Annotated in this window: 46 protein-coding genes, 1 tRNA gene and 1 pseudogene (1 of these 48 cut by a window edge); 19 read left to right on the top strand and 29 right to left on the bottom strand. The window is 67.6% G+C overall.

Annotated elements, in window-relative coordinates; all coding sequences use genetic code 11:
- Positions 1–361: 361 nt before the first annotated feature.
- Entirely contained in the window at positions 362–1,636 is a 1,275-nt protein-coding gene (gene tyrS, locus AU193_RS19745) for a tyrosine--tRNA ligase (RefSeq protein ID WP_064424044.1), read from the bottom strand.
- Positions 1,637–1,654: 18 nt separating this feature from the next.
- Complete coding sequence (locus AU193_RS19740; RefSeq protein ID WP_064424043.1) at positions 1,655–2,266, bottom strand: DNA-3-methyladenine glycosylase; 612 nt, start codon at positions 2,264–2,266, stop codon at positions 1,655–1,657.
- 84 nt (positions 2,267–2,350) lie between these two features.
- Between AU193_RS19740 and AU193_RS19735 the strand changes: the two genes are divergently transcribed.
- Genes AU193_RS19735 through AU193_RS19725 form a run of 3 tightly spaced genes read left to right on the top strand, consistent with a single transcriptional unit; the run spans position 2,351 to position 4,487 of the window.
- On the top strand, positions 2,351–3,124 hold the full coding sequence (locus tag AU193_RS19735) for an ABC transporter ATP-binding protein (RefSeq protein ID WP_064424042.1): 774 nt from the start codon (positions 2,351–2,353) through the stop codon (positions 3,122–3,124).
- Positions 3,049–3,876, top strand: a complete 828-nt coding sequence (locus AU193_RS19730) for an ABC transporter permease (protein WP_082683063.1) — start codon at positions 3,049–3,051, stop codon at positions 3,874–3,876. The genes AU193_RS19735 and AU193_RS19730 overlap by 76 nt, the downstream gene beginning before the upstream one ends.
- The gene (locus tag AU193_RS19725; protein ID WP_064424041.1) at positions 3,873–4,487 is read left to right on the top strand and encodes a TetR/AcrR family transcriptional regulator; all 615 of its coding nucleotides are present in this window, start codon (positions 3,873–3,875) and stop codon (positions 4,485–4,487) included. Before AU193_RS19730 ends, AU193_RS19725 begins: the two co-directional genes overlap by 4 nt.
- Here AU193_RS19725 and AU193_RS19720 read toward each other — a convergent pair.
- The 3 genes from AU193_RS19720 to AU193_RS19710 all read right to left on the bottom strand — a co-directional run bounded on the left by AU193_RS19720 (position 4,470) and on the right by AU193_RS19710 (position 8,299).
- Entirely contained in the window at positions 4,470–4,694 is a 225-nt protein-coding gene (locus tag AU193_RS19720; protein ID WP_172798372.1) for a Trm112 family protein, read from the bottom strand. The two genes, AU193_RS19725 and AU193_RS19720, sit on opposite strands and share 18 nt — an antisense overlap.
- Positions 4,694–5,233, bottom strand: coding sequence for a hypothetical protein (locus AU193_RS19715; protein WP_064424039.1), 540 nt, complete (start codon positions 5,231–5,233; stop codon positions 4,694–4,696). The genes AU193_RS19720 and AU193_RS19715 overlap by 1 nt, the downstream gene beginning before the upstream one ends.
- 102 nt (positions 5,234–5,335) lie before the next feature.
- On the bottom strand, positions 5,336–8,299 hold the full coding sequence (locus AU193_RS19710; protein ID WP_064424038.1) for an acyl-CoA synthetase: 2,964 nt from the start codon (positions 8,297–8,299) through the stop codon (positions 5,336–5,338).
- A gap of 101 nt (positions 8,300–8,400) precedes the next feature.
- On the opposite strand from AU193_RS19710, the gene AU193_RS19705 reads away from it, so the two are divergent.
- Positions 8,401–10,164 (top strand): ABC-F family ATP-binding cassette domain-containing protein, encoded by a 1,764-nt coding sequence (locus tag AU193_RS19705; RefSeq protein WP_064424037.1) that lies wholly within the window; start codon positions 8,401–8,403, stop codon positions 10,162–10,164.
- Here AU193_RS19705 and argH read toward each other — a convergent pair.
- From argH to AU193_RS19650, 11 genes are all read right to left on the bottom strand, one after another.
- Positions 10,161–11,570, bottom strand: coding sequence for an argininosuccinate lyase (gene argH, locus AU193_RS19700; protein WP_064424036.1), 1,410 nt, complete (start codon positions 11,568–11,570; stop codon positions 10,161–10,163). The two genes, AU193_RS19705 and argH, sit on opposite strands and share 4 nt — an antisense overlap.
- Before the next feature lie 108 nt (positions 11,571–11,678).
- Positions 11,679–12,881 carry an argininosuccinate synthase gene (locus tag AU193_RS19695; RefSeq protein ID WP_064424035.1) on the bottom strand — a complete coding sequence of 401 codons (1,203 nt, stop codon included), beginning with the start codon at positions 12,879–12,881 and terminating at the stop codon, positions 11,679–11,681.
- A complete protein-coding gene (locus AU193_RS19690; RefSeq protein ID WP_064346271.1) occupies positions 12,881–13,375 on the bottom strand; it encodes an arginine repressor in 495 nt (164 codons plus the stop codon). The genes AU193_RS19695 and AU193_RS19690 overlap by 1 nt, the downstream gene beginning before the upstream one ends.
- A 67-nt stretch (positions 13,376–13,442) precedes the next feature.
- The gene (argF, locus tag AU193_RS19685; RefSeq protein WP_064424034.1) at positions 13,443–14,387 is read right to left on the bottom strand and encodes an ornithine carbamoyltransferase; all 945 of its coding nucleotides are present in this window, start codon (positions 14,385–14,387) and stop codon (positions 13,443–13,445) included.
- On the bottom strand, positions 14,384–15,565 hold the full coding sequence (locus AU193_RS19680) for an acetylornithine transaminase (RefSeq protein WP_064424033.1): 1,182 nt from the start codon (positions 15,563–15,565) through the stop codon (positions 14,384–14,386). Before AU193_RS19680 ends, argF begins: the two co-directional genes overlap by 4 nt.
- Positions 15,562–16,434 carry an acetylglutamate kinase gene (gene argB / locus AU193_RS19675; protein ID WP_064424032.1) on the bottom strand — a complete coding sequence of 291 codons (873 nt, stop codon included), beginning with the start codon at positions 16,432–16,434 and terminating at the stop codon, positions 15,562–15,564. The genes AU193_RS19680 and argB overlap by 4 nt, the downstream gene beginning before the upstream one ends.
- Positions 16,431–17,636, bottom strand: a complete 1,206-nt coding sequence (gene argJ / locus AU193_RS19670; protein WP_064424031.1) for a bifunctional glutamate N-acetyltransferase/amino-acid acetyltransferase ArgJ — start codon at positions 17,634–17,636, stop codon at positions 16,431–16,433. Before argJ ends, argB begins: the two co-directional genes overlap by 4 nt.
- Entirely contained in the window at positions 17,633–18,682 is a 1,050-nt protein-coding gene (gene argC, locus AU193_RS19665; RefSeq protein ID WP_064424030.1) for an N-acetyl-gamma-glutamyl-phosphate reductase, read from the bottom strand. The genes argJ and argC overlap by 4 nt, the downstream gene beginning before the upstream one ends.
- A gap of 28 nt (positions 18,683–18,710) precedes the next feature.
- Positions 18,711–21,212, bottom strand: coding sequence for a phenylalanine--tRNA ligase subunit beta (pheT, locus tag AU193_RS19660; protein WP_064424029.1), 2,502 nt, complete (start codon positions 21,210–21,212; stop codon positions 18,711–18,713).
- On the bottom strand, positions 21,212–22,255 hold the full coding sequence (gene pheS / locus AU193_RS19655) for a phenylalanine--tRNA ligase subunit alpha (protein ID WP_064424028.1): 1,044 nt from the start codon (positions 22,253–22,255) through the stop codon (positions 21,212–21,214). The genes pheT and pheS overlap by 1 nt, the downstream gene beginning before the upstream one ends.
- 58 nt (positions 22,256–22,313) lie before the next feature.
- Complete coding sequence (locus AU193_RS19650) at positions 22,314–23,228, bottom strand: adenylate/guanylate cyclase domain-containing protein (RefSeq protein ID WP_082683062.1); 915 nt, start codon at positions 23,226–23,228, stop codon at positions 22,314–22,316.
- Between the two features lie 286 nt (positions 23,229–23,514).
- Here AU193_RS19650 and AU193_RS19645 point away from each other — a divergent pair, with 286 nt between their 5' ends.
- Complete coding sequence (locus AU193_RS19645; RefSeq protein ID WP_064424027.1) at positions 23,515–24,528, top strand: oxygenase MpaB family protein; 1,014 nt, start codon at positions 23,515–23,517, stop codon at positions 24,526–24,528.
- 4 nt (positions 24,529–24,532) lie between these two features.
- A complete protein-coding gene (locus tag AU193_RS19640) occupies positions 24,533–25,783 on the top strand; it encodes an acyl-CoA dehydrogenase family protein (protein WP_064424026.1) in 1,251 nt (416 codons plus the stop codon).
- A 4-nt stretch (positions 25,784–25,787) separates the two neighbouring features.
- Here the strand turns inward: AU193_RS19640 and AU193_RS19635 are convergent, their stop codons facing one another.
- The 5 genes from AU193_RS19635 to infC all read right to left on the bottom strand — a co-directional run bounded on the left by AU193_RS19635 (position 25,788) and on the right by infC (position 29,474).
- Complete coding sequence (locus tag AU193_RS19635) at positions 25,788–27,392, bottom strand: GMC family oxidoreductase (protein WP_064424025.1); 1,605 nt, start codon at positions 27,390–27,392, stop codon at positions 25,788–25,790.
- 73 nt (positions 27,393–27,465) lie between these two features.
- Positions 27,466–28,221 (bottom strand): RNA methyltransferase, encoded by a 756-nt coding sequence (locus tag AU193_RS19630; protein WP_064424024.1) that lies wholly within the window; start codon positions 28,219–28,221, stop codon positions 27,466–27,468.
- 23 nt (positions 28,222–28,244) lie between these two features.
- A complete protein-coding gene (rplT, locus tag AU193_RS19625) occupies positions 28,245–28,634 on the bottom strand; it encodes a 50S ribosomal protein L20 (protein WP_064424023.1) in 390 nt (129 codons plus the stop codon).
- A gap of 37 nt (positions 28,635–28,671) precedes the next feature.
- Positions 28,672–28,866, bottom strand: coding sequence for a 50S ribosomal protein L35 (gene rpmI / locus AU193_RS19620; protein WP_064346257.1), 195 nt, complete (start codon positions 28,864–28,866; stop codon positions 28,672–28,674).
- Between the two features lie 20 nt (positions 28,867–28,886).
- Positions 28,887–29,474: a translation initiation factor IF-3 gene (infC, locus tag AU193_RS19615; RefSeq protein WP_172798370.1), complete on the bottom strand. Its 588-nt coding sequence runs from the start codon at positions 29,472–29,474 to the stop codon at positions 28,887–28,889.
- 224 nt (positions 29,475–29,698) lie between these two features.
- Between infC and AU193_RS19610 the strand changes: the two genes are divergently transcribed.
- The 5 genes from AU193_RS19610 to AU193_RS19590 all read left to right on the top strand — a co-directional run bounded on the left by AU193_RS19610 (position 29,699) and on the right by AU193_RS19590 (position 36,580).
- Positions 29,699–30,088, top strand: coding sequence for a DUF1844 domain-containing protein (locus AU193_RS19610; protein ID WP_064424021.1), 390 nt, complete (start codon positions 29,699–29,701; stop codon positions 30,086–30,088).
- Positions 30,089–30,131: 43 nt separating this feature from the next.
- Positions 30,132–33,458, top strand: a complete 3,327-nt coding sequence (lysX, locus tag AU193_RS19605) for a bifunctional lysylphosphatidylglycerol synthetase/lysine--tRNA ligase LysX (protein ID WP_064424020.1) — start codon at positions 30,132–30,134, stop codon at positions 33,456–33,458.
- 56 nt (positions 33,459–33,514) lie between these two features.
- Positions 33,515–34,861 (top strand): alpha/beta hydrolase, encoded by a 1,347-nt coding sequence (locus AU193_RS19600; protein WP_371259248.1) that lies wholly within the window; start codon positions 33,515–33,517, stop codon positions 34,859–34,861.
- A gap of 134 nt (positions 34,862–34,995) precedes the next feature.
- On the top strand, positions 34,996–35,313 hold the full coding sequence (locus AU193_RS19595; protein WP_064424019.1) for a hypothetical protein: 318 nt from the start codon (positions 34,996–34,998) through the stop codon (positions 35,311–35,313).
- A gap of 109 nt (positions 35,314–35,422) precedes the next feature.
- Positions 35,423–36,580: a winged helix DNA-binding domain-containing protein gene (locus AU193_RS19590; RefSeq protein ID WP_064424018.1), complete on the top strand. Its 1,158-nt coding sequence runs from the start codon at positions 35,423–35,425 to the stop codon at positions 36,578–36,580.
- A 71-nt stretch (positions 36,581–36,651) separates the two neighbouring features.
- Here AU193_RS19590 and uvrA read toward each other — a convergent pair whose 3' ends face one another.
- Positions 36,652–39,561, bottom strand: a complete 2,910-nt coding sequence (uvrA, locus tag AU193_RS19585; RefSeq protein ID WP_064424017.1) for an excinuclease ABC subunit UvrA — start codon at positions 39,559–39,561, stop codon at positions 36,652–36,654.
- Between the two features lie 98 nt (positions 39,562–39,659).
- On the opposite strand from uvrA, the gene AU193_RS19580 reads away from it, so the two are divergent.
- Both AU193_RS19580 and AU193_RS19575 read left to right on the top strand, forming a co-directional pair.
- A complete protein-coding gene (locus tag AU193_RS19580; RefSeq protein WP_064424016.1) occupies positions 39,660–40,331 on the top strand; it encodes an MBL fold metallo-hydrolase in 672 nt (223 codons plus the stop codon).
- Positions 40,325–41,185: an SDR family NAD(P)-dependent oxidoreductase gene (locus AU193_RS19575; protein WP_064424075.1), complete on the top strand. Its 861-nt coding sequence runs from the start codon at positions 40,325–40,327 to the stop codon at positions 41,183–41,185. Before AU193_RS19580 ends, AU193_RS19575 begins: the two co-directional genes overlap by 7 nt.
- A gap of 50 nt (positions 41,186–41,235) precedes the next feature.
- Here the strand turns inward: AU193_RS19575 and AU193_RS19570 are convergent, their stop codons facing one another.
- Positions 41,236–42,126, bottom strand: a complete 891-nt coding sequence (locus AU193_RS19570) for a class I SAM-dependent methyltransferase (protein WP_082683060.1) — start codon at positions 42,124–42,126, stop codon at positions 41,236–41,238.
- Between the two features lie 218 nt (positions 42,127–42,344).
- Here AU193_RS19570 and AU193_RS19565 point away from each other — a divergent pair, with 218 nt between their 5' ends.
- Both AU193_RS19565 and lnt read left to right on the top strand, forming a co-directional pair.
- The gene (locus AU193_RS19565; protein ID WP_064424073.1) at positions 42,345–43,226 is read left to right on the top strand and encodes a fructose bisphosphate aldolase; all 882 of its coding nucleotides are present in this window, start codon (positions 42,345–42,347) and stop codon (positions 43,224–43,226) included.
- Positions 43,223–44,662, top strand: a pseudogene (gene lnt / locus AU193_RS19560) (apolipoprotein N-acyltransferase); the annotation flags it as partial. The gene AU193_RS19565 and the pseudogene lnt, both read left to right, overlap by 4 nt.
- Here lnt and AU193_RS23685 read toward each other — a convergent pair.
- Positions 44,628–45,071 carry a universal stress protein gene (locus AU193_RS23685; protein WP_064424015.1) on the bottom strand — a complete coding sequence of 148 codons (444 nt, stop codon included), beginning with the start codon at positions 45,069–45,071 and terminating at the stop codon, positions 44,628–44,630. The pseudogene lnt and the gene AU193_RS23685 overlap by 35 nt on opposite strands.
- 224 nt (positions 45,072–45,295) lie before the next feature.
- On the opposite strand from AU193_RS23685, the gene AU193_RS19550 reads away from it, so the two are divergent.
- Both AU193_RS19550 and AU193_RS19545 read left to right on the top strand, forming a co-directional pair.
- Positions 45,296–46,837 carry a hypothetical protein gene (locus AU193_RS19550; RefSeq protein ID WP_253867950.1) on the top strand — a complete coding sequence of 514 codons (1,542 nt, stop codon included), beginning with the start codon at positions 45,296–45,298 and terminating at the stop codon, positions 46,835–46,837.
- A 35-nt stretch (positions 46,838–46,872) separates the two neighbouring features.
- Entirely contained in the window at positions 46,873–47,532 is a 660-nt protein-coding gene (locus AU193_RS19545) for a UdgX family uracil-DNA binding protein (protein WP_064424014.1), read from the top strand.
- 81 nt (positions 47,533–47,613) lie between these two features.
- Here the strand turns inward: AU193_RS19545 and AU193_RS19540 are convergent.
- The 4 genes from AU193_RS19540 to uvrB all read right to left on the bottom strand — a co-directional run bounded on the left by AU193_RS19540 (position 47,614) and on the right by uvrB (position 52,219).
- Positions 47,614–47,684: transfer RNA gene (locus tag AU193_RS19540), tRNA-Cys, on the bottom strand.
- 60 nt (positions 47,685–47,744) lie between these two features.
- The gene (locus AU193_RS19535) at positions 47,745–49,157 is read right to left on the bottom strand and encodes an MFS transporter (protein ID WP_064424013.1); all 1,413 of its coding nucleotides are present in this window, start codon (positions 49,155–49,157) and stop codon (positions 47,745–47,747) included.
- A 47-nt stretch (positions 49,158–49,204) separates the two neighbouring features.
- Complete coding sequence (locus AU193_RS19530) at positions 49,205–50,002, bottom strand: sigma 54 modulation/S30EA ribosomal C-terminal domain-containing protein (protein ID WP_064424012.1); 798 nt, start codon at positions 50,000–50,002, stop codon at positions 49,205–49,207.
- Positions 50,003–50,068: 66 nt separating this feature from the next.
- Entirely contained in the window at positions 50,069–52,219 is a 2,151-nt protein-coding gene (uvrB, locus tag AU193_RS19525; RefSeq protein WP_064424011.1) for an excinuclease ABC subunit UvrB, read from the bottom strand.
- A 129-nt stretch (positions 52,220–52,348) separates the two neighbouring features.
- Between uvrB and AU193_RS19520 the strand changes: the two genes are divergently transcribed.
- A complete protein-coding gene (locus AU193_RS19520) occupies positions 52,349–52,789 on the top strand; it encodes a DUF402 domain-containing protein (RefSeq protein ID WP_064424010.1) in 441 nt (146 codons plus the stop codon).
- An 86-nt stretch (positions 52,790–52,875) separates the two neighbouring features.
- A complete protein-coding gene (locus tag AU193_RS19515; protein ID WP_064424009.1) occupies positions 52,876–53,403 on the top strand; it encodes a hypothetical protein in 528 nt (175 codons plus the stop codon).
- A gap of 4 nt (positions 53,404–53,407) precedes the next feature.
- Here the strand turns inward: AU193_RS19515 and coaE are convergent, their stop codons facing one another.
- On the bottom strand, positions 53,408–53,514 hold the 3' end of the coding sequence (gene coaE / locus AU193_RS19510; protein WP_064424008.1) for a dephospho-CoA kinase. The gene runs 1,117 nt beyond the window's last position; 107 of the gene's 1,224 nt are visible here — the last part of the coding sequence; the start codon falls outside the window, past its right edge; it ends in the stop codon at positions 53,408–53,410.

Here is a 53,514-nt window from a genome sequence, read left to right as displayed (position 1 = left end):
AAAACAGGGCATGGCAAAAAACAACAACAAACAAAAACCACCAAACACACTATTGAGTTCTCAAACAACACACCCGCACGACCGCGCCACCAGCCCGCGGCTTTGAAGCCGCGTACTCGTAGTGCGGACGCTCAGGAACCCACCGAAGTGGGACTTCCCTCTGGGAGTCGCCGCGCTCTTCGGGCTTGGCCCGTGTCGCAGCGACGAGTCCATAAGTTACGTGAGGGAAAAGTAGGAGTCAAATGGCCTGATAGAACGGGTTTTTCATCTCGACACCCGTCACGCGCACCGGGGTGCGTTGGCTCCTACCGAGAGATCCAACGTTTCACGCGCCGCCGTTGTTCCCGCAGCGGTCGAGCCTTCAGGCCACCCGTTCGATGCCCGCGATGTTGCGCTTGCCGCGACGCAGCACGAGCCATCGGCCATGCAGAAAATCGCTGGGCTGCGGAACCCATTCCTCGCCGTCGACCCGGGCGTTGTTGACATAGACACCGCCCTCGGCGACGGTGCGCCTGGCCGCGCCCTTGCTCGGGGAGAGCCCACTGGCCACAAGCAGGTCGACGATGGTTTCGGAACCGCCCGGCTTCAGTTGAGCGACCGCGGCCTCGCGCAACGCCGCACCGAGCGTCGGCTCGTCCAGTTCTGTCAGTTCGGCCCGGCCGAACAGGGCCTGGCTGGCGTGTTCGACGGACTGCGTGGCGGCCTCGCCGTGCACCAACGTGGTGAGCTCCCGCGCCAGTCGCCGCTGCGCAGCACGTTCATGGGCCCGCTCAGCGGTGGCCTGTTCCAGTTCGGCCAACTCGTCGGGCGGAAGGAAGGTGAACCAGCGCAGATAATTGACGACGTCCGCATCGGCGGTGTTGATGAAGTACTGGTACCAGGCGTAGGGGCTCGTCATCTGCGGGTCGAGCCACAGGCTGCCGCCTCCGGTCGACTTACCGAATTTCTTGCCCTCGGAGTCGGTCACCAACGGCGTGGTCAGGGCATGCACCGTGGCTCCGTCCTTCTGGCGGACCAGCCTGACCCCGGCGATGATGTTGCCCCACTGGTCGGAACCCCCGATCTGCAGTGAGCAGTCGTAGCGCCGGTGCAACTCCACATAGTCGTTGGCTTGCAGCAGCATGTAGCTGAATTCGGTGTAGGAGATGCCCTCACCTTCGAGCCGACGGCGAACGGTGTCGCGGTCGAGCATCACGTTGACCGAGAAGTACTTGCCGACGTCGCGCAGGAACTCGATCGCCGACAGCGGACCGGTCCACGACAGGTTGTTCTCGATGACGGCGCCGGTGCCGGTGTCGTCGAACTCGACGAAGCGCTCGAGTTGGCCGCGGATCCGGTCTGCCCAGTCCGCCACGGTGTCGGCGGTGTTCAACGTGCGCTCCCCGGTGTCGCGGGGGTCGCCGATCATGCCGGTGGCGCCGCCTGCGAGAACGATGGGCCGATGGCCCGCCTGCTGAAAACGGCGCAGCGTCAACAGCGGAATGAGATGGCCCGCATGCAGGCTCGGGGCGGTCGGGTCGAAGCCCGAATAGACGGTGACGGGCCCGGCCGCGAGTGCCTCGGCCAGCGCGTCGCGGTCGGTGGATTGCGCGATCAGGCCGCGCCACTCCAATTCGTCGAGGATCGACGTACCCATGCGTGCGATCTTTCCGTACTAGTCGCTTTCTCCGGGAGCCGGTGCCCGTGGGCTGCGCCGATACGCAGACACCTCGGGCCGGCCCGCCAGCCAGAATCGCCAGGGACGGTCAGCGGCCTTGCTCACGCCGACCCGCGGGCCTTCGGCGGCGACGTGCCGCTCGCCGAGCGTCAAATGGACCGCGCTGCCCGGGTCGAGGATGTCGATTCCGTTGTCTTCCATCGTGATTCCCAGCGCTGAGCACAGGTTGCCCGGTCCCCGGGCCAGCGCGGCGGGACGGACCGACTCGCCGCGGCGGGCATGCGCGGTGCTCAGGCCCGCTTCGATGGCGGCGGCCCTGAGCAATACGGCACCCGCCACGCCGTCGCTCGCGCAGACGATGTTCGCGCAGACGTGGATGCCGTGGCTGCGATAGGTGTACAGCCGGCCGGGCAGACCGAACATCACGCGGTTGCGCGGTCCCGGTCCCCGGTACGAATGGGCGGCGGCGTCCGGCCACGGTCCATCCGGTGGCCCGCCGTAGGCCTCGACCTCGACGACCATCGCGCTGACCCCGCGCGCGGTGAGGTAGGCGCCGAGCAGTCGTCGGGCGGCGGTCACCGGGTCGACCGACAAGAGTTCAGCGGTCAACGTCGGCCCGCGCTTCTGGATTCATCGGTGGAGATCCTACGGAGGGCCTTGACTTATCCCGGCAGCGTGAAGGATATTCATCATATGATGACTTCATCAAGCGATGAATTCTCTGGACGCGATGCCACCCCGGCCGTCGACATCGAGAATCTGCGAGTCATCCGTGGCAATCGCCTGGCCCTCGACGGAATCACGGTGACCATCCCCCCCGGCACGATCACCGCCCTGCTGGGTCCTTCGGGCTGCGGCAAGACGACGCTGATGCGAAGCATCGTCGGCACTCAGATGGTCGATTCCGGCACGGTGACGGTGCTCGGTGAACCAGCCGGCTCGGCCGCCCTACGTCACCGCGTCGGCTACGTCACCCAGAACCCCACCATCTACGACGACTTACGGGTCATCGACAACGTCCGCTACTTCGCCGCGCTGTATGGCACCGGCGCCGACTCCGCCGACGATGCCGTAATCGCCGTCGGACTCGCCGACCATCGAACCGCGTTGTGCGCCAACCTTTCCGGAGGACAGCGCACACGCGTGTCGCTGGCCTGCGCGTTGGTCTCGCATCCGGATCTGCTCGTGCTCGACGAACCCACTGTCGGCCTCGATCCCGTGCTTCGCGTCGATCTGTGGGAGCAGTTCCACCGGCTGGCAGCGCAAGGCACCACCCTCCTGGTCTCCAGCCACGTCATGGATGAGGCCGACCACTGTGGCGAGTTGCTGCTCATGCGCGACGGTCGACTGCTCGCTCACAGCACGCCCGCGAAGCTACGAGAGGACAGCGGATGTCAATCACTGGAGGAAGCGTTTCTGTCCGTCATCACGCACAGCATCGACGCTCCCAAGGCCGAAGCCGGCTGAGCCTTCAGGCGTATCTCGCGACCACCGGTCGCATCCTGCGGCAGTTGGCGGCCGACCACCGCAGCGTCGCGATGATCCTCGTCGTACCGAGCCTCATCATCACGCTGCTCTACTTCATGTTTGACAATGCACCGCATCCACCCGGTGCGCCCTCTCCATTCAACAACGCCTGCCTGATCATGCTCGGCGTGTTCCCGCTGGTCGTGATGTTCCTGATCACGTCGATAACGATGCAGCGGGAACGGGTTTCGGGCACTCTGGAGCGGATACTGACCACTCCCCTGCGCCGGCTCGACCTCCTCGCCGCGTACGGCACCGCCTTCTCGATCGCGGCCGCAGCCCAGGCCACGCTCGCATGTCTGGTCTCCTACGCGTTCCTCGGCCTGCACACCGAAGGCAGCCCGGTGTGGGTGTTCGCAATCGCGATCATCAACGCCGTCCTCGGCGTCGGCCTCGGACTGCTCTGTAGCGCGTTCGCACGCACCGAGTTTCAGGCCGTTCAGTTCATGCCGGTGGTGATCGCCCCGCAACTTCTGCTGTGCGGGATCATCGTGCCGCGCGACGTACTGCCGGAGTGGTTGCAGTGGATCAGCAATGTACTGCCCGCAAGTTACGCTCTGGAGGCGCTGCAACAGGTTGGGGCGTACGCCGAACCGACGTTCACCGTGGTGCGCGACACCGCGGTGGTCATCGGATTCGCGGTCGTCGCGCTTTGCCTGGCAGCGGCCACGCTACGACGAAGGACTCCGTGACCACCAACGCCGAACGCAAGCGGCCGGGCCGGCCGCCCGGGCCGTCAGACACCCGGGAACGGATCCTGAACAGCGCGCGGGAGTTGTTCGCGCGCAACGGAATCGACAAGACTTCAATACGCGCGATCGCCGCGGCCGCGGGTGTGGACCCCGCGCTGGTGCATCACTACTTCGGAACCAAGACCCAGCTGTTCGCCGCGGCGATCCACATTCCGATCGATCCCATGCAGGTCATCGGCCCGCTACGGCAGGTCCCCGTCGAAGAGATCGGCCGCACGCTACCGTCTCTCCTGCTGCCGCTGTGGGATTCCGAGCTGGGCAAGGGTTTCATCGCGACCCTGCGATCGATCCTCGCCGGCAATGACACCTCCTTGGTGCGGTCGTTCTTCGAGGAGGTGATCACCAGAGAAGTCGGTTCGCGGGTGGACGTTCCCCCGGGTAGCGGACCGGTCCGCGTGCAGTTCGTCGCCTCGCAGTTGCTGGGCGTGGTGATGGCCCGCTACATCCTCGAACTCGAGCCGTTCAAATCTCTGCCGGTGGACCGAATCGTCGAAACGATCGCGCCTAACCTGCAGCGCTACCTCACCGGTGAGCTACCCGACGTCACCTGACGTGCGGTCCAGCATCCGCTTATGCTCGGCGTCGTCGGTGATGTCGACGGCCTCGTCGATCAGCAGCACCGGGATGCCGTCGTCGATGCGATACGCCCGGCGCAGCCGCGGGTTGTAGAGGTATTCGTCGCCGACGAGCAGCAAGGGACCCCGGTCCTGCGGGCAGACCAGGATGTCGAGCAGCTTCTCGTCGAGGGCCACGGGGATCAGCCGGCCGGGAGGGGCATGGCGGGCGTGACGGGGATCCCCGCGATGGATCCGCCGCCGGCAGCGGCCTCCTGCGCGGCGCGTGCCTGCATCTTGCGCTGGTGGGTGATCGTTTCCTTGAGCGCTTCGACGAGCGGCGTCTGATTCGGCCGGTACTCGAGGGCGTTCTCGAGTGCGACGGCGTTCGCGTTCGACGGGCGAAAGCCCAGCTTGCGCAGCTTGACCGCGTCGTCGATCAGTATAGAGACCTGGCCGCCGCCGTCGCCCTGCCGGTACTCCTCGCTGATCATCTGGAGCACCTGGTCCGCGTTCACCTTCGGCGCGGCCTCGTCGTCCTTGTTGCAGTCGTCGCCGGTGCATGGCGTCTTCGGGCCGTCGGCCTGAGGCGCTTCGGTTTCGACCGTCGGCTCGGCGGGCTGCGCCGCCGCCGTCGGAGCTGCGACACCGGCCAGCAGACCGACCGTCAACACGCCCCCGGCCATACCGCTGATGACGAGGCGGCGCCAGATGGCGCGCGGGGTACCGGTTCGCGATGTCATCAATCCTCCAGGTCGGTGGCGCGGTGGCCGGACCGCCGACTCACCGCAAGCGGGAGCCTAACAGCGCTCGCGCCTTGCAGCAGATCGTCGAGACCGGCCCCGCTACCGGCCTTCGACGATCTCGGCCCGGACCGCCACGGTCAACCGCTTGTAACGATTCGTATCGGGGTCGAGGTACCACGCGTTACGCGACGGCTTCGGAACGCCCTCGGCCCGCAGCGGACTGACCAGCGGTCGGTACGACGCGCTGAGCGCCATCCTCGGCACCACGTGCACGATGTCGGGCGGTTCGCCGACCGCCAGGTCCGCGAGTGCCTCGGACAGGTCGGCAGACGGGATGCTGCCGCCGGGTCGCACCTCCAGGGCGGTGATGGCCAGCTGCCGTCCGTTGGCCGGCACCCCGTAGGTGACCGCGAGGTCGACCGCCCCGATGCAGCCGACCGCGTCGTTGACGGTCGACGCGTAGACGCAACCACGGTCGGTGTGGATGACGACTCCGCGACTGTCGACCATCCAGTAGTCGCCGTCGTCGTCGCGGCGAAAAAGGTACTCCGTGGACACCCAGGTGTCGGCCGGGGCGAAGACCCCCCGCTTGATGGGGGCCGTCGGGTCGACCGGACCGCGCGGGCGGGCGAGCAGCACACCGACCTCGTTGGTCTCGGCGCGGCGGACGAAGCCCTGCTCGTCCTCCAGAATCAAGTCCTCGGAGGGGTCATAGGCCGCCAGCGCCAGTTCGCGTCCACCCGGTAGCGGACGGCCCTTGCTGCCGATCTTTGCGCCGGACACGTTGGCCAGCACCGCTTGTCCGTCCGTGGTGGCGAAGAACTCGACGACGTGTGCCGGTTCGAAGATCTCCACCACACGCTTCCACAGCCCGGTCGGCATGCCGGAACCGATGAACAACCGCACCGGATGACTGCCGTACAACGCGAACGACGGGTCGTCGATGACGTCGCGGAGCATCGCCCACGTATAGCTGACGACCGTGACGCCGTATTGGCGAATCTCGTTGAGGAACCGGTCGGGCCGCAGGCCGCGCGACAGCGCGATCCGCGAGCCGCCGACGGCGGCACCGCCGATCGCAACCAGCAGGCCGGACTGGTGGTGCAGCGGCGTCAGGCAGTACACGGTGTCGCTGCGGCTGAGGTTGGCCGCCGACGCGGTGCCGAACGCCGAGATCGCCCACCGGGCGTTCGTGATCTGCCTGGCGACCAACTCGCCGCCGACCGAACTGAACCCGATGAAGGCGAGGTCGCGGGCGAGACCAGGATTCGGCCGGTACCACCCCGGCAGGTCGACGGCGTCCGGATCGATCTTCTCCATGTCGATGACGTCGCTGTCCTCGGGAACGTCGAGGTCGCGGGCCTCACCGCCGCCGAGCACCAGCACCCGCATGTCGAGTCGCCGGGCGGCTTCGAGGTTGCTGGGGTCGGCGATGATGTCCGACACCGAGCCCAGCCGCGCAGCGGTGGGCAGATCGGCGTCAGGCGGCATCAGCACCGCGACGGCGCCCAGACGCGACAGCGCCGCGATCGCCACCAGCGCGCTGGGCCGGGTCTCCATCAGAACGCCGACGTGCGCGCCTTGGCGCACCCCGACCTCGATGAGGCCGCGGACGACGTTGTTGATGCGCCGGTCCACGGCCTCGTAGGTGTGTACTCGACCGTCGAACAGCAGGCAGTCGCCGCGCGGGAAGTCGCGGGCCTGTTCGGACATGATCCGGCCGAACGAGATTCGGGTGTGCTCGTTGATCTGGCCGAGTCGCGCCAGGCGCGGCAGCGTACGCGCCGTTTCGACGGCCAGGGCCCTGGCTGATTTGTTCGCGCTCACAACGGCATCGGCCGCCGAGCGGGCGAAGGTCCATGCCATCTCGGTGGCCGCGGCGGTGCCGTGCGCAAGGCGCGAGCTGAGTGAAACGCCGGACTCGTTGGGTTCTGCCTGCTGCAGCGCCATCGGGTTGACACCCTCGGGCCGTTCGCCGGAGCCGTCGAGCCACTTGACCCACTGCGCCACGGCCGGCCACGTCTGGCTGGAGGCCTTCGATCCGACGACAAGCCCGAAATGCCCTGCGCGGATCAGGAATTCGTAGACATCGGCCTTCGGAGCGGCACGCTTGATGCCGCGCACTGAGGCCGGCTGGCCGATGTCGTCGACCTCGCCGACCACGGCCAGCACCGGACACTCGATATCCGACAGCGTGACCAGGTCACCGTGGATGGAGAAGCCGCCGCTCATCATCCGGTTGTGCGCGATGAACTGTTTCAGCAACTCGGCGATGGCGGGTCCCGACCACGCGATCCAGCCTTCGGACGCCAGGAACCGGCGTTGCTGCTCGCGGGGCAGCAGGGCTTCGCGATCATGGAGCTGACGAAGGAAGTCGATGCGCGACTGGGCTGTCTTGATCGGGTCGAGCATCTGGAAGCCGGTGCGGGCGAGCCAGCCCGGGATGTCGATCCGGTTGAACACGTGGTCGGCCATGAAATCCGCGGCCGCAGGCGCGATGCTGGCGGGCAGGTTCATGGGGAGCGCTGCCAGGGTGTCGACCGGCGAGCCGAAGGCGATGATGCTCGCGAGGTCCTTCGACCGGCGGTAGGCGGCGACCTGGTAGGCGAACATCCCACCCTGTGAGTAGCCGGCGAGGTGCACGTCACGGCCGGTGATCTCTTTGACGGTGTCGATGGCCTCGCTCAACGCGACGACGTGGTCGGCCAGCGTGCGTTCCATCCCGCCTTCGACCTTGTCGGGCGAGCCGAAGTCGATGACCCACGGGTCGATGCCCGCATTGTGCAGGATGCCCACGGCGCCCTCGTCGCGGGTGACGTCCCACATGTCGGCGGACATCATCATCGGATGCACCATCAGCACGGGTGGACCGGGCGGCTTGGCGCCCGGCCTCGTGTCGGGCGGGAAATAGCGCCGCAGCCGATACATCGGCACGCTCTGGATGATCTGGAACGGCGATGGCACGGCGCCGGTCTCCAGACCGCCGTAGCGCAGCACCTCCAGCCCGTTCTGCGCGGTTGCCACCAGTCGTCCGACCGGCTTGGTTATCGGCGACAGATCCACACCGCACGCTCCCCTTCTGACCGACGTCAAACCCCCGAAATTGGCCGACGTCATCATGGCACAGGGCCCGCCCGGCAGGGCCGACCTATCATCGGCGGCTGATGGCGAACCTGATCAATGTCGAGCGCGCGACCGTCGGCTATGGCACCCGCACGCTTCTCGACGGGGTCAGTCTGGGCATCGACGAAGGTGACGCGATCGGTGTCGTCGGGCGCAACGGCGACGGTAAGACCACGCTGTTGCAGATTTTGACGCGAACACGGGAGCCGGATTCGGGGCGGGTGACCCACACCTCGGGTCTGTCGGTGGGCTACCTGCGACAAAGTGACGACTTCGGCGCCGGTGCCACCGTGCGCGACGTTATCGTCGGCGGCCGCCCCGATCACGTGTGGGCCGCCGAACCCGAGACCCGCGACGTCGTCTCACACTTGTTGGCCGATGTCTCCCTCGACAATGGGGTGGGTCGACTCTCCGGTGGGGAGCGGCGCCGGGTGGCGCTGGCCGCGTTGCTGATCGCCGGCCATGACGTCCTCGTGCTCGACGAACCGACCAACCACCTCGACGTCGAGGTGATCGGATGGCTGGCCGCCCACCTCAACCGGCGTCGGGCCAAGGCCCTGGTGATGGTGAGCCACGACCGCTGGTTTCTCGACGCGGTCTGCACCAGGACGTGGGAGGTGCACGCCGCCAGCGGAAAAGGCACGGTCGACGGCTACGACGGCGGTTACGCCGCCTACGTGCTCGCGCGGGCCGAGCGGATGCGGCTAGCGGCCGGCGCCGAGGCGCGCAGGCAGAACCTCATGCGCAAAGAGCTGGCGTGGCTGCGGCGCGGCCCGCCGGCGCGGACGTCGAAACCGAAGTTCCGCATCCAGGCCGCCAACGAGTTGATCGCCAACGAACCGCCGCCGCGCGACTCCCTGGTTCTGCAGCGGTTCGCCTCCACGCGGCTGGGCAAGGACGTGTTCGACCTGCACCGGGTGCGGCTCGAGGTGGGTGACACCGTGGTGCTGGACAAACTCGACTGGTCGATCGGACCCGGCGCGCGCATCGGCTTGGTCGGTGTGAACGGCACGGGCAAGACGTCGGTATTGCGCCTGCTGGCAGGTGAGCTCACTCCGACGGCGGGTACGATCAAACGGGGCGCGACGCTGAAGATCGGCTACCTCAGCCAGGCGCTGGCCGAACTCGATGGCAGCGACCGGGTGCTCGACGCGGTCGAGGACCGGCGACGGATCACCCAGCTGGCGGGTGGCGGCGAGATCAGCGCCGACACGTTGTTGCGGGACTTCGGGTTCACCGGCGACAAGCTGACCGCGCGGGTGGCGGAGCTCTCGGGTGGTGAACGACGCAGGCTGCAGTTTCTGCGGTTGCTGCTCGACGAGCCGAACGTGCTGTTGCTCGACGAGCCCACCAACGACCTCGACATCGACACGTTGACCGTCATCGAGGACTACCTGGACGGCTGGCCCGGCACGCTGATCGTCGTCACCCACGACCGCTACTTCCTCGAACGGGTTTCCGACGTCACCTACGCCCTGACAGGCGCTGGCCGCTGCGAGCTGTTGCCGGGCGGCATCGAGCAGTATCTGGCGGACCGTGCGGCGGGTGCGTCACCGCCGGCTCCGGCGTCGTCGGCCCCGCAAGGAGAGACCGCATCGGCGCGGGAGCGACGCACCGGCAAGGAGATGGCGCGCATCGAGGGGCAGCTGGAGAAGCTCGAATCGCGCATCGCCGAGTTGCACGAGTCGATGGCCGAGGCGGCCGCGGACCACGTCCGGCTGGGCGCGCTCAACGATGAGTTGCGAGAGTTGTTGGCACGCAAGGAATCGCTCGAAGACGCCTGGTTGGCCGCGGCGGAGCGCTAACGCAGTCGCAGCCGAAGCCGACTGGCCGTCTCCCGCACCACGCTCAGTTGCTTGGCGACCTGGATAGGTGCGGTGCCGCCGCGCGCATCGCGAGAGTCCACGGATCCTTCGACGGTCAAGATCTCACGCACCTGTGGGATCAGCTCCGGGTGGATCTCGGCGAGTTCGGTGTCCTCGAGATCCTCTAGTCCGACGCCGCGCGCCTCCGCGGCGCGCACCGCGGCACCAGCAGCCTCGTGCGCGATCCGGAACGGAACTCCCCGGCGCACAAGCCATTCGGCGATGTCGGTGGCGAGGGTATAGCCCAGCGGCGCGAGCTCGGTCATCCGGTCGACGTCGAAGCGCAGCGTCGCCACCAGCCCGGTCATGGCCGGTAACAGCAGCTCCAGTTGCGCCACGGAGTCGAACACCGGTTCCTTGTCCTCCTGCAGGTCCCGGTTGTAGGCCAGCGGCTGCGCCTTCAGCGTCGCCAGCAGCCCGGTGAGGTTGCCGATCAACCGGCCGGACTTGCCGCGGGCGAGTTCCGCGATGTCCGGGTTCTTCTTCTGCGGCATGATCGAGCTACCGGTCGACCAGGCGTCATGCAGGGTGACGTAGCTGAATTCGGTTGTGCTCCAGAGGATGATGTCCTCGGCCAGCCTCGACAGGTCGACGCCGATCATCGAGAACACGAACGCCGCCTCGGCGGCGAAGTCGCGCGATGCGGTGGCGTCTATCGAATTCTCGGCGGCGGCGTCGAAACCGAGCTCCTCGGCGATCGCGTCGGGATTCAAACCCAGAGACGAGCCGGCCAGGGCGCCGGACCCGTAGGGTGACACCGCCGCTCGCTTGTCGAAGTCCGCCAGTCGGTCGACGTCGCGCAGCAGCGGATGCGCATGCGCCAGCAGGTGATGAGCGAGGAGGACGGGTTGCGCGGACTGCAGATGCGTCTTGCCCGGCATGATCGCGGTTGGGTGTGCCGCCGCCTGGGTCGCCAACGCGTCGACGACCTGCAGAGCGCCGTCGGCGACACGCCTGATCGCGTCGCGCAGCCACATCCGAAACAATGTGGCCACCTGATCATTTCGCGACCTGCCGGCGCGTAGCCGACCGCCGAGTTCTGCTCCGACCCGGTCGATCAGGCCGCGTTCGAGCGCGCCGTGCACGTCCTCGTCGGTGACCAGCGGGCCGAAGCTGCCGTCCGCTACGTCTTTGGCCAGGCTGTCGAGACCCGCGAGCAGTCCGTCTCGCTGTTCGTCGGTCAACAGACCGGCATCGTGCAATACCTGCGCGTGCGCCTTGGACGCGCGGATGTCGTAAGGCGCCAGCACCCAGTCGAAATGTGTCGACTTCGACAACGCGGCAAGCGCGTCGGACGGACCGTCGGAGAACCGTCCGCCCCACAGCGAGCCTTCGTTGGTGCTCATCGCAGATCGCTCATCTCGGGTCACTCACCGTGCCGCGAGCGACCGCGGTTGTACGCGCGCGACCGGCGTGTCGAGGGGCAAACACGGTCGCTCGCGGTGGTGCGGGGATCACTGGCCGGCCAAGTCTCGCCGGGCGGCGATGCTCGACGACAGACCGTGGATCTGTACGAAACCGCGGGCCGCGGACTGGTCGAACGTGTCGCCCTCGTCGTAGGTGGCGAGGTTGAAGTCGTAGAGCGACTCGGCGCTGCGGCGGCCGTTGACCGCGATGTGTCCGCCGTGCAGCACGAGCCGGACCTCCCCGGTCACATGCTCCTGGGTCGTGGCGACGAAGGACTCGAGCGCGGTCTTCAGCGGCGAGTACCAGAGCCCGTCGTAAACCAACTCGCCCCACTTCTGGTCGGTGTGGCGCTTGAACCGGCCGAGTTCCCGCTCAAGGGTCACGTGTTCCAGTTCGGTGTGAGCGGTGATCAACACCATCGCGCCCGGCGCCTCATAGATCTCGCGACTCTTGATGCCGACCAACCGGTCTTCAACGACGTCGAGCCTGCCGACACCCTGTTCGCCGGCCCGGCGGTTCAGCTCCTCGATGGCCTGCAGGACGGTCACGGGACGTCCGTCGATCGACACCGGTACTCCGCGTTCGAATCCGATGATCACCTCGTCGGGTGTGCTCCAGTTGACCGTCGGATCCTCGGTGTAGTCGTAGACATCCTTGGTGGGCGCATTCCACAGATGCTCGAGGAACCCCGTCTCGACGGCACGCCCCCAGACGTTCTGATCGATCGAGAACGGCGAGCGCTTGGTGACGTTGATCGGGATCGCGTTCTCCTCGGCGAACGCGATCGCCTTCTCCCGCGTCCACGCGTAGTCACGCACCGGCGCCAGCACCTTCAGATCCGGTGCCAGCGAAGCGAACCCGACCTCGAAGCGGACCTGGTCGTTGCCCTTTCCGGTGCAGCCGTGCGCGACCGTGCCACCGCCGTGCTCGCGTGCAGCGGCCACGAGGTGCTTGACGATCAGCGGTCGGCTCAGTGCCGAGACCAGCGGATAGCGGTCCATGTACAGCGCGTTCGACTGGATCGCGGGCAGGCAGTACTCGTCGGCGAACTCGTCCTTGGCGTCGACGACCACGGCCTCCACGGCGCCGCAGTCGAGTGCGCGCTTGCGGACGACCTCCATGTCCTCGCCACCCTGACCGAGATCGATTGCGACGGCGACGACCTCGCGCCCGGTCTCCTTGCCGATCCAGCTGATCGCCACCGAGGTGTCCAGGCCACCGGAATAGGCCAGGATGACGCGTTCGGACATCAGCAGGTCTCCTTTTGACGAATGCTCTCGAGTTTCGTTGCCAGTTCGGCGCCGGTCATCGGTTCACGGGCGACGACCAGGATGGTGTCGTCGCCCGCGACGGTACCGACGACGAACGGGAGTGCCGCGCGGTCCATCGCGCTGGCAAGGTAGTGGGCCGCCCCCGGCGGGGTGCGCAGGATGGCCAGATTGCCGCTGGCGTCGGTCGACACGAGCAACTCGGCCAACAACCGCGACATCCGTTCGGTGCCACCGGAAACGCCGCGCACCGGGCTGCCGTCCTCGGGGACGATGTACACGCCGACACCGCCGTCGGCGCCGCGCAGTTTCACCGCGCCGAGTTCTTCCAGGTCGCGTGACAGCGTGGCCTGGGTGACCTCGATGCCCTCCTCGGCCAGCAGGGCGGCCAGTTCGGTTTGGCTGTGCACCGAGCGCGACGACAGGATCGCCACGATGCGGGCCTGCCGCCCGGCACGGGTCGCCGCGGATGTCATTGCTCGACTCCTGCTCGCTCCGGTCCTCGCTCCGCTGCGATCCTCACTCGCACTCGTCTTCGCGGCGTCATCGCTCGACTCCTGCTCGCTCCAGCAGCCACACCAGCAGTGCCTTCTGCGCGTGCAGGCGGTTCTCGGCTTCGTCCCACACCGCGCTCTGGTCCCCGTCGATGACGTCGTCGGTGATCTCTTCACCGCGATGCGCCGGAAGGCAGTGCAGCACAACAGCATTGGTGTCTGCACGCCGCAGCAGGGCGCCGTTGACCTGGTATGGCCGGAACGGCCCCACCCGGTCCAGGCCGTCGTTCTCCTGACCCATCGAGGTCCATGTGTCGGCGACCAGCACGTCGGCGCCGTCGGCCGCGGCGTGCGGGTCCTCGGTGATGGTGACGGTCGCACCGGTTTCCCAAGCCCGCTTCCGCGCGGCCTCGACGAAGTCCGAATGCGGCTGGAAGCCGGCCGGTGCCGCGACCGTCACATGTAGGCCTGCGGTGACCCCGCCGAGCATCAGCGAGTGTGCCATGTTGTTGGCACCGTCGCCGAGGTAGGACATCCGCAGACCCGAGAGGCTGCCTTTTCGCTCGGCGAGCGTCTGCAGATCGGCCAGCACCTGGCAGGGGTGGAACTCGTCGGACAACGCGTTGACGATGGGCACGCTCGCCCCCGCCGCCATCGCGGTCAGCCGGTCCTGTCCGAAGGTGCGCCACACGATCGCCTTGACGTAGCGCGAGAGGACCCGGCCGGTGTCCTGCAACGTCTCGTCGCGACCCAGCTGAGTGCTGCGGCCGTCGACGACGACGGCGTGGCCGCCGAGTTGGGCGATGCCCAGCTCGAACGAGAACCGGGTCCGCGTGGAGTTCTTGTCGAAGATCACCGCCACGCCGCTCGGCCCCTCCAGCGGGCGGCGGCTGAACGGCTGGGCCTTCAACTCGGCCGCGAGGGCGAGCACCTGGGCCTGCTCGTCGGGGTTCAGGTCGTCGTCACGCAGGAAGTGCCGGATGGTTGCGGTCATGATGTTGCGCCCTTTTCGAGGCCCGTGTCGAGGATCGCGGGAAGCGCGGTGAGGAAGTCGTCGACCTGAGGCTCGCTGATCACCAGCGGCGGGGCCAGCCGGATCACGTCGGGCGCCGCGGCGTTGACGAGGAAACCGGCATCGCGGGCCGCGGCCTCGACGGCCTTGGCGGCTTCAGCGCTCAGCACCACGCCGAGCAGCAGGCCGCGGCCACGGACGTGATCGATCAGCGGATGTCCGAGTGCCTCGATGCTCGTTGACAACGTCTTGCCGAGCACGTCGGCGCGGCTGATCAGGTCGTCCTCGGCCAGCACCCGCAGCACCGCGAGCGCGGCGGCGGTGCAGACGGGATTGCCGCCGAACGTGCTGCCGTGCAATCCCGGCGTCAGCAGCTCCGCGGTTCTGCTTGTCGCGATGCATGCGCCGATCGGCAGCCCACCGCCCAGCCCCTTGGCCAGGGTCATGATGTCGGGAGTGACCCCGTCGTGTTGATACGCGAAAAACGCTCCGGTGCGCCCCATTCCGGTCTGCACCTCGTCGAGAACCAGCAGTGCGTTGTGCTGCGCGGTGATCTCGCGGGCGGCGACGAGGTAACCCGCGGGCGGGACCACGACCCCGCCTTCGCCCATGATCGGCTCCAGGAACACCGCCGCGGTGTGGTCGTCAACAGCGGCCGCCAATGCATCGAGGTCGCCGTACGGCACATGGGTCACATCACCCGGCAGCGGCGCGAACGGCGCCTGCTTCGACGGCTGGCCGGTGAGCGCGAGAGACCCCATCGTGCGTCCGTGGAAAGCACCCTGCGCGGCAACGAGTTTCGTGCGCCCGGTGAGGCGTGTGATCTTGAAGGCGACTTCGTTGGCTTCGGTGCCGGAGTTGCAGAAGAACACCTTGGCCGGATGGCCGACGTGACCGACCAGCGCTTCGGCCAGCGCGACACCGGGTTCGGTGGCATACAGGTTCGACGTGTGGCCCAGCGTGTCGAGCTGAGCGGTCACCGCTTCGATCACCGCGCGGTTTCGGTGACCCAGGATGTTGACCGCGATGCCGCCGAGCAGGTCGAGGTAGGTCTTGCCGTCAACGTCGGTCACCACCGCACCGTCACCGCTGGCCAGCGCCAGCGGCGGGGTGCCGTAATTGTTCATCATCACGGCCTGCCACCGCTCCAGCAGACTCATGACCGCACCACTTTCGTCCCCGTCCCCTCGTCGGTGAGCAGTTCGACCAGCACGCAGTGCTCGACGCGGCCGTCGATGACATGTGCGCTCGGCACGCTGCCGGTGACCGCGCGCAGGCACGCCTCGATCTTCGGCACCATCCCCGCCTCCAGCGTCGGCAGCATCTGAGTCAGTGCGGCGGAGTCGATCTCGCTGACCAGCGAGCTGCGGTCGGGCCAGTTCGTGTACAGGCCCTCGACGTCGGTGAGCATCAGCAGTTTCTCGGCGCCCAGCGCCTCGGCCAACGCCGCGGCGGCGGTGTCGGCGTTGATGTTGTACACCACCCCATCAGCGTCGGGGGCGATGGTCGACACCACCGGAATCCGGCCGGCCGCAATGAGATCCAGCAGCGATCCGGCGTTGACTCTCTCGACGTCGCCGACCAGGCCGATGTCGGTGGCCACGCCGTCGACGGTCACGCTGCGCCGCACCGCGGTGAACAACTGGGCGTCCTCGCCGGTGACCCCCACCGCGTAGGGGCCGTGGGCGTTGATCAGACCGACCAGTTCCCGGCCGACCTGACCGAACAGCACCATGCGCACCACGTCGAGCACCTCGGGCGTGGTGACCCGGAACCCGCCCTTGAAATCGCCCTGGATTCCCAGGCGGTTGAGCATCGTGCTGATCTGCGGACCCCCGCCGTGGACGACGACGGGGTGCACACCGCAGTTCCGCAGGAAGACCATGTCGGCGGCGAACGCGGCCTTGAGCACGTCGTCGGTCATCGCGTTACCGCCGTACTTGATCACGACGATCTTGCCGTGCAGTTGTTTCAGCCACGGCAGCGCTTCGGCCAGAACCTTTGCCTTGATCGGGGTTTCGACGCTCATGAGCTGTACGCCGAGTTCTCTTCGACATAGCCGTGCGAGAGGTCGGTGGTGCGGATGGATGCCTGTGCCGTACCGACGCCGAGGTCGACGGTGACCTCGGTGTCGGCGCCGGAAAGATCGACCTCGCGGGCACCCGGCGCGCCCACCCCGTTCACGCACACCTCAGAGCCGTTGAACGACACCGTGATTCGGTCGGGTTCGAGCGTCACCGGTGCCATACCGACGGCGGCCACGACGCGGCCCCAGTTTGGGTCGGACCCGAACAGCGCTGTCTTGACCAGGCTGTCGCGGGCGACGACGCGGGCGGCGGTCAGTGCCTCGTCCTCCGACGCCGCGCCGGTCACGGCGACGGTGACGCGCTTCGTCACGCCTTCGGCGTCGGCCTGCAACTGCTGGCACAGGTCGTCGCACGCCCGCAGGATCGCCTCGTCGAGTTCGCTCTGGCTGGGGGTGATCGCGCTGGCGCCCGATGCCAGCAGCAGCACCGTGTCGTTGGTGGAACAGCTGCCGTCGACGTCGAGCCGGTCGAACGTGAGCGCCGCGGCGCGAGTCAGTGCGGTCTGCAGCGCTTCCGAACCGGCGGCGGCGTCGGTGGTGATCACGCACAGCATGGTGGCCAGCGACGGGGCGATCATGCCCGCGCCCTTGGCCATCCCGCCGACGGTCCAGTTGCCGGCGTGGTGCAGCGCGACCTGCTTGGGCACGGTGTCGGTGGTCATGATGGCCCGTGCGGCTTCCTCGCCGCCGGTGAGTCCACCCGCCAGCTCGTGCACGATCTCGGTCACGCCGCCAAGCACCTTGTCCATCGGCAGCCGGTCCCCGATCAGCCCGGTCGAACAGACCGCGACCTCGATCGCGCCGGTTTCGGTGCCCCAGTCGCTCAACGCTGCCGCGACCGCCTCGGCGGTCGCGTGGGTGTCCTGGAATCCTTGCGGTCCGGTGCAGGCGTTGGCGCCGCCGGAGTTCAGGATCACCGCGCGCAGACGGCCGGTGGTGAGCACCTGCTGACTCCACAGCACCGGCGCCGCCTTGACCTGATTGCGGGTGAACACGCCCGCGGCAGCGTAGTCGGGCCCCTCGTTGAACACCAACGCCAGGTCCAGCGCCCCGGATGCCTTGATGCCCGCGGCGATCCCGGTCGCGCGGAAGCCCTCGGGGGCGGTGACGCCCTGCGTGCGAAGCAGTCGGGTGTCAGTCGTCACGGTGCCATGCCCACGATCGAAAGCCCCTCGGTCTCGGGCCAGCCCAGCGCCAGGTTCATCGACTGCACCGCGGCCCCGCCGGTGCCCTTGACCAGATTGTCGATCGCGGCGACGGCGACCAACGTCTTCGCGTCGTCGTCGAGGGCGACCGCCAGTTGGGCGGCGTTGCTGCCGAGCACCGATCCCGTCTTCGGCAGTTGCCCTCCCGGCAGCAGGTGTACGAAGGGCTCGGCGTGGTAAGCCTTTTCGTAAGCGGCGCGGATCTCCGAGAGCCGGGCGTCGGTGTGCGCGGTGCAGGTGGCCAGGATGCCGCGAGAGGTGGGGATGAGCACCGGCGTGAACGATACGGTGATGTCCTTGTTGGTGACCGCGCGCAGGCCCTGGGCGATCTCCGGTGTGTGCCGGTGTTTGCCACCGATGTTGTAGGCCCGCGCGGATCCGATCACCTCGGCGCCGAGCAGATCGGTCTTGGCGGCCCGGCCCGCCCCCGAGGTGCCGCTGACCGACACCACGGTCACGGCCGGCTCGACGAGGTCTTCGGCAACGGCGGGCCACAGCGCCAGCAGGGCCGCGGTCGGATAGCAACCGGGCACCGCGATCCGCTTCGCACCGCGCAGCCGGTCGCGCGCACCAGGCAACTCGGGCAGTCCGTAAGGCCAGGTTCCGGCGTGCTCCGACCCGTAGAACCGCTCCCACGCCGCGGCGTCGGTGAGCCGGAAGTCGGCGCCGCAGTCCACGATCACGGTGTCGTCGCCCAGTTGTGCGGCCAGCTGAGCGGAATACCCGTGCGGCAACCCCAGGAAGACCACGTCGTGACCCCGTAGCACCTCTTCGTCGGTGGCTTGCAGCACGCGGTTGGCCAGCGGCAACAGGTGGGGATGGTGCTCGGCCAGCGGGGTGCCCGCGCTCGCGGCCGCGGTCAGCGCGCCGATCGTCAGCCGCCCGTCGGCATAGGCGGGATGACCGAGCAGGAGGCGTAGGATCTCACCGCCGGCGTAACCGCTGGCGCCCGCTACCGCGACTGAAACCATGCAGCGATTCTGCATGTTTATGCATATCTATGCAAATTCATTACTATCCGCGGCGCTGTTCGGCGCCGACCCGTTCCGCTGCGGCCTCCACGGCCGCTTGCCGCGCAGCGCTGGCCTCGTCCTCGGTGAGGGTGCGATCGGGGGCACGGAAGCGCAGCGCGAACGCCAGCGACTTGCGGCCCCCGCCGACCTGGGGGCCGGTGTAGACGTCGAAGAGCCGTACGTCCTCGAGCAGCGGCCCCGCGCCCGCCCGGACCGCGTCGACCACGGCGGCCGCGGCGACGTCTTCGTCGACGACGAGGCTGATGTCCTGGAACACCGCGGGAAACGGCGACACTTTCGGAGCCGGGAGTCGTTCGACGATGGGTATGGCGTCCAGATCCAGTTCGAGGGCACATGTGCGCTTGGGCAGTCCCGACCGTTCGACGACCGCGGGGTGCAGTTCACCGGCGTGGCCGACGACGGGCCCGCTCTCTCGGTCGCCCAGCACCACTTCGGCGCAGCGGCCCGGATGCCACGGGAGGTGCTGCGCGGCGCGCAGGCTCAACTCGACACCAGCGGCGCGAGCGATCACCTGCACCGCCTCGAACGCGTCATCGGGTTGCACCGCCCGGCCCGGCCCCCACGGGCCTGCCGGCTCGCGCAGCCCCGCCAACACCACGCCGACGTGCTGGGGCTGTTCCGGCAGCGACGCGTTCAGCGCAGCGATCTCGTCCTCGCTGGGCCGCCGGTCGGTTGGTATCCGCCCGACGGAACGGGTGTCTGGCGTCGGCTTGACGACCTGCTGGATCGCGAACAAACCGACGTCTACAGTGCCGCGAGACACGTTGCGGCTCAACGCCTCCAGTAGCCCGGGCAGCAGAGTGGTGGCCAACTGCGGGCGGTCGGAATCCAGCGGGTTGAGCACGTTGATCGTGGTCCGGCGGCTGTCGTCGGCGGGCAGACCCCATTCGTCGAAGACGTCCGAGGACGAAAACGGCGTGGGCAGGATCTCCACGAAACCGTTGAGTGCCAACGACTTACCGATCGCACGCCGTCGCCGCTGCACCGGGGTCAGCCCGCGACCGGCCGGGGCGAGCGGCAACACCGACGGGATGGTTTCCAGATCTTCCAGGCGCAGCACCTCTTCGACGAGGTCGGCGGGCTGGACGAGGTCGGGTCGCCAACTCGGCGGGGTGACGGTGAGGATTCCGTCGGCGGCGACGACCTGTGCACCGATCTGGGTGAGCCGCCGTTCGGCGGTGCCCGGGGCGTATTCGACACCAGCGGTGCGGTCGGGCAGGTGGGTCGCCATCGTGACCGGCGGGTGCGACCAGTCGTCTCGGGGTGGCTCACCGCGCCAATCGGTCAGCGTGGGTTCGACCGTGCCGTTGGTGATCTCGGCCAGCAGCGTGGCGCAGCGGTCCAGCGCGGCGACCGAGATCTCCGGATCCACGGAGCGTTCGTATCGCCGGCCGGCCTCGCTGTACAGGCGCAGTCGCCGCTGGGTGCGCGACACGGCGGCCGGATCCCACACGGCGGCCTCGAGCAGCACGTCGGTGGTGGTGTCGCGCACCTCGGTGGTGCCCGCGCCCATCACGCCGCCGATCGCGGCGGTCGCGACGTCGTCGACGATCAGCACATCGGCCGAATCGAGACGGCGTTCGACGTCGTCGAGGGTGACCACGGTCTCCCCCGGCTCGGCGAACCGCACGCGGAAGCCTCCGGTGACGAGGCTTCGGTCGTGGGCGTGCATCGGGTGGCCCAGTTCGAGCATCACGTAGTTGGTGACGTCCACTGCGGGCGAAATCGCCCGGATGCCGGACAGGAGAAGCCGGCGCTGCAACCACCACGGGGAAACGGCTGAGGGATCGATGCCGCTCACCGGGCGCAACCCGAAGCGCTGTACACCGGTACCCGGTTCGATCGACACGGGCAGCGCCTCGCCCTCGGCTGGTAGCGGCGCCACGTCGGCGGGGTCGACGTAGTCGAGGTCGTAGGCGGTGGCGACCTCACGGGCCATACCGCGCACCGACAGGCAGTAGCCGCGGTCCGGCGTGATGGCCAGGTGGAACACGACGTCGTCGAGGCCGAGAACGTCGGCGGCCGGGGTGCCCGGTGCGGCGGTGCCAGGAGGCAGCACGAGAATGCCCGAATGGTCGGTGCCGAGGTTCATTTCGGCCGTCGAGCAGATCATCCCATCGGAGATCCGTCCGTAGGTCTTGCGGCTGGCGATCGAGAAGTCGCCTGGCAGCACGGTACCGGGCAGTGCCGCCACGACCAGGTCTCCGACAGCGAAGTTCGTTGCGCCGCAAACGATGTCACGCGGCTCGGGATCGCCGACATCCACCTTGACGGCGCGGATGGGCTTCTTGAACTCGGTGAGCTCCTCGATGGCGGCGACCCGTCCCACCGTCAGCGGGCCGGTGACGGGCCCGACCGGGATGACCTCCTCGACCTCGTGGCCGATGCGGATCAACGTCTGTTCGAGCTCGGTGGGACTCACGTCCCAACCCGGAGCCCCGGCCCGCACGACGTCGCGCAGCCAGCTGTACGGCAGCCGCATCAGGCCCCTACCCCGAACGGCAGGGAGAACCGCACATCACCTTCGACCATGTCGCGCATGTCCGGAATCCCGTTACGGAACTGCAGAGTTCGTTCCAAGCCCATACCGAAGGCGAAGCCGGAGTAGGCGTTTGGATCGATCCCGCAGGCGCGCAGCACGTTTGGATTGACCATGCCGCAGCCGCCCCATTCCACCCAGCCGGCTCCGTCCTTCTTGTTCTCGAACCAGACGTCGACTTCGGCCGACGGCTCGGTGAACGGGAAGAAGTGCGGACGGAACCGGGTGCGGCCCTGCGGGCCGAACTCCGAGCGGGCGAACGCGTCCAGTGTCCCGCGCAGGTGCGCCATCGTCAGCCCCTTGTCCACCGCCAGGCCTTCGACCTGATGGAAGACCGGCGTGTGGGTGGCGTCGAGTTCGTCGGTTCGAAACGTGCGCCCGATCGAGACGATGTAGACCGGCGGCTCGCGTTCCAGCAGCGTGCGAATCTGCACCGGCGAGGTGTGCGTGCGCAACACCTGCCGCGACCCCTCCGGGGCGATGTGGAACGTGTCCTGCTCGCTGCGCGCCGGGTGGTCGGGAGGAAAGTTCAGCGCATCGAAGTTGAATTGCTCGGTCTCGACCTCGGGTCCCTCGGCGAGTTCCCACCCCATCGCGATGAACGTGTCGGCGATGCGCTCGCCCAGGATCGTGATCGGGTGGCGGGCGCCGACCGGTTGCCGGGTCGACGGCAGCGTCACGTCGATGCGCTCGGCCACCAGCACCGCGGCATCCCGCTCTGCCCGCAGCGCCGCCAATCTGTCGTCATACGCGCTCTGCGCCCGTGTGCGCGCGACGTTGACCCGCTTACCCGCGTCGGCCCGGTCGGCCTTGGCCAGCGACCCAAGCGACTGGCGCGCCAACGCGATCGGAGACCGGTCGCCCAGATGCTCGGTTTTCGCGCGCGCGAGCGCATCGAGATCGACGGCCGCGTCGAACGCGCGCTCAGCGGCGCTGACAGCCTCGGCCAGCGCGTCTTCGGACAGGTCTACGGGCTGATCAGCCACCCGGCGATCATAGGCGATGTACCGATTGGCCTCGACCGCCCACCGGCGGGGCGAACCGCTATTCCGCCGTGGGGTGCTCTTCGTCGTTTCCGGCAGCCGGCAGGTGCTTGACGGTTTTCAGCCGGTACATGACGAAATCGGTGGGCACACCGTCCTGTTTGGGCGCGAAGAGCTGCCGGCGGAGGCGTTGGGGCTCGACGCCGAGCGATTCGAGTTCCTCGTCCGGGATACGGTCCAGCGTCGTTTTCGACACAACCAGTTCTCCGCGGGTCGCACGGCTCATCACGCGGGCCGCGATGTTGACATCGACGCCGAGCCAGTCCGACCCGATGCGCTGCGGATGGCCCGTGTGCACGCCCACCCGCATCCGGGGCGTAAAACCATCGACCTCAACAGTTTTCACCGCCTCACGTGCGGCGATCACGGCCCGCACCGCGGTAGTCGGGTCGTAGAACACCGCCATCAGACCGTCGCCCATGCGCTTGACGATGTGACCTCCGGCCTCCAGCAGGGGTGGCTCGGCCACCTGTGACACGCGACGGACCAGCCGCAAGGTGGCCTCGTCGCCCGCGTTCAGCGACCACGCCGAGAACCCGACGAGATCGGTGAACACCAGCGTCGTCTCACGATTGGCCGGTTTTCCGGACACGCGCTCGGTGAGGGCCTGCCACACTTGGAGCGCGCCGAGGCTCACCTCGCGGGTTGCCGCGTCGCGTTGGAGTAGCCGATCGGCGGCGCGGGCGGCCGCCCGGGGCCCACCCACCCCGTCGGCCGACAGCGGGTCGCCGAACTCCGGATCACCAGGCAACGCGCGCCGCGTCCGTCGCAAGAAAGCGATGACACCCGGGTTGCGGTTGGGGTTCTTCAGCCACCTGCGGGGAATCTGCGAACCCTGCGACCGCACAGGCTGATCCGGTAGCTGTTCGACTTCGCCGATGCTGCCCGACCGTTCATCGAACGACTCGACATCCACGGTGCGAGCCTATGCGGCCGTTTCTCGGCGCTGCAACGACGCTTTGCGAAAGCGACCGCCGATTAACGAAGCCGAGCGGGTTATGCGCTGGTCTGGGGGCTTTCACCTGCGTGCGAGTTGCCCTCGTCGCCCGTCCGTGAAGTTTGAGAGCACATTTGCTGGTTACAGGCCTGTGGCCCGCTGATAGAGCATGGATAACACTGCCGGACGACACCGCCGGATGTCGTAGACAACGTTAGTTGTCAACATTATCGTGGTGTTCGACGCCATTCAGCGAAGGAATCACATGACCGCGAGCACCACCGCCAACCCCCTGGGGCCCGACTCGTTGACGTGGAAATACTTCGGCGATCTGCGCACCGGGCTGCTGGGTGTGTGGATCGGCGCCGTGCAGAACATGTACCCGGAACTCGGCGCGGGCGTCGAGGACCATTCGATCCTGCTCCGCGAGCCGCTGCAGCGCGTCGCCCGCTCGGTGTATCCGATCATGGGTGTGGTCTACGACGGCGAACGCGCCACGCAGACCGGTGAACAGATCAAGAGCTACCACACCACGATCAAGGGTGTGGACGGCGAAGGCCGGCGTTACCACGCGTTGAATCCCGAGACGTTCTACTGGGCACACGCCACCTTCTTCATGCTGATCATCAAGACCGCCGAGTACTTCTGCGGCGGGCTGACCGAAGCCGAGAAACGCCAGCTGTTCGACGAGCACGTGCAGTGGTACCGGATGTACGGCATGAGCATGCGACCGGTGCCGAAGAGCTGGGAGGAGTTCCGCGAGTACTGGGACCGTAAGTGCCGCGAAGAGCTCGAGATCAACCGCGCGACGCTCGACATCTTCTCGATCCGCATTCCCAAGCCGTGGTTCGTCTTGATGCCCACCGGGCTGTGGGATCAGATCTTCAAGCCGATGGTGGGCGCGCAGCGCTGGATCGCGGCAGGCGTGTTCGACGAAGCCCTCCGCGAGAAGGCCAACATGCGGTGGACGCCGGGAGACGAGGTGCTCCTGCGCCTGTTCGGCAAGCTGGTAGAGCTGGCGTTCGTGGCGGTGCCCGACGAAATCCGGTTGCACCCAAGGGCTTTGACCGCCTACCGGCGCGCGCAGGGCCGTCTTCCCGACGACGCTCCACTGGTCGAGGCGCCGGCGTTCATGGCGCCGCCGAGTGACCGGCGCGGGCTGCCGATGCACTACGTCCCGCCCCGCAAGTCGCTGCTCGGCCGGGCGGGCTCGCTGGTGCACACGACGTTCTCTTTGGCGGGGCTGCGTCCGGCCCGCGGACGCCATAAGGCAGCGTGAGTGCATGCTCGAATGGTCTGATGTCGATCTCGCCGTGCGCGATGCCGTGCGCGAGTTCGTCGACAAGGAAATCCGCCCCCACGTCGATGCGCTGGAAAGCGGCGAGATGGAGCCCTACCCCATCGTCCGCAAGCTGTTCGCGACGTTCGGTATCGCCGACATGGCCCGCGAGTCGCTGAACAAGCGCCTCGACCGGCTCCGCGAAGGCGGCGGCTCGTCGGAGAGGTCCTCGGGCGGCGGCATGTTCGGCGAGGGCTCCGGCGGGATGGGGTTCGTCGTGGTCAGCGAGCTGTGCCGGGTGTCGATGGGCGTCGTCACCGGCATGGGGGTCAGCCTCGGGCTGACGGTACCGACGATCATGAGCCGCGGCACGCTGGCCCAGCAGGAGCGCTGGCTGCCCGATCTGGTCACCTACGACAAGGTCGGCGCATGGGCGATCACCGAGCCCGACTCGGGCTCCGATGCGTTCGGCGGCATGAAGTCCTATGTGGTTCGTGCCTCCGATGGATCGGGCGACTACATCCTCAATGGCCAGAAGACCTTCATCACCAACGGCCCCGACGCCGACGTCGTAGTGGTGTACGCGAAGCTCGACGAGGGCGACCCCAGCGTCGACAAGCGCGACCGCAAGGTGCTGACCTTCGTTCTCGACCGCGGTATGGAGGGTTTCGTGCAGTCGAAACCGTTCCGCAAGATGGGGATTCACAGCTCACGCACCGGTGAGTTGTTCTTCAACAACGTGCGGTTAGGCCGGGACCGGTTGCTCGGCGAAACCGAAGGGGACGGAGCCAGTTCCGATGGTCGCTCCAGCGCGCGGTCGAACTTCAGCGCCGAACGTATCGGTGTCGCAGCGATGTCGTTGGGCGTGATCGAGGAGTGCCTGCGGCTGTGTGTCGACTACGCCAAGAGCCGCACGCTGTGGGGCCAAGAGATCGGACAGTTCCAGCTGATCCAGCTCAAGCTCGCGAACATGGAGGTGGCGCGGATGAACGTGCGCAACATTCTGTTTCGCGTGATCGAGGCCGCGCAGACCGGTGTGCCGATCTCACTGCCGGAGGCGTCGGCGATCAAGTGGTACTGCTCGCAGGCCGCCACCGACGTGGCGATGGACGCGGTGCAGTTGTTCGGTGGCAACGGTTACATGACCGAGTACCGCGTCGAACAGCTGGCGCGCGACGCCAAGTCGCTGATGATCTACGCCGGCAGTAACGAGGTGCAGATCACCCACGTGGCGCGGGGTCTGCTCAGCTCCTGACGCCTCAGCGGTCCTCGACGATGAACTGCGCGGCGCGGGCGGCCATGGCCATCACCGGCCCGTTCAGGTTGCCGGCCAACATGATCGGCATCGCCGAGCAGTCGACGATACGCAGATCCTCGAGGCCCCGCACCCGCAACCGATCGTCGACGATGTCGTCGTCGCTGGGGCCCATGGCGCAGCTGCCGATGGCGTGGTATCCGCAGTAGCCGCCGTCCAGCGCCGCGTCGACGAGTTCGTCGTCACTCTGCGCCTGCGGTCCAGGGAAGGTCTCGTGGTCGATGTGCTCGGCGATCGGTGACTGCTCGAACAACTCCCTTGCCCGGCGCAGAAGGTTCGCGGTGGTGCTGCGGTCGTGGTCGCTGGTGAGGTAACTCGGGTCGAGCAGCAGCGGCGCCGCCGGATCCGCGGCGGTGATCGCGACGCTGCCCTCCGAGGTGGGCCGCAGGGTGAAGCCCAGGCAGGACACCCCGGGGTCACGCTCGAGGGCCACCGGCTCGCCGTCGTTGTAGGCCGGAATAGTGAAGGGCCCCAACAGAAGTTGTCCGTCGACCCGCGGCATGTCCGGTACGGTCTTCATGAACGCCAGCACATCGAAGGTCGGCGTCGCCAGCGAGCCCCGGCGCCTGGCCAGATAGCGCGCGGCGCTTCTGGCCTGCCCGGCCCGGCTGGACAGCTGCCGGTTGTATCCGAGCTCGGCGTTGAGCCGATACTTCAGCGCGAAGCAACGGTGTTCGCGCATCTGCCTGCCCACCTTCGCACGTTCGAGCAGCACCTGGACCCCGGCACGGTCGAGTACCTCGCGCGGTCCGATGCCCGACAGCTGCAGCAGTTTCGGGCTGCCCATGCTGCCGAGGGCGAGGATCGTCTCGCAGTTGGCCTGGAACTCGGACCGCGCGCCGTTGGGCATTCGAACGGTGATGCCTGTGGCGCGATCGTTCTCGATGCCGACGCGGCACACCTCTGCCCGCGTGAGAACGGTGAGGTTCGGCCGTCGCATCGCCGGCCGGAGGAAGGCGTCGGCCGCGCTCACCCGGCGCCCCCTGCGGATGGTGGCCGGCGTGAAGCCTATGCGGGGCTCGTCGCTCTCGTTGATGTCGTCGAGCGGACGAAGCCCGGCGTTGGCACCGGCCTGAACCATTTCCTGGCTGACGATGTCCTGCTCGGCCGCCACCGAGATGTGCAGCGGTCCGCCCGCGCCTCGGGTGGGCGAGGCGCCGAACGCGTTGTCCTCCATGGCTTTGAAGATGGGCAGGATCTCATCCCAGCCCCACCCCTTGTTGCCCAGCCGCTCCAACTCGTCGTAGTCGGCCCGGTTACCACGGTTGTAGACCATGCCGTTGATCGAACTCGAACCGCCGATCACCCTTCCACGCGTCCAGAATTCGCGCCGTCGTCGCGGCCCGAACGGCGTCGTGGCATAGCGCCAGACGTATTTCTCGTTCTCGAACAACATGCCCGAGCCCTTGGGCACGTGGAGCATCGGATGCCGGTCGGGACCGCCGGCCTCGACGAGCAGCACCGTTGTCGCCGGGTCGGCGGACAGCCGATTCGCCAGTACGCACCCGGCCGAGCCGGCGCCCGCGATGATGTAGTCGAATCGACGCATCGCCGCACAATACTTCGCCGAGCTAAGGTTGTGGGCCGATTTGAGCGTCGCAGTGACACAACGCGCTTCGACGCTATAGGCGCTGTGCCCGCGCGCTCTGATACAGGCAGATCGCCGCGGCGGCGGCCACGTTGAGGCTTTCGGCGGCACCCGGCATCGGGATGCGGACGCGGTGCGTGGCCGATGCCGCCAGTTCCGCAGGCAGACCGTGGGCCTCCGGCCCGAACAACCACGCCGTCGGCTCGCCCAGTGCGGCCTCCAGAGCGGGATCGTCCAATGACGTCTCGCCGTCGAGGGTGGTCGCCAACACCTGCAGGCCGGCGCCGGCGAGGTCCGACACCGCCGAGGCGGCGTCGTTCTCGGTGACGACGGGAATCGCGAAGATGCTGCCCGCCGAGGCACGTAGGCATTTGCCGTTGTAGGGGTCGACGCTGTGCCCGGCGAACACGACGGCGTCGGCTCCCATCGCGTCGGCGATTCGGATCAACGTGCCGGCGTTGCCCGGTTCCGACATCTCGACTGCGACGGCCATAAGCCGCGGCACATCGGCCAGCACATCGGGCAGCGACGTCTTTGGCGTCGAGCACACGGCCACCAGGCCGACGGGGGTCACGGTCTCCGACAAGGCTTTCGCGGCGCGTTCGGTCACCAGATGCACCGGCACGTCCGCCAGCATCGCACCGAACCGGTCCAGGGCGTCCTCGGTGGCGAAGACCTCGGATACGAGTCCGCGCCGCAGCGCTGCCTCGACGAGGTTGGGCCCCTCGGCGAGGAAGCGTGCGGCGCGGCGTCGCGCAACGTGGCGGTGCAGCTTGACCGCTGCGACCACCCGGGCGGAGCGTTCGGTGAGCGTCAGGCAGCCTCGCCCGACGGCGCGTTCACGTCCTCGGGCAGTGCGCCCTTGGCGACCTCCACCAGCGCGGTGAACGCCGTCGGATCGCTGACCGCGATCTCGGCGAGGTTCTTGCGGTCCACCTCGACGCCAGCGGCCTTCAGCCCCTGGATGAGTCGGTTGTAGGTGATGTCGTTGGCGCGGGCGGCGGCATTGATGCGCGAGATCCACAACTTGCGGAACTCACCCTTGCGGGCGCGCCGGTCACGATAGGCGTAGTTGAGCGAATGCAGTTGCTGCTCTTTGGCCTTGCGGTACAGCCGCGACCGTTGACCCCGATAGCCCTTGGAGGCCTTGAGGATTGTCCGCCGCTTCTTCTGGGCGTTGACTGCGCGCTTGACGCGTGCCATGGGAATGTCCTTCGTTCAGGTCGTACGTGTGTCGTGGTCAGCCGTTGAGCATCTTCTTGATGCGGGCATTGTCAGCGGCCGACACAACCGTGCGGCCGTCGAGTCGCCGGGTGCGCTTGCTCGGCTTGTGCTCGAGCAAGTGGCGGCGGTTGGCCTTCTGGCGCACGATCTTGCCGGTTCCGGTGCGACGGAACCGCTTCGATGCGCCGCTGTGGGTCTTCGCCTTGGGCATAGGTCCTCTGCTCTGTCGTTCTAACTGTTTCTTTCGGGTGCGGGGGCCGGCTCTGCAGAGCTTTCGGCCTGTTGCGCCGCCTTGGCGCGAGTCTTCGCGCCGCGGTGCGGGGCCAGCACCATCGTCATGTTGCGGCCGTCCTGCTTGGCGGAGGTTTCGACGAAGCCGTAGTCGGCGACGTCGGCGCCCAGCCGCTGCAGGAGACGGAAGCCCAATTCGGGTCGCGACTGCTCGCGGCCGCGGAACATGATCGTCACCTTGACCTTGGACCCTGCCTCCAGGAAGCGGATCACGTGACCCTTTTTGGTCTCGTAGTCGTGCGGGTCGATCTTGGGACGGAGCTTCTGTTCCTTGACGACGGTCTGCTGCTGGTTCTTGCGAGACTCGCGCGCCTTCTGAGCCGTCTCGTATTTGAACTTTCCGTAGTCCATGATCTTGCAGACCGGGGGTTTGGCATCCGGTGCTACTTCGACGAGATCGAGATCGGCATCCGCGGCGACGCGGAGGGCATCTTCGATGCGCACGATGCCTACCTGTTCACCGCCCGGTCCGATCAAGCGGACTTCAGGTACGCGGATGCGCTCGTTGACGCGGGTCTCAGTGCTGATGGGGCCTCCTATGTTGTCCTCAAGGAGCCCACTCCGTCAGCTCTGTTCAACCGAACAGAAAAGCCCTGCTCGCAGCAGGGCCCACAGCCGACCAGGACAGGCACTGACGCCTGTGACCGGACCGCTGAGCCTTCGAAGAATGTCCGTTGGCCAGCGGTGGGAGGGGGACTCCACTTGCTGTCCCTGGCGTTTGCCGGGACGGTCGCGCATGCCAGTCTAGCAGCATGACCGACGACTCGAACTCAGGTGACCTGCACGGTTCGGACGGCTCCAGCGATCTGAACGGCACAGCCGTTCGTGAGCTCGCCGACATCCCGGCCGTCGAGGTGATCACCCGCTCGGCCGTGATGCTGATGAGCGCTGCCGCCGAGAAGCTCGGGTTGTCGGCCGACGATCCTGACGACAGCCCGTACCGTGATCTCGACGAGGCGCGCCGGCTGATCACCGCGCTCGCCGGCCTTGTCACCGCGTCCGCGGAGTATCTCGGACCCCATGCCGGGCCGGTGCGTGACGGCCTCAGGTCGCTGCAGTTGGCGTTCCGTGAGGCCAGCGCATCGCCCGACGAACCAGGGCAAGGACCCGGCGAGAAATACACCGGACCCGTCTGGTCGTGAGTCGCCACCCATTCGGCGTCCTGAGCGAATAATGTCGCGGCCTATGACCGTCGCCAGCCTGCCCGTCACCCGCCGCAGGTCGAGGTACTGGTGGGTGCCCGCGGCGGCGGGCTGGACGGTCGGCATCATCGCCACACTCTCGTTGTTGGCCAGCGTCTCGCCGTTCGTGCGGTCGGTCATCCGGGTTCCGCGCGAGTTCGTCAACGACTACCTCTTCAATTTCCCCGATACCAGCTTCGCGTGGGCGTTCGTGCTGGCGCTGTTGGCCGCGGCGCTCGCCGCGCGTAAGCGGATCGCCTGGTGGATCCTGGTCGGCTACATGGTGGGCGCGATCGCCTTCAATGTCGCAGCCCTGGTGTCCGGCGACGAGTCGGTGGTCGAGGAGATCGGCGAAGTCATCGGGCTGGTCTTCCACCTCGCCGCGATTCTGTTCCTGTTGCTGGCTCGCGGCGAGTTCTGGGCGAAGGTGCGCCGCGGCGCTCTCCTGAAGGCGGCGGTCGTGCTGGTCGCCGGAATGGCGATCGGCACCGCGATCGGATGGGGCCTGCTCGAGGTCTTCCCGGGCACGCTGGCCCGCGGCGACCGGTTCTGGTACGCGTTGAACCGGGTCAGCGCGTTCGCGGGCGCGGATTCCTCGAATTTCACCGGTCATCCGCATGTCCTGATCAACGCGCTGCTCGGGCTGTTCGGCGCGCTGGCCCTGATGGTCGCGGCGATCGTGCTGTTCCAGTCCCAGCGCGCCGAGAACGCACTGACCGGTGAGGACGAATCCGCATTGCGCGGGCTGCTGGAGTTGTTCGGCAAGAACGACTCGCTCGGTTACTTCGCGACGCGCCGCGACAAGGCGGTGGTGTTCGCGCCCAACGGGCGCGCCGCCATCACCTACCGCGTGGAAGTCGGTGTGTGCCTGGCCAGTGGGGACCCGGTGGGTGATCCCAAGGCGTGGCCGGCGGCGATCGAGGCGTGGCTCGCGCTGTGTCAGACCTATGGCTGGGCTCCGGGGGTGATGGGCGCGAGCTCGGCGGGCGCCGAGGCGTTCCGTGAGGCCGGGCTCAACGCCTTGCAACTCGGCGACGAGGCGATTCTGTATCCCGACAACTTCCGGCTCTCCGGGCCCGATATGCGCGCGGTCCGGCAGGCCGTGACCCGGGCGCGGCGTGCGGGCGCGAGCGTCCGCATCCGCAGGCACCGCGATCTCGGCGACGAGGAGATGGCCGATGTCATCGCCCGCGCCGATGCCTGGCGCGACACCGACGACGAGCGCGGCTTCTCGATGGCGTTGGGCAGGCTCGGCGACCCGGCCGACGGTGACTGCCTGCTGGTGGAGGCGCTCCGGAACGAGGCCGGGCGGTCGGGCGGGAATGCTGAAGTCGTGGCGATGCTGTCGTTGGTGCCGTGGGGCACCAACGGCGTCTCGCTGGACCTGATGCGCCGCTCACCCCAGTCCCCCAACGGCACCATCGAGCTGATGGTCAGCGAACTGTGCATGCAGGCCGAAGACATCGGCATCACGCGGATCTCGTTGAACTTCGCCATGTTCCGCTCGGCGTTCGAACAGGGCGCTCAGCTCGGCGCTGGGCCGATCGCGCGGTTGTGGCGCAGCCTGCTCGTGTTCTTCTCGCGATGGTGGCAGCTCGAGACGCTGTACCGCTCGAACATGAAATACCAACCGGAGTGGGTGCCGCGCTACGCGTGCTACGACGATGCCCGACTGGTGCCCCGGGTCGGGGTGGCGTCAGTGATCGCCGAAGGCTTTCTGGTGTTGCCCTTCTCGCGACGCCACGAACAGCCTCACACCGGACACCACACCGCGGTACCGCGGGATCTGATGGCGACCGGACTGCTGCACCACGACGGCACCGCCCCCGACCTCAGCGGCCTGGCGGCGGATCTACCCGACGCCGAGGGGCCGCGGCTGCCGGAGCAGGTCCGGGTGCGCATGGCCAAGCTGAAGGCGTTGCAGAACAACGGGATCGACGCCTATCCCGTCGGCACGCCTCCGTCGCACACGATCGCCGAGGCGATCGACGCAGACGACGATGCCGCGGTGAGGGTTGCGGGCAGGGTGCTGCGCAGCCGCGATTACGGCGGCGTGCTCTTCGCCCAGTTGCGCGACTGGTCCGGGGAAGTCCAGCTGCTGTTGGACAATTCGTTGCTCGAATCGGCGACGACGGCCGACTTCACCCACGCCATCGATCTCGGCGACCTCATCGAGGTTTCGGGCACGATGGGCTACAGCCGGAAGGGCGTCCGCTCACTCCTGGTGCGTGACTGGCGGATGATCGGCAAATGCCTGCGCCCGCTACCGGACAAGTGGAAGGGGTTGACCGACCAGGAAGCCCGTGTGCGCGCCCGCTACGTCGATCTGGCGATCAACACCGAGGCTCGTGACCTCATCCGCGCACGCAGCGGAGTGCTGCACGCCATTCGGGAAACCCTGGTGGCCAAGGGATTCCTCGAGGTCGAGACGCCGATCCTGCAACAGATCCACGGCGGTGCCAACGCCCGACCGTTCCTCACCCACATCAACGCCTACGATCTGGACCTCTACCTGCGTATCGCTCCCGAGCTGTACCTCAAGCGACTCTGTGTTGGCGGCGTCGAGCGGGTTTTCGAGCTGGGCAGGGCGTTCCGCAACGAGGGCGTCGACTTCAGCCACAACCCCGAATTCACGCTGCTGGAGGCGTATCAGGCGCATGCGGACTACAACGTCTGGATCGATGGTTGTCAGCAGCTGATACAGAACGCGGCCGTGGCTGCCAACGGTGAGCAGGTGTTCTACCGGCCACGGGAAGGTGGGGGACTCGAGCCTGTCGACATCTCCGGTCAGTGGGCGGTCAAGACGGTGCACGATGCGGTCTCCGAGGCTCTCGGCGAGCAGATCGGCCCCGAGACGGAGCTGCCGGGTCTGCGCAAACTGTGTGACGCCGCGGGCATTCCGTACCTGACGCAGTGGGACGCCGGCGCGGTGGTGCTGGAACTCTACGAGCGGTTGGTCGAGGACCGCACCGAAGCGCCGACGTTCTACAAGGACTTCCCGACATCCGTGTCGCCGTTGACGCGACCGCACCGCAGCATTCCCGGCGTCGCAGAACGCTGGGACCTGGTCGCCTGGGGAGTCGAACTCGGCACTGCCTACAGCGAGCTCACCGATCCAGTCGAGCAGCGGCGCCGGTTACAGGAGCAGTCGCTGCTGGCTGCAGGCGGCGATCCGGAGGCTATGGAACTCGACGAGGACTTCTTGCAGGCGATGGAATACGCGATGCCGCCCACGGGCGGTCTGGGCATGGGTGTCGACCGCGTCGTCATGCTGATCACGGGGCGCAGCATTCGCGAGACGCTGCCGTTTCCGTTGGCCAAACCGCGTTGACAGCTTCTTTACAGCTCACGCCAAGGATCAACGCTCACCCTTGAGCCGTGACACTGGTGACACTGGCGCATTCGCTGCGTGGCCACCTGTCCTTGTTGCATGGCTGGATTCCGACCACGGTTCAGATCGTCGCGGCGGTCGTCCTGATCGCGGCCGTCGGATGGCGAACGCGTCGGTGGCGGCTGGTGTGGCTGCCGTCGGCGGCGTTGTTCGGTACTGCGCTCGCGGTGGCGACGTACGTGTACATCGCATCCGAGGGGCTGTCAGACAACCCCGCTCCCCGTTCGCTGTGGGTGTGGGTGGCACTGACCGGCGCGGCGTGCGCCGTTCTGGTTGCAGGCTGGCGCGGCGCCCGGTGGTGGCGTCGCGGTGTCTCGCTGATGTCGCTGCCGCTGTGCCTGTTGTCCGTCGCGCTGGCCGTCAACCTCTGGGTGGGTTACGTCCCGACCGTGGGAGCTGCGTGGAATCAACTCACCGCGGGACCGCTGCCCGATCAGACTGACGCGTCGACCATGCTGGCGATGCGGCAGCGGCACCAGATCCCGATCGGGGGCACGGTGGTGCCGGTCGACATCGGCGACAAGGCGTCCGGTTTCAAGCACCGCGGTGAACTCGTCTACCTGCCGCCCGCGTGGTACGCGACTGATCCCCCGCCGCCGCTTCCGACGGTGATGATGATCGGCGGTGAGTTCAACACCCCGGCGGACTGGGTCCGGGCCGGCAATGCGGTCGCCACCGTCGGGGACTTCGCCGCCGCGCACCGCGGGTATGCCCCGGTGCTCGTGTTCGTCGACGCCGGCGGAACGTTCCGCAACGACACCGAATGCGTGAACGGCAAGCGGGGCAACGCCGCCGACCACCTCACCAAGGACGTCGTGCCGTTCATGGTGTCGAGGTTCAATGTGAGTGCCCGACAGGCGAACTGGGGCGTCGTCGGATGGTCGATGGGCGGCACCTGTGCCGTCGACCTGGCGGTGATGCATCCCGACATGTTCGGGGCGTTCGATGACATCGCCGGCGATCTGACCCCCAACTCCGGCACCAAGGACCAGACGATCGAGCGCCTGTTCGGCGGCAATTCCGCAGCCTACGCGGCATTTGACCCCATGACGGTGATCAACCGGCACGGCCGCTATTCGAGCCTCACCGGGCGGTTCGACGTCAATACCGTTGACGCCGGACCGCAGAAGGATGCGGCGAACGTGCTAAGCACCCTGGCCAGCGCGAACGGCATCGCCTGCTCCGTCGTGGTTCAACCGGGCAAGCACGACTGGCCGTACGCCGCACACGCTTTTGCGACGGCCCTGCCGTGGCTGGCGGCTCAACTCGGCACGCCGGGTGTTGCGACGAATCCGCTGTCGCCACCTGGAACCTCTTCGATCGAACAGACCGCGGGCAAGTGACGATCACGGGCATGCGCACTCCGGTGAGGGAGCCTTCCGCCTGATGGAGAGCAGAACGCTCAAGCGCAAGGTGCAGCGGACGCGGCAGTCTGGTCAGTAACCGCGATGACGTGGGAGCAGGTACCGTAAGCGGCATGCCGGACGATGCCGAGCCGGAGCCGGATCAGGAACCCGCGGTCGACGCGGAGGTCGTCGAGCCGAAACCTCAGTCCACCGCGCCGGTCGAGCCCGTCGACAGCGGCTACACCCCAGGCGGCGTCCCGACCTTCGACGCCGTGCGGGAGAAGATCGAAACGCGCTATGGCACCGCGATCGGCGCCTCCGAACTCGCGGCGGAAACTCCCGAAGGCCGCAGTGTCGCCGAACAATACGACGAGCGACAGCGGGCGGCCGCCGAACGGTTGGCGCAGATCCGGGAACAGATGCGCAAGCAGTCCGACGAATCTCAGTAGTCCGACATCGGCGCTCACTCGCACCATCGTGGCGTGCCAGGCGTGGCTTCTCACAACAGCTTCATACCGATCCAGACATTGGCGGCGCGCGAGGTACGGTTCGCAGGCGATGCGAAAGTTCACGATCGACGAGCGGCGGGCACGGCTGGCGCGCCGGCACTTCCTCTCTGCGCCCGCGGACTCGGTGAGCGCCGCCGTCAACGCTGTGATCGGGCTGCACGCAACCGATCCGGCCACCCCGTACCTGTCGCTGTGGGCGCGGGTGCCGGGGTTCGGGGTCGCCGATCTGGACGCCGAACTCTACGAGCGACGCACGCTGGTCAAGCATCTCGCGATGCGCAGAACACTGTGGACGGTGCGCGTCGGCGACGTGCCGCTGATCCAGGCCGCGGCAAGCGACAGGGTCGCCGACAACGAGCGCCGACGCCTCATCGCCGATGCGCAGAACGCCGGTATCTGCGCGGACGGCGACGCGTGGCTCGACGCAGCCCGCGTGGCGGTCTTGCGGCATCTGGCCGAACAGGGGCCGACGAGCGCGAAGGACCTGCGGGAGGCGCTGCCCGAGTTGGCCGGGAGCTGGGACCCGGCCCCGGGTAAGCGGTGGGGCGGCGAGACGCCGCTGGCGCCGCGGATCCTGACCGTGCTGGCGGTGCGGGGCGACATCGTGCGCGGCCCCAACGACGGGAAATGGACGACGTCACGACCCCTTTGGGTCGCCACCGGCGACTGGATCGGCACCGCCGACGCGGCCGACCCGCAGACGGCCCGCGCGGCCCTTGTGCGCCGCTGGCTCGCCGCATTCGGTCCGGCCACCGTGACCGACATCAAGTGGTGGTTCGGTAACACGTCGACCTGGGTGCGCGAGGCGTTGCGTGACCTCGGCGCCGTCGAGGTCGACCTCCACGGCACGCCGGGGTTCGTCCTAGCCGACGATCTCGAGGGCGAACCCGAACCCGAGCCGTGGTGCGCACTGCTGCCCGGCCTGGACGTCACGACGATGGGCTGGTTCGAGCGCGACTGGTACCTCGAGCCGCACCGGGCGCACGTGTTCGACAGAAACGGCAACGGCGGGCCCACCGCGTGGTGCGACGGCAGGATCGTCGGTGGGTGGGGTCAGGACGATGCCGGCCGGGTCGAGGTGCGACTGCTCGAGGATGTGGGCCGCTCGGCGCGGAGCCGACTGCAGAAACGCGCCGACGATTTGACCGCGTGGCTCGACGGCGTACGGATCAGCCCGCGGTTCCCCTCCCCGTTGTCGAAGGGCTAGCGCCGAATCTGAAGATATACACGAGTCTTCGCCGAATTCTCGCGCACAAGCTCAGTTTCGGCGCAGTCGCATCAGGCGCTGACCTTGCTGCGTTTGCCGTTGCGCGGCTTGGGTTTCGGCCGTTCGACGCCCAGACACTCGGCCAGAAAGTGGCCGGTGTAACTGTCGGGATTGGCCGCGACGCCCTCCGGCGTCCCGGACGCGACGAGGGTGCCGCCGCCTGCTCCGCCCTCGGGCCCCATGTCGACGATCCAGTCCGATGTCTTGATCACGTCTAGGTTGTGCTCGATGACGATCACCGTATTACCTTTGTCCACAAGGCCGTTGATCACCTTGAGTAGCTTGCGGATGTCCTCGAAATGCAGGCCGGTGGTCGGCTCGTCGAGGATGTACACCGTGCGGCCGGTCGAGCGCTTCTGCAGTTCGGAGGCTAGCTTGACACGCTGGGCCTCACCACCGGACAGTGTCGGCGCCGGCTGGCCGAGACGCACGTAACCCAGGCCCACGTCGACGAGCGTCTTCAGGTACCGGTGGATCGAGGTGATCGGGGCGAAGAACTCGGCGGCCTCCTCGATCGACATGTCGAGGACTTCGGCGATGGTCTTGCCCTTGTAGTGCACCTCGAGCGTCTCGCGGTTGTACCGGGCGCCCTGGCACACCTCGCACGGCACGTACACGTCGGGCAGGAAGTTCATCTCGATCTTGATGGTGCCGTCACCGGAGCACGCCTCGCAGCGGCCGCCCTTGACGTTGAACGAGAACCGGCCCGGTTGGTACCCGCGCACCTTGGCCTCGGTGGTGGCAGCGAACAGCGTGCGGATCTTGTCGAAGACGCCGGTGTAGGTGGCGGGATTGGACCGTGGTGTGCGGCCGATCGGCGATTGGTCGACGCGGACCAGCTTGTCGAGCTTGTCCAGGCCCGTCACCCGGGTGTGACGGCCCGGCACCTGTCGGGCGCCGTTGAGTTTGTTGGCCAACACCGACGCCAGGATGTCGTTGACCAGCGTCGACTTACCCGATCCCGAAACCCCGGTGACCGAGGTCAGCACCCCGAGCGGGAAGGAAACGTCGATCTCGCGCAGGTTGTGCTCACGGGCGCCGACGACCGTGAGCTGCCGCTTCTTGTCGACGGGACGCCGGATCGCCGGTACCTCGATCTCTTCCTTACCCGAAAGATAAGCCCCCGTAAGCGATTCCGGGTTCTTCAGCAGCTCGTCGTAGGGTCCGCTGTGCACGATCTGACCGCCGTGCTCGCCGGCCGCGGGACCGATGTCGACGACCCAGTCGGCATGGGCGATGGTGTCGAGATCGTGCTCGACGACGATCAGCGTGTTACCCAGATCCCGCAACCGGACCAGCGTGTCGATCAGCCGGCGGTTGTCCCGCTGATGCAGGCCGATGGACGGTTCGTCGAGTACGTAGAGCACCCCGACGAGCCCCGACCCGATCTGGGTGGCGAGCCGAATCCGTTGGGCCTCACCGCCGGACAGCGTGGCGGCGGCCCGGGACAGCGACAGGTAGTCCAGTCCGACGTCGAGCAGGAAGCCCAGCCGCGACTGGATCTCTTTGAGCACCTGACCCGCGATGGCCTGCTCGCGTGCGCCCAGCGTCAGCGCGTTGAGGAACTCCGAGCACTCGGCGATCGACAGCTCGGCGACCTCGGCGATGGACTTCGGGCCGAACTCCCCCGCCGTCAGCGTCACCGCGAGGATCTCGGGCTTGAGCCGCGTGCCCTCGCACTCCGGGCAGGGCACGTCACGCATGAAGCCCTCGTAACGCTCCTTCATCTGCTCAGAGTCCGTCTGCTCCATGCGGCGCTGCAGGAACGCCATCACGCCCTCGAAATCGGCGTAGTACGAACGGGTTCGGCCGTAACGGTTCTTGTACCGCACATGGACCTGCTCGTCGCAGCCCTCGAGGATCGCCCTGCGCGCCTTGGCGGGTAGTTTCCGCCACGGCGTGTTCACATCGAAACCGAGCGCGTCGCCGAGCCCCGCCAGCATCCGGGTGAAGTACTCCGCTGTCTGCCCCATCGACCAGGGCGCGATCGCCCCCTCGGCGAGGGTCAGGTCCGGATCGGGCACGACCAGTTCGGGATCGACCTCCTTGCGAATGCCCAGCCCGAGGCATTCCGGGCAGGCGCCGTAGGGCGAGTTGAACGAGAACGACCGCGGCTCGAGGTCGTCGACGGCCAACGGGTGCCCGTTCGGGCAGGCCAGCCTCTCGGAGAACCGCTGCTCGCGGTGCGGATGGTCGTCTTCGCGGTCGACGAATTCGAGGACGACGATGCCGTCGGCCAGATTCAGCGCGGTTTCGATCGAGTCGGTCAGCCGCTGCTTGGCGCCGGCCTTCACCGTCAGGCGGTCGACGACCACCTCGATGTCGTGTTTCTCCTGCTTCTTGAGCTTCGGCGGATCGGTGAGCGGATACACCACACCGTCCACCCGAACCCGGCTGTAGCCCTGGGTGTTCAGTTTGTCGAACAGGTCGACGAACTCGCCCTTGCGCGTGCGCACCACCGGTGCGAGCACCTGAAAGCGCAGCCCCTCGTCCATGGCGAGCACCTGGTCGACGATCTGCTGGGGCGTCTGCCGGGCGATGCGTTCACCGCAGATCGGGCAGTGCGGCGTGCCCGCGCGGGCGTACAGCAGGCGCAGGTAGTCGTAGACCTCGGTGATGGTGCCGACCGTCGACCGCGGGTTGCGGTTGGTCGACTTCTGGTCGATGGACACCGCCGGCGACAGGCCCTCGATGAAGTCGACGTCGGGTTTGTCCATCTGACCGAGGAACTGGCGGGCATAGGCCGACAGCGACTCGACGTAGCGGCGCTGGCCCTCGGCGAAGATGGTGTCGAAGGCCAGCGACGACTTACCCGAACCCGACAGCCCGGTGAAGACGATCAGCGCGTCGCGTGGTAAATCAAGATCGACACTTCGCAGGTTGTGCTCGCGCGCACCCTTGACGACAAGGCGGTCAGCCACCCGGTGAATCCTCCCAAGACATAGTTCAAACCCACTCTATGTGGACCCAGTGACAAGTCCCGGGCCAAGCCCCAGCCAAGCCGGATACCGTGAGGATCATGACCGTCGTCGACGACAACTACACCGGCCATGTCGAGCCAGGAACCGCGGCCCGGCGGACACTCCCCGGCGCCTCGATCATCAAGGTTTCGGTCGGCCCGATGGACAACAACGCCTACCTCATCACGTGTTCCCGCACCGGCGAGACACTGCTGATCGACGCCGCCAACGACGCGTCGGTCCTGCTCGAGGTGATCGAGAAGCACGCCCCGAAGCTGTCGCTGATCGTCACAAGCCACCAGCACTTCGACCACTGGCAGGCGCTGGAAGAGGTCGCCAAGGTCACCGGCGTGCCGACGGCGGCGCACCAGCTCGACGCCGACCCGCTGCCGGTCCGGCCCGACCGAATCCTGACCCACGGCGACAAGGTCGACGTCGGCGAACTGTCCTTCGACGTCATCCACCTGCAGGGCCACACCCCCGGCTCGGTGGCGCTCGCACTCGACGGGGCCGACGAGGCGACCCACCTGTTCACCGGGGACTGCCTTTTCCCGGGCGGTGTCGGCAAGACGTGGGAGGACGGGGCTTTCGACCAGTTGCTGGGGGATGTGACCCGCCGCGTGTTCGAGGTCTACGACGATTCGACGGTGGTCTACCCGGGCCACGGCGACGACACGACGCTCGGCGCTGAGCGGCCGCATCTGGCCGAGTGGAAAGAACGCGGTTGGTAGACGCGCCCGTCGCGGTCGTCACGGGTGCCAGCCGCGGCGCCGGCCGCGGAATCGCGCACGCGCTGGGCAGCCACGGCTGCACGGTGTATGTCACCGGACGCACCGAGCGCGCGGGCGACTCCGTGCTCGACGGCACGATTCACGAGACCGCCGAGCTGGTCACGGCCGCCGGCGGCACCGGGATCGCCGTCCGTGTCGACCATGCCGTCGACGAACAGACGAAGGCCCTCTTCGAGCGGGTCGGGCGGGAACAGGGCCGACTGGACATCCTGGTGAACAACGCGGTGATCATTCGCGACGAGATGATGGGCCGGACCCGGTTCTGGGAAGAGCCCGTCAACGTCATCGACACCCTCGACGTCGGTCTGCGCAGCAGCTATGTCGCGACCGTGTACGCGGCGCCGCTGATGCTCGCCCAGCGGCGCGGCTTGGTGGCGTTCACCTCCGCGCCCGGTGCGGCCCACTACGTGTTCGGCCCGGCCTACGGCGTCCACAAGGCCGGGACCGACAAGATGGCCGCCGACATGGCGGTCGACTTCCGCGACTTCGGCATCGCGACGGCCTCGATCTGGATGGGCGTGCTGCTGACCGAACGCTTCAAGCAGCTCATGGCGAGCGCCCCCGACAAGCTGGCCCACCTGCTCGACAACACCGAGACGCCGGAGTTCACCGGGCACCTGATCTGGGCCCTGTTCAACGACCCCCGGCTGATGGACAAGAGTGGCCAGACCTTCATCGGCGCGGAGTTGGCGGCGGAATATGGCATCACCGACCAGGGGGGTCGACGACCACCGTCCTACCGCGACCTGCACGGGATTCATCCGGTCAGGCAGTTCGACCGCATATTGCGGTGAATCCCCGCCTGAATCGCTTCGACGGCGGGTGAGGTGGGGCGAGCCGCGGCCTAGTGGCGACCAAAACCGAGGAAGCTGACGCCCGGCAACTCATATCCGTCGGCAGTAGCGAAAGCTGACACCGCTTTCCCAGCACGCTCGCGGATGGCTGCGGTCATCTCCGTTGGCAGTGAGCCGAGGAGTTGAGCGACTGGCCCCGCCAACGACGGGACCACCGACCACCACTCGTCGATGGACAGCGTCCGCATGGGAGCCGAAATCTCCCGGACATCGACGTCGCTGAACCCGGCTCCAGCCAACAACTCACCGAGAGTTCCTTGAGTCTCCAGCGAGAACGGTCCGGGAACACCTGGCGGCGGAACCGGCGCTCCCAACTCGGCGGTAACCGCGTCGAACAGCAAGCCCAGCCACGGATTACGGTCACGAGGTCCCCACACAGTGAACGCCGCACGCCCGCCCGGCTTGAGGACGCGGTTGGTCTCGCGTAGGGCGGATGACGGATCAGGTACGAGCATCAGGCCTTCACGGCACAGCGCGACGTCGAAGGTCGCGTCGGGATAGTCCAAGCGCTGCAGATCCATGTCCCGGACCGTCACGTTCGCAAGTCCTGCCTTGGCCGCTCGGTCCGCTGCAATCGCAGTCATCTCGGGCGCGAAGTCGGTGAGCTCGACGGCGCCCTCCGGCCCGACGAGCCCCGCGGCAGCGAGCCCGACACCGCCGGGCCCGCATGCCAATTCAAGAACGCGCTCGCCGCGACGAAGGCTGACGGCATCGAGCATGGCCTGCGCGACTGCCGCTCCCCTGCGGTCAACGAAATCAGCGTTCAGTCCCCAAGCCGGCGCCACCGACGCCCACATAGAGCGCAGAGCCGCGTCGCAGCCGTCGACGTCGTCTGCGACGTGATCGTCGTCCGCCGCCGCAGGCGGCTGCTTCGCGTCCATCCGCGCCTCCGAGGTCTGTTGAATGGCCGTCCTTCACATGATCCGCTCGCACGGTCGAACGTGCGGGCGGATCCGCACGATATCGGCGTCAGTGGCAAATGCAGACGATGGCCACCGAATCGCAGGGCCGCGACTGGGTCAACCGGACGTTGGGCAGCCATCTGACGATCGGCGATGCGAACTTCGATAGATTGCCTGGTGAAGAAGAAAGGGCACACATGAACACCGATCAGTTGAAGAAGGCGCAGAGCGGCGCCGGGTTCATCGCGGCACTCGACCAGAGCGGCGGCAGCACCCCCAAGGCGCTGAAGCTCTACGGGATTCCCGACGACGCGTACTCCGGCGACGACCAGATGTTCGACCTCGTGCACGAGATGCGCACACGCATCATCACCAGCCCTGCCTTCGACGGCGACCGCATCATGGGCACCATCCTGTTCGAGCAGACGATGGACCGCGAGATCGAGGGCCGGCCGACGGCCGACTACCTGTGGAACGTCAAGAACATCGTGCCGTTCCTCAAGATCGACAAGGGTCTGGCCGACGAAAAGGACGGCGCGCAGACGATGAAGCCGATGCCCGGCCTCGACGATCTGCTCGACCGTGCCGTCGCCAACGGGGTCTTCGGCACCAAGGAGCGCTCGGTCATCAAACTGCCCGGTGCCGGCCTGGACGCCGTCGTGGCTCAGCAGTTCGAGGTCGCCGAACAGGTCCTCGCCAAGGGCCTGGTGCCGATCATCGAACCCGAGGTCGACATCAAGAGCACGAAGAAGGCCGAGGCCGAGGATCAGCTCAAGGCCGCGCTGCTCGATGGTGTGGGCAGGCTCGGCGACAAGAAGGTCATGATCAAGCTGACGCTGCCCGACACCGACAACCTGTACAAGGAGCTCGTCGATCATCCGAACGTGCTGCGGGTCGTCGCACTGTCCGGCGGGTACAGCCGCGACGAGGCGAACGAGAAGCTGTCCCGCAACATCGGTGTCATCGCGAGCTTCTCGCGCGCGCTGACCGAGGGTCTGTCCGCCCAGCAGAGCGACGAGGAGTTCAACTCCACGCTCGACCAGGCGATCGCGAGCATCGCCAAAGCGTCGAGCACCTGATCTCGCTGCGGGATTACGCGTCGGCGATCGTCGCCGGCGCGCTCCCCGCGCTCGCGTTGCCGGCACCCGCTCTGTGGTGGCTGGCCTGGATCGGGCTGGTCCCGCTGCTGCTCGTGCTCCGTTCGGCTCCGACGTCCGGACAGTCCGCCGCGCGAGCCTGGCTGGCGATGGCGGCGTTCGTCGGCGTCACCCAGCATTGGCTGTGGCCGAGCACCGGTCCCCCGCTGCTCCTGCTCGCGGCCGGACTCGGTGCGTTGTGGCTGCCCTTCGGTTGGGCGGCGCACCGCGTGCTGGCCGGCGACGTCACCTCCGCTCGGGCCGTCAGCGCGGTGGTGGTGCTGCCCAGCATGTGGGTGCTCGCGGAGGCGGTCCGGTCGTGGGACCGGCTCGGCGGGCCGTGGGCCGTCCTCGGCGCATCGCAGTGGAATCAACCGGCCACCTTGGCGCCCGCCTCCCTGGGCGGTGTGTGGCTCGTCAGTTTCCTCGTGGTGGCGGTCAACACCGCGGTCGTCGTCGCGCTGGTGCGGCGTTCGGCCGCGCCGGCCGCACTGGCAGTGGTTCTTCTCGCCATCGGTCCGGGCTGGTTCTGGCTGGGGCCGGAACCTACCGCCGGCCCGACGGTCCGCATCGCACTCGTTCAGCCGGGCGACATCACCGAATCCGCGGCGCGACAGGCCGCGAGCGAGGCACTGACCGAACAACTGGCCGGGCAGCGACTCGACCTGGTCGTGTGGGGTGAAAGCAGTGTGGGCGTGGACCTTTCGACCCACCCCGAGGTGACCGCACGGCTCGCCGCCCTGTCCCGGCGCGTCGGTGCCGACCTGCTGGTCAACGTCGACGCACGGGCGGCATCGGGAGGCATCTACAAGTCATCTGTGCTTGTCGACCCGGATGGCGTGCAAGGCTCGTACGCCAAGACGCGGCTGGTGCCGTTCGGCGAATACGTGCCGCTCCGGCCGCTGATCGGCTGGGCCACCTCCAACACCCAAGCCGCAGGCGAGGATCGCCGTCGCGGGGACGGACCCGTCGTCCTGCACACCGACACCGTCGCGTTCGCACCGCTGATCAGCTTCGAGACGACCTTCTCCGACCTCGCGCGATACGGGGTCCGGCGGGGAGCGGAGCTCGTCGTCTACCAGAGTTCGACGTCGTCGTACCAAGGCAGTTGGGCCCAACCGCAGTTGGCGGCGATGCCGGCCGCACATGCGGTCGAGGTGGGGCGTCCCGCGGTCCACGCCGCGCTGTCCGGGATCAGTTCGGCATTCGACGCTCGGGGCCGCCGGCTGGCATGGATGCCCGCCGCCGAGCGCGGGATCGCCGTCGTCGACGTCCCGCTGGACGCGCGGACGACCCTGTATCAGCGGTGGGGCGGATGGCCGATCGTGGCGGCGCTGGTGGTGGTTACGGCGTGGTGTGCACGATCAGCACGTCGGTCTTGGACCGGCGTGCGACGTTGGCGGGTACGGAACCGAGCAACCTGCCGGCGATGGTGGACAGACCGACGTTGCCGACGACCAGGAGATCGGCCTTGACCTCCTCGGCCAGTTCGACCAGCGCGTCGACGGGAGCGCCGACGACGGCCTTCTCTTCGACGTTCTTCGCGCCCGCTTGGTGCGCGCGCTCCTTCGCCTCGCGCAGGATCGCGTAGATCGGCGCGTTGCCGGACATCTTGTAGCCCTCGTCCTTGAGCACGTCGGCTGCTCGCTGGTCTTCGTCCTGGGGGAAGTACGCCGTTGCGACGATCAGCCTGGCATCGGCTCCGGCAAGATGGCCGGCCTTCTCCACCGCGCGCAGCGACGAGTCCGACCCGTCCGTGCCAACCAAGACGGTCTGATAGGCGCTCATCCATATCCTCCCAGTTTCAGTTCCGTTGCCACCCGGAACAGTAGCCGCTCGGGTGGCAAATGCCTGCGATTTCGTCCTACTTCGCACCCAACGTCACCATGGCCTATCCCAGGTGACGCCGCCTACACCCGGTCGTCATCATGACTTCCGTACCCCTTCGGCGAGCGCTGCGGGATCGCACACGCTAGCGTTTTGCCGTTCGCGGGAAGGGTGGGTGTCAGGGCGTGGATCTGTCGCTGGGAGCGCCGCGCCTCGCGCGCATCGATCCGTCGGGATCCCTTCGCGCCGGCCGGTTCGATGCGGCGCTGACGGCGGTGTTCGCGGTCGCGGTGTCGGCTTCAGGCGCGGCAAGGCCGTCGCTGTGGTTCGACGAGGCGGCCACGATCTCGGCCTCGACGCGGTCGATCCCCCAACTGTGGGGGCTGCTGCACAACATCGACGCGGTGCACGGCCTGTACTACCTGCTGATGCACGGGTGGTTCACGGTGTTCCCGGTCACCGAGTTCTTCTCCCGGCTGTCGAGTTGCCTCGCGGTCGGGCTGGCGGCCGGCGGCGTCGTCGTGCTGGCGCGCCGCTTCGCTTCCCGGACCACGGCCGTCTGCGCGGGCGTCGTGTTCGCGATTCTGCCCCGCGTCACGTGGGCGGGCATCGAGGCCAGGTCCTACGCGTTGACGGCGGCCGCGGCCGTCTGGCTGACCGTGTTGTTGTTGCTCGCTGTCCGCCGCAACTTCCGATGGCTGTGGGGCTGCTACGGGCTGGCGCTGGTGGGCTCGTCGCTGCTGAACGTCTTCGTCGTACTGATGGTGCTCGTGCACGCCGTGACGCTGGCCGCGGTGCCGGCTCGGCGAGCGGTCGTGCGCCGCTGGGTCGTGACGGTCGCAGTGGTGATCGCGGTCGTGGCGCCGTTTCTGGCGTTCAGCAGGACTCAGGTCGCCCAGGTGCGGTGGATCTCGCCGCCGGGCTGGCACACGGTCGCGGAAGTGTTGCGGGAGCAGTACTTCGACCACAGCTTGGCCTTCGCCATCTCAGCCGGGCTGGTGCTGGCTCTGCTCGGGATGCGACGGTTCCGGCCGACGGATGCGGGCGTCCGGTCACTGCTGACGATGAGCGCGGCGTGGATCGTGCTTCCGACCGCTGCGCTGCTGCTCTACTCCGTGTGGTCCGAACCCCTCTACTACCCGCGCTATCTGAGCTACACCTCACCGGCGATGGCGCTGCTGTTGGCGGTCGGGATCACCGCCATCGCCAGGACGCGCCAGACCGTCGCGGTGGTGCTGACGGTGCTGGCGGTGGCTGCGACCCCCAACTATTTGCTCGAACAGCGAGGCCCCTACGCCAAGGAAGACATGGACTTCAGCCAGGTGGCCGACGTCCTCACCGCGAACGCCTCCCCCGGTGACTGCCTGGTCCTCGACAACACCACCAACTGGGCGCCCGGCCCGATCCGCCCGTTGACGGCCGCGCGGCCCGAGGCGTACGCCGCCCTCGTCGACCCCGGACGCGGTCGCCGCGCGGCGGACCGAAACCGCTTGTGGGACGCCCATCTTGGCATCTGGGGCGTTGCTGACCGGCTTCGGTCCTGCGCCGTACTGTGGACGGTTTCACAACGCGACGTCACCGTCCCGGATCGCGAGAGTGGGCCCGCGCTGAATCCGGGACCGCGTCTTCGCCGTGCACCTGCGTACCGGGTACCGCAGTCGATGGGCTTCCGGATCGTCGAGCGCTGGCAGTTCAGCTTCGCCCAGGTCGTCAAGTCGACGCGCTAGGGCGTGACCGCGCCGCAACCGGGTAATCCTCCTTCATGCCCGCACGGCCAGACCGCACCGCCGCCCAGTTCGTGCCGGACACCCGGGATCTCGATGCTCTCGTCGAGGCCGCGCATGGTTGCAAGGGTTGTGATCTCTACCTCGATGCGACGCAGGTCGTGTTCGGTGGCGGTTCTCCCGGCGCGGAGATGATGCTGGTCGGCGAACAGCCCGGCGATCAGGAGGACAAGGCCGGAGCACCGTTCGTCGGACCCGCGGGCAAGCTGCTGGACAAGGCGCTGGTGCAGGCCGGTATCGACCGCGAACGGGTGTATGTGACGAATGCGGTCAAGCACTTCAAGTTCACATTGCCCGAACGCGGCAAGCGCCGGATCCACAAGACCCCCGGCCGCACCGAGGTGGTCGCGTGCCGGCCATGGCTGCTGGCGGAGCTGGACGTCATCAGGCCCGAGGTGCTGGTGCTGATGGGCGCGACCGCCGCACAGTCGCTGCTGGGCAGCAAGTTTCGGCTGACCGCCCACCGCGGCGAGGCGCTGGAACTCCCGGCCATCGACGAGCTCGACGTCGCGCCCGAAGTCGCGGTCACCGTGCATCCGTCGTCCGTGCTGCGTGGGCCACCGGAGGAGCGGGACCAAGCCTTCGACGCGCTGGTGTCCGATCTGCGGTTCGCCGACGGGCTGCGTGCGCACCGCTGACCGTTGTCACGTGGGAAGCGTTGATTGGCCCGTCCGAGTCACCCCGAGCGAGCATCGATGCCCCTGGCAAAGGGTCAGGCGAGCGGATGGCGGGATTCGAACCCGCGTAGACGGCTTTGCAGGCCGGTGCCTAGCCACTCAGCCACACCCGCAGCGAGTGTCATCTTTCCGGGACCACACGTACGGGCCCAGCGTTGGAATCGCCGTGATCGCTAACGCGGTTTGCCAGAAGGCTGTCGTCCGCTGCGCGTCGACGCGACCAGCCCCACTGCGGCCAACGCAGCGAACACCGCCAGTAGCCACCGCGCAGGTGTGGCATCGCCGCTGTCGGTCGTGTTCACCAGCACCCCGGCCAACCCCGCGCCGAAGGCGCCGGAGATCAGCTGGACGGTGTTGATCGCAGCAGCCGCGGTCGGCCCCTCCGACGGGTCGTCCACCCGGCTCATCGCCCACGCCGACAGATGCGGCCAGGCGATGCCCACCCCCGCGCCCGTCACGACCAGCGCTACCGCCCAGACCGCTACCACTGCGGGCCGCGCGTCGTCGCGCATGGTCACCGCCGCGAGGGCAAGGCCGGTGGCCATCACCGCGGGCGCGACAGCGACCGTGCGTCTGATCGCTCGTGGGTTGGTCATCGAGGCGCTGCCGATCTCGCCGACGGTCCACCCGAGCGCCAGGCCCGCACCCAGAAATCCCGCCGCAACGGGAGTGAGATCGGCCAACCGCTGACCGAACAGCGGAACATACATGTCCGCCATCGTTGCGGCCATCAACACAGCGAGGGTCAGGTAGATCCACTTCAGCGGTCCACGCCCAAAGGTGCTGGGCGGCAACACCGCAGCGGGTTGCCGCCGGTCGACGAACAGGAACACCGCCAGCAGACTGGCGCCGAGACCGAGCAGCGCGACCGTGGACCACACCCCGCGCGGGACACCGGCTGCGCTGACGGTCAACGCCGCGGCACCCAACAACATCAGGGAGCACAAGGGAATCGGCGTTCGCGGGGCATCGACGTCGGCGCTCGTGCGCCTGGGCAACGCCAACGGGACCAGCACACCGATGGCCGCGGTCAAGATGGCCAATGCGCCGAAAGCCCAACGCCACGAACCATATTGGGCGAACAGACCCCCGGCGGCGGGGCCGAGCAGCGTTCCCACGCCCCACATCGCCGACACCAACGCCGACGCCTTGGTCCACAACCATTCGGGCAACGCCGTATTGATCACCGCGTAGCCCAGCCCGGCCAGCAGCCCGCCCGCGAGCCCCTGCACCGTCCGGCCGACAAGCAGGGCCTGCATCGTGGGCGCCGCCGCACAGGCGAGGCTGCCCAGCCCGAATACGCTGAGCGCCGCCAGATACGACAACCGCGGTCCGATACGCATCAACGTCGAGTGCACGGTGGTTGCCGCGACCACCGAAGCGACCAGGTACACCGTCGTGACCCACGCGTACAGCCGGTGACCGCCGATATCGGCCACTGCGCTGGGCATCAGGCTGATGGTGAGGAACTCGTTGGTGGCGTACAGCGCGACCCCGCCGGCGAGAACGGTGCTGGCGCCGAGGTACCTCGGTCCCAACAAGTCTCGCCAGCGTCCAGCACTGGTCGTCGGCGCGGTGTCGGTCACGCCGGACACGCTACGAGCTCAACCTTCGTTCAGGTCAAGCGGCGACCTCAACCGGCAGGGGTGATGAGCCCGTAGTGGCCGTCGTAGCGGTGGTAGAGCACGCTGGCGCGACCTTGCGCCGCGTCGATGAAGAACATGAACGGCAGCCCAAGCAGTCCCATCCGCTCGGCGGCCTGCTCGACGGTGTGGCATGGCGGCGGGTGGGGGCTGATCGTCAGCGGCAGTTCGAACGGTGCCAGCTCTTCTTCCGAAGCCGGCTCCACCTGCGCCAGCCGGTATTCGGACGGACCGCTCTTGTACAAGACGCTGGCCATCCCGGTGCGCTCTTCGGTGAACAGGTGGAAGTCGTAGTCGAGCAGCTCCATCTCCATGGCCGCCTCGTCCACCGTGCACGGCGCGAGGGTGAACGACTTGCGCCGCACGATTCGGCGTTCGTCGGGCGCAAGCGCAAGGCGGTTGGGCCGATCCGTCGGTTCGGCATCGGCTTCGTCGGGAACCCGGATGGTTCGGCCGTCGCGTCGCGCCTGCCAGTGGTCGGCAGCGCGCCGGAGTCGACGTCGGAGGCGCTCCTCGAGTCGGTCGATCGCGTCTCGCGCGGTCTCACCCTCGGCCTCCGCCCGCACCAGCCGGCCGTTCAGGTCGAGGTTGCCTTGGGCCAGGACCGGACGCTCCGTGTCCGGATCCCCGTGGCGGGTCAGTTTGACGTGGGCGTGCGCCAACGGGCGGTGGACGAACCGGGCCAAATCGGCGATCTCGGTCCGCGCGTATTCGGCGGCACCCGGCAGGTCACCGCGTGTGGTGACGTCGACGTGGACTGTGGGCGCGATATCGGTTCTGTCACTCATACTTTCGTTTGTACCCGAGGCCGGAGAAGGGTACTAGGGCCGAAGGTCCTGGAGGTGTTCGTCCGGCTATTTCAGGCCCGCGGCGTCCATGCCGCGCAGTTCCTTCTTCAGGTCCTGGATCTCGTCGCGGATGCGCGCGGCCAACTCGAACTGCAGATCTCGTGCTGCGGCCATCATCTGTTCGGTCAGGTCCTTGATCAGATCGGCCAACTCGGCGCGCGGCATGTTCGAGGTGTCACGGCCCTCGATGATGCCGGCGCTGACCGCCCGGCCGGGCTCACCCTGGGCCCGGCGTCCCCGCGATGCGTTGCGCCCCGAGCCACCGACCTCGACATCGTCGGCTTCGCGGTACACCTGGTCGAGGATGTCGGCGATCTTCTTGCGCAACGGTTTTGGATCGATCCCGTTCGCCTCGTTGTAGGCGATCTGCTTGGCACGCCGCCGCTCGGTCTCGTCGATGGCTTCGCGCATCGATTCGGTGATGTTGTCGGCGTACATGTGGACCTCGCCCGACACGTTGCGCGCCGCGCGGCCGATCGTCTGGATAAGACTGCGGGTCGAGCGGAGGAACCCTTCCTTGTCGGCGTCGAGGATCGCGACCAGCGACACCTCCGGCAGGTCGAGGCCCTCGCGGAGCAGGTTGATCCCGACCAGGACGTCGTAGTCCCCCAGCCGCAGTTGGCGCAGCAGTTCGACGCGCCGCAACGTGTCCACCTCGGAGTGCAGGTAACGAACCCGGATCCCCATCTCGAGGAGATAGTCGGTGAGGTCCTCGGCCATCTTCTTGGTCAGCGTGGTGACCAAGACCCGCTCGTCGCGCTCGGTGCGCGTGCGGATCTCGCCGATCAGGTCGTCGATCTGCCCCTTCGTCGGCTTCACGACTACCTTGGGATCCACCAAACCTGTTGGGCGGATGACCTGTTCGACGAACTCCCCGCCGGACTGGCTGAGTTCGTACGGTCCGGGCGTGGCCGACAGGTACACCGTCTGCCCGATCCGGTCGGCGAACTCCTCCCAGGTGAGTGGGCGGTTGTCGACCGCCGAGGGCAGCCGGAACCCGAAGTCGACGAGGTTGCGTTTGCGCGACATGTCGCCTTCGTACATGCCCCCGATCTGCGGCACCGTCACGTGGGATTCGTCGATGACCAGCAGGAAGTCCTCGGGGAAGTAATCCAGCAGCGTGGCGGGGGCCGAACCCGGCGGCCTGGCGTCGATGTGCCGCGAGTAGTTCTCGATGCCCGAGCAGAAGCCGACCTGGCGCATCATCTCGATGTCGTAGTTGGTGCGCATCCGCAGCCGCTGCGCCTCCAGCAGCTTGCCCTGCCCCTCCAGTTCGGCCAGCCGCTCCTCGAGCTCCTGTTCAATGGTCGAGATCGCATGCGCCATGCGCTCGGGGCCCGCGACATAGTGGGTGGCGGGGAAGATCCGCAGTGAGTCGACCTTGCGGACGACGTCACCGGTCAACGGGTGCAGGTAGTAGAGCTCCTCGATCTCGTCGCCGAAGAACTCGATGCGGACCGCCAACTCCTCGTAGCTGGGGATGATCTCGACGGTGTCCCCGCGCACCCGGAACGAACCGCGCGTGAACGCCATGTCGTTGCGCGTGTACTGGACGTCGACGAGCAACCGCAGCAGCGAGTCGCGCGGCACCTCGTCGCCGATCTTGAGCTCGACGCTGCGATCCAGATACGACTGCGGCGTGCCCAGACCGTAGATGCAGGACACCGAGGCGACCACGACCACGTCGCGGCGCGACAGCAGGCTCGACGTCGCCGAGTGCCGCAGCCGCTCGACGTCGTCGTTGATCGAGCTGTCCTTCTCGATGTAGGTGTCCGTCTGGGCGATGTACGCTTCGGGCTGGTAGTAGTCGTAGTACGAGACGAAGTACTCGACGGCGTTGTGCGGCAACATCTCCCGCAGTTCGTTGGCCATCTGAGCGGCGAGCGTCTTGTTCGGCTCCATCACCAGCGTCGGCCGCTGGACCCGCTCGATGAGCCACGCCGTCGTCGCCGACTTGCCGGTGCCGGTGGCGCCCAGCAGCACCACATCGTGCTCCCCCGCCTTGATCCGGCGCTCCAGCTCGTCGATAGCGGCCGGCTGGTCACCCGCCGGTGCGTAGGGGCTGACCACCTCGAAGCGGTTGCCGGTGCGCACGATCGCATCGACGGGCCGATACTCCGAGTGCGCGAGCACGGGATGTTCAGTAGCGAAAGCCATAATCACTCAGGGTAAGCGCGTGCTCTGACAAGTTCATTCCCGTTCCAGCCCTATCCTGTTCTCATCCACGCTCCCAAACACGAGACGTTCGACCTCGTCGCCCGCACCAACACCGATCCGAAGGGCATCGTGCGGGCGGTCGACGTCTATACGGTTCAGCCCTGGGGTTTGTACATGGCCCGACCCACCCCGGGTCGAGCGCAGTTCCACTATCTGGAGTCCTGGCTGCTGCCATCGCTGCGACTGCGCGCGACGGTGTTCCACTTCAACGCAGGTCACGAGCTCGACCAGGACTATTACCTGGACGTCGGCCACTACACACCGGGCCCCGATGTCTGGCACGCCGAAGACCACTACCTCGACGTGGCGGTCCGCACCGGTCGGGGCGTCGAACTGCACGACGTCGACGAACTGCTCACCGCGGTACGGCACAACCTGCTGGCGCCCCAGACCGGCGAGCAGGCGGTGCGAACCGCGGTCGCCGCGATCGACGGACTGTCCCGCCACGACTACGACCTCAACCGGTGGCTGGCGACGCAGGGCATGTCGCTCACCTGGCGCGGCGCGTGACGTTTCGACGCCGGATATCGATCTTGATCCCGGTGACCGCCCGTGCGAATTCATCCGCCCAGGTACGGGCGGTATTGTCTCCTCCCATGAGTTTCAGAGGCCGCATTCGGACCGCGGGCGTGACGGCGGCGGCCCTGCTCGTGGGCTCGGTCCTGTTCCCGGGCGGCGCCGCGGCCCAGCCCAGCGCCCCGACCGAGGTGGCGCCTGCGCCGCCGTCGCCCGACGTTCTGCACAACGTCATCTACCGCGCACGTGCGGACGGCACATCCCGCGGGGCGGTGGTCGCGTACAAGATGGACGACCACAACGTCAACAGCGCGCAGCCCACGCTGCTGCCCGGTCAGACGTTCGAGGTCAACGCGGTGCTCGCCGACCCCCAGCTGGCGGGCATGGAGGTCTCCATCGAATGGCCGTACGGGTCCAACCTGCACTGCGAGATCGTCGTCGACGACCAGATCGTGGCAAAGGCCGATCAGTTCATCGCGCCGCGGTTGCTCCGGCCGAAGGACGACCCGATGTACGGGGTGCTGCAATGCGGGGCCCCGTTGAACCTGCCGATCGATGGGGCAACCCCGACGCCCGAGGTCGGCACACCACCGCCGCCCCAGGCTTGAGGAGTTACGGCCGCCACCCGGTGGCGTCGGCCCATTCCCAAGCGCGCCGGTAGGCGTCGAGGAACCACGGCTCCTTCGCATCGGCGTAGGAGCCTGTGTCGGTGTGCCCCT

This window comes from Mycobacterium sp. GA-1285, from assembly GCF_001499905.1.
In the GTDB taxonomy this organism is placed as follows: Bacteria; Actinomycetota; Actinomycetes; order Mycobacteriales; family Mycobacteriaceae; genus Mycobacterium.
The sequence above is the reverse complement of the archived record's forward strand: the minus strand, read 5'-3'. Positions and strand labels throughout refer to the sequence as shown.

What these genes read in the sequence shown, in the direction of transcription:
- uvrB (WP_064424011.1), bottom strand. Translation starts at nt 52,219, where the DNA reads ATGGCTTTCGCTACTGAACATCCCGTGCTCGCGCACTCGGAGTATCGG.
- AU193_RS19735 (WP_064424042.1), top strand. Translation starts at nt 2,351, where the DNA reads ATGATGACTTCATCAAGCGATGAATTCTCTGGACGCGATGCCACCCCG.
- AU193_RS19705 (WP_064424037.1), top strand. Translation starts at nt 8,401, where the DNA reads ATGGCGAACCTGATCAATGTCGAGCGCGCGACCGTCGGCTATGGCACC.
- AU193_RS19515 (WP_064424009.1), top strand. Translation starts at nt 52,876, where the DNA reads ATGAGTTTCAGAGGCCGCATTCGGACCGCGGGCGTGACGGCGGCGGCC.
- AU193_RS19565 (WP_064424073.1), top strand. Translation starts at nt 42,345, where the DNA reads ATGAACACCGATCAGTTGAAGAAGGCGCAGAGCGGCGCCGGGTTCATC.
- AU193_RS19580 (WP_064424016.1), top strand. Translation starts at nt 39,660, where the DNA reads ATGACCGTCGTCGACGACAACTACACCGGCCATGTCGAGCCAGGAACC.
- AU193_RS19690 (WP_064346271.1), bottom strand. Translation starts at nt 13,375, where the DNA reads ATGACATCCGCGGCGACCCGTGCCGGGCGGCAGGCCCGCATCGTGGCG.
- argH (WP_064424036.1), bottom strand. Translation starts at nt 11,570, where the DNA reads ATGAGCACCAACGAAGGCTCGCTGTGGGGCGGACGGTTCTCCGACGGT.
- rpmI (WP_064346257.1), bottom strand. Translation starts at nt 28,866, where the DNA reads ATGCCCAAGGCGAAGACCCACAGCGGCGCATCGAAGCGGTTCCGTCGC.
- pheT (WP_064424029.1), bottom strand. Translation starts at nt 21,212, where the DNA reads ATGCGGCTGCCGTACAGCTGGCTGCGCGACGTCGTGCGGGCCGGGGCT.
- AU193_RS19680 (WP_064424033.1), bottom strand. Translation starts at nt 15,565, where the DNA reads ATGAGTCTGCTGGAGCGGTGGCAGGCCGTGATGATGAACAATTACGGC.
- AU193_RS19635 (WP_064424025.1), bottom strand. Translation starts at nt 27,392, where the DNA reads ATGCGTCGATTCGACTACATCATCGCGGGCGCCGGCTCGGCCGGGTGC.
- AU193_RS19695 (WP_064424035.1), bottom strand. Translation starts at nt 12,881, where the DNA reads ATGTCCGAACGCGTCATCCTGGCCTATTCCGGTGGCCTGGACACCTCG.
- lysX (WP_064424020.1), top strand. Translation starts at nt 30,132, where the DNA reads ATGACCGTCGCCAGCCTGCCCGTCACCCGCCGCAGGTCGAGGTACTGG.
- AU193_RS19545 (WP_064424014.1), top strand. Translation starts at nt 46,873, where the DNA reads ATGCCCGCACGGCCAGACCGCACCGCCGCCCAGTTCGTGCCGGACACC.
- argF (WP_064424034.1), bottom strand. Translation starts at nt 14,387, where the DNA reads ATGACCGCAACCATCCGGCACTTCCTGCGTGACGACGACCTGAACCCC.
- argB (WP_064424032.1), bottom strand. Translation starts at nt 16,434, where the DNA reads ATGAGCGTCGAAACCCCGATCAAGGCAAAGGTTCTGGCCGAAGCGCTG.
- AU193_RS19530 (WP_064424012.1), bottom strand. Translation starts at nt 50,002, where the DNA reads ATGAGTGACAGAACCGATATCGCGCCCACAGTCCACGTCGACGTCACC.
- AU193_RS19640 (WP_064424026.1), top strand. Translation starts at nt 24,533, where the DNA reads ATGCTCGAATGGTCTGATGTCGATCTCGCCGTGCGCGATGCCGTGCGC.
- AU193_RS19570 (WP_082683060.1), bottom strand. Translation starts at nt 42,126, where the DNA reads ATGGACGCGAAGCAGCCGCCTGCGGCGGCGGACGACGATCACGTCGCA.
- AU193_RS19645 (WP_064424027.1), top strand. Translation starts at nt 23,515, where the DNA reads ATGACCGCGAGCACCACCGCCAACCCCCTGGGGCCCGACTCGTTGACG.
- AU193_RS19590 (WP_064424018.1), top strand. Translation starts at nt 35,423, where the DNA reads ATGCGAAAGTTCACGATCGACGAGCGGCGGGCACGGCTGGCGCGCCGG.
- argC (WP_064424030.1), bottom strand. Translation starts at nt 18,682, where the DNA reads ATGCAGAATCGCTGCATGGTTTCAGTCGCGGTAGCGGGCGCCAGCGGT.
- AU193_RS19715 (WP_064424039.1), bottom strand. Translation starts at nt 5,233, where the DNA reads ATGACATCGCGAACCGGTACCCCGCGCGCCATCTGGCGCCGCCTCGTC.
- AU193_RS19730 (WP_082683063.1), top strand. Translation starts at nt 3,049, where the DNA reads ATGTCAATCACTGGAGGAAGCGTTTCTGTCCGTCATCACGCACAGCAT.
- AU193_RS19595 (WP_064424019.1), top strand. Translation starts at nt 34,996, where the DNA reads ATGCCGGACGATGCCGAGCCGGAGCCGGATCAGGAACCCGCGGTCGAC.
- AU193_RS23685 (WP_064424015.1), bottom strand. Translation starts at nt 45,071, where the DNA reads ATGAGCGCCTATCAGACCGTCTTGGTTGGCACGGACGGGTCGGACTCG.
- AU193_RS19610 (WP_064424021.1), top strand. Translation starts at nt 29,699, where the DNA reads ATGACCGACGACTCGAACTCAGGTGACCTGCACGGTTCGGACGGCTCC.
- rplT (WP_064424023.1), bottom strand. Translation starts at nt 28,634, where the DNA reads ATGGCACGCGTCAAGCGCGCAGTCAACGCCCAGAAGAAGCGGCGGACA.
- tyrS (WP_064424044.1), bottom strand. Translation starts at nt 1,636, where the DNA reads ATGGGTACGTCGATCCTCGACGAATTGGAGTGGCGCGGCCTGATCGCG.